The sequence below is a fragment of the Chloroflexus aurantiacus J-10-fl genome, assembly GCF_000018865.1.
GTDB classification, from domain to species: domain Bacteria; phylum Chloroflexota; class Chloroflexia; order Chloroflexales; family Chloroflexaceae; genus Chloroflexus; species Chloroflexus aurantiacus.
In genome coordinates this window covers 3748650-3806320 of record NC_010175.1, presented here as the reverse complement: position 1 = coordinate 3806320, position 57671 = coordinate 3748650, and the positions used below count along the sequence as shown (strand labels likewise).

Here is a 57671-nt window from a genome sequence, read left to right as displayed (position 1 = left end):
GTTGTTGTTCCAGCAAGGGAATTACTTTCAGTACCAGCGCAACGTCTGCGGCAACTGGCGGCGGCCCTGTCACCAGATCACAAACATCGGCGCTACCCTGCACACCCAGCAAAGGCAGTACTGCGCCTACAAATGAACAGAGGGCAGTATCAATGTCATACGCGGCATAAAAGGTGGTAGCAGGCACATTCATCCAGGGCACCGCTAACGGATTGAAACCGCATCCCAGATCAAGGATACGCTGCGGCGGTTGATCACCGAGACAGGCAGGGTAGAGCCGATCAAGCACTGCCAGGCGCTCACGGGTTGAGGCATGCGAGGCCAGCAACCGTTGACAAATGACCTTACGTGAAGCAACATCCGGTGCCTGTTGCAGTTCGGCGAGCCACTGATCATACGGTGGGGTTCGTTCGGCATAGGCCCCGATCATCTGGTGTAACTGGCTCTTGGTGGCCTTGATCGCAGCTTTCAGCGATGGATAGCGAGACAGTGCTTCCCGACCGACACGCTCGACCAGTTGCCGATCAATCGTTCGGTAACGTGCGCTGGTTTGAACTGCTGCTACCAATTCAGCCAGTTGCGTCTCACAATTAGTCATTAGCTTGCGATCCTCTCCGTTCGTGCCGGATCAGCTCCATCAACTGCGCCATGAAGTGGAGATTGTGGATGGTTGCCAATCGCAAGACCAGCGTCTCACCCAGTTTGTGCAGATGATGCAAATACCCCAGACTGTACCGGCTACAGGTAAAGCACTGGCATCCCGGCGAGATTGGTGTATCAGCTTTCACATGCTTGCGGTCGGCCAGATAAACATAGGTAAACCAATCACCGCGCAATTGGAAGCCCGGTCGCTGCGGATCAGCCGTAAACGCCAGCAGACGCCCCTGACGAGCATCGCGGGTCGGTAATGCACTATCGAAGATGTCGTAACCCATCCGGGCACAGGCCACTACACTGGCCGGGTGTCCAACCCCCAGCGCGTGCATAGGAAAGCGAGCGGGAATTTGATCACGGGTGAACGCCAGCACCTCATCGAGAAGTTGGCCCTGGGCATCGAGCGGCCATCCCCCAAACCCGAATCCGTCGAACCCAATGTCGAGAAGTGCGGCTGCACACTCGGCGCGCAAATGCAGATCGCCCCCACCCTGTACCACAGCAAAGAGCAATGGTGGCGGACCCTGGCGTCGGCGCTGTGCTACCTGACGATCAAATTCCTGCCGACAGCGACGGGCCCAGCGAATCGTCCGTTCAACCGAACGGCGCTGTTCGGCAGGTGGGTCGTCAACGTGTGTGCAATCGTCAAGGCAAATGACGATATCAGCGCCATAGCTCAATTGCAGTTGAATGCTCTTCTCCGGCGTCAGTTGAAACCGCCGTTCAGCCCCCTCTGGTTGAAAGGTTAACCCCTGATCGGTAATCCGACCCTGTTTGGAATTATTTCGGATCAGCGAATAGGCTTGAAAACCACCGCTATCGGTCACAATTGGCCCCGACCAGGCTGTCATCTGGTGCAACCCTCCTAAGGCGGTGATCGTCGAACTACCGGGACGTTGCATGAGATGAAAGACATTCATGACCAACGCTCTGATACCGGCTTCGCTGAGATCACGGCTATCAACTGCGCGCACCGTGCCAAAGGTTGCATCGGGCAAAAATGTCGGTAAGGATAACTGGCCATGCTGAAGAGTCAAGAAGTCCGTCATATACCATCCCAACAATTATATAGACATTCGAGGGTTGAAATTTGGTAAATCGTGCGCTATACTATCGCAGAAGTCGCAATATTTGATTCCTGTTTGTGTCGGTTTTTTGTTTGCCGCGTGTGCATGTTAAGTAGATTGCTACTATCTACTTTTCTCAACCTTGACCATCACAAACCCACGAACAGGTATCGAGGGTGCTAAAACAAGTTGTTACTTGTAAAACGGAGAAGACAATGTCAGACATCACCAAAAACCTGCTCAACGTCGATCTGCGACAGGGTGTTGTTCCCATCTCAAAGGCGGCATCGTCGCTTGCTGCGCTTATCAAGCGCTCGCAGGCTACCCACCAACCGATTATCGTCACTCAGAAAGGCTATCCAGCCGGCGTTCTGCTTGATGTCGAACTCTTCACTGCGCTGCGCGAACTGGCTGAACGGTACGAGGCCGAGCGCAATGGCAAGAGTGAGAGTACGAGCGCCGAGTAACCGTTCGTCGGCATATTACCATATGCCGGCATTCCCTTCGCCAGGCGCAGTCGTTGTCTGCAAACGGCTGCGCAATTGTTTGTCTGTGTGTCTACGATGTTGCAGTTAGCTTTCAGCATCAGAATGCGCCAGAAATCACTTGTCACCCGACGTTTGTTACCACTTGCACATTTTGGCAACCTGTGCTATACTCTCAGCCGAAGTCAATCCCCAATAGCTCAACGGTAGAGCAGCTGACTGTTAATCAGCGGGTTCCTGGTTCGAATCCAGGTTGGGGAGCCAGATAAGCAGCCGCCGAACGAGGCGGCTGTTTTCGTTTCCTCGATGAGAGTAGACAGGCGAATGGACAGGTACTGTCCACAACAATGCTAGAAGTTATCTTAACCCAGGTTGCCACCTATACTGTGACAGGCTACGGAGACTGACTGCCAGGATGACCAGCATGACATTGCCCGCAACACCGTATGGCGTAATCGCACAAACAACGTGGTGAGCAGCCAGTGCCTGTGAGCGTGCGACGCTGCGTCTCACGGCAGCAACCTGGATTCTCCCCATCCTCTGTGTCTCTGTGGTGATAAAGGTAGCAACTTGGGTTATCTTGCTGTCGCTGGTGATTGCCATTCGACTCCCAATCTCTGCAACTGACAGGAAGCACCGGTATAACCCATCGGCAACATGCAGTACAATGCACATGGCCGCAGATCAGTTTCAAGGAGCATCGTATGCAGCCTGATGAGTTTCGTCGCCTCGGCTATCAGATTATCGATATGATCGCCGATTACCGTGCGACTATTGCTCAGCGCCCGGTCTGGTCACAGTTACGCCCCGGTGAGCTGCGTAGTCAGCTTCCGGCCAATCCACCTGAACATCCCGAACCGGCCACCGACATTCTGACCGATATTGAACGCCTGATTATCCCTGGCCTTTCCAACTGGCAACATCCACGGTTCTTTGGCTATTTCCCGGCCAATGCCAGTCTGGCGTCATTGCTTGGCGATATGCTCAGCGGCGGTCTCGGTCAGTTAGGACTCAACTGGCAGGCCAGCCCGCCATTGACCGAACTGGAAGAGCTGACCACCGATTGGATGCGGCAGTTGCTCGGCTTAAGCGAGACGTGGCGTGGCGTTATTCAGGACACCGCCAGCACCAGTACGCTGGTTGCACTACTCTGTGCCCGTGAGCGTGCGACCGACCACTGCCAGGTGCGCGGCGGGCTACAGGCGCTGCCGGCACCGCTGGTAGTGTATACCTCAACCCAAAGCCACAGCTCGGTCGAAAAGGCGGTGCTTCTGGCCGGTTTCGGGCGCGACAATCTTCGGCTGATTCCGGTTGACGATCAGTTTGCCATGCGCGTGGATGCCCTCGAAGCGGCCATCGCCGCCGACCGCGCCGCCGGACGGGTGCCATGTGCCGTTGTCGCCAGCATTGGCGCAACTGCGACAACCGCATGCGATCCGCTCGAACCGATTGGTGCTCTGTGTCAGCGCGAGGGTATCTGGTTGCACGTTGATGCCGCAATGGCCGGATCGGCGATGATCTTGCCCGAATGTCGGCAGCTCTGGCAGGGGATCGAACAGGCCGATAGTCTGGTACTCAATCCGCACAAATGGCTGGGGGCGGCATTCGATTGTTCGCTGTACTATGTGCGCGACCCGCAGCATCTGATCAGAGTTATGTCTACTAATCCCAGCTATCTGCAAACCAGTGCCGACGGTACGGTCACCAACTACCGTGATTGGGGGATTCCGCTCGGTCGGCGCTTCCGGGCGCTGAAACTCTACTTTCTCCTGCGCTGTGAAGGTGCCGAGGGCTTACGTGCCCGCCTGCGGCGCGATCTGGCTAACGCACGCTGGCTGGCCGCACAGGTCGATGCAACACCTCACTGGCGACGCCTGGCACCGGTGCCGCTGCAAACAGTTTGTGTCCGCCACGAACCACCCGGACTGACGGGAGAGGCGCTCGATCAGCACACGTTACGCTGGGTCGGTATGATTAACGCCAGCGGGGCAGCTTACCTCACGCCGGCAGTACTCGATGGACGCTGGATGGTGCGGGTGAGTATCGGCGCCGAGCCAACCGAACACGCCGATGTTGTGGCCTTGTGGGAGCTGATGCAAGCCATGGCCACACGTGTCGCACCGTAGCCGTTACAGTATAAGAGACGGTATGTCCAGGGGACATGTGAGGTCAGGTCAGCGACGTAGCACAGGCTGCGAGCTGTGCTACGTCTGCCTGAGAGATGATTGACCCGCAATCCAGCCTCTGCCTATCAACCACCTAACGACCAACCCGACTCCGCCAGGTATCGAGATCATATACGGCCAGGGCATTGATGAAGATTTGCACCGTCTTGTCATCGGCAGTCGTGACCGAGACAAAATAAGGGACGCCGCCGGCAACCCAGGCCATTGTGATCAGCGAAGGATCGATCACAGCTACGCCTTGCACGCCGCGTAACAGGGTCTTCTTAATCCGGTCGCTCCCTTCAATTGGCTGATTCTGCTCCCACACTGCGCGAGCCGGCGTACCACCACCAATGGTAATCGTCGCCGAGCCACCGCGCGGGCGGATTGCCACCAAAAACCCACGTTCATCGGCAAATGGTACCGGTTCGGGCAAGACATCGTAATCATCGGCAAATGTCGGCGGTAACAGGTATTGCAACGCTACAGGTGCGTCAGGTGGAGCCAGTTCTGGTTCGGGAATGAAGGAGCGACCGGCACAACCGGTTAGCACAATCAACAAGAGGAGTAGCGACAGTATTCGGCGCATAGCAATCTTCCTGATCTGGCTGACAAAAAACGTAGACTGTGGCAGGTTGGCTGCCACAGTCTATGATAGTGCACTCCGGCACAAAAAACCGCTTTATTCAGGGTAAAAATACGCAATTCTAACGTAACGTCTCTTGACCAATGCCCGGCGTGGATTACAGATGGATCGGCGCACCGTGCACCAGCGCATGGGCAGCCTCACCAATCGCCTCGTACAGCGTCGGGTGAGCATGGATCGTCTGCATCATGCTCTCACCGGTTGCTTCGTGGCTGAGGGCAATGCCACCTTCGGCGATCATTTCGGTGACCCGCGGGCCGATCATATGCACACCCAAAATCTCATCGTACTGGGCATCGGCAACCAGCTTGATGAAACCAAACCGGGTCTGACCGAGCACCCGCGCTTTGCCGTTGGCCGAGAAGGGGAACTTGCCCACCTTCACCTGGTAACCACGCTCGCGTGCCTTTGCCTCGGTCAAACCAACACTGGCAATTTCAGGGTTGCAGTAGGTACAGGCAGCAATCTTCCCGTAGTCAATCGGCGTCACGTGATGACCGGCGATATGTTCGGCGGCCAGAATCCCCTCGGCGCTGGCCTTGTGCGCCAGCCAGGGGGTATTGGCGGTACAATCACCGATGGCATAGACACCCTCGGCACTGGTTCGCAGGAAACCGTCGGTCTCGATGAAACCGCGATTGTTTACCTTGACACCGACCTCCTCCAGGCCGATATTCTCGGTGTTGGGAGCGATGCCAATCGAGACCAGCAACTTCTCGACGGCAATCTGCTGTGGCTTGCCAGAGCTATCAACCACGGTCACCACCACTTTCTCGCCGCCAACATCCACCCCTTCGACCTTTGCCCCGGCCAGCGTCTTGATCCCTCGGCGCTGGAACGCCTTGGTCAACTCAGCACTGACCTCTTCGTCTTCATTCGGCACAATGCGGGGTAAGGCTTCAACAATCGTCACATCACTGCCGAACGAACGGAACATCGAGGCGAATTCAACCCCGATGGCTCCGGCACCGATAGCCAGCAGACTGGACGGTACCGTTTTCAAGGTAAGCATATCGGTCGAAGAGAGCACCCGCTCGCCATCGAAGGGAATACCGGGGAAGGGACGTGGCCGACCACCGGTAGCGACAATAATATGTTTGGCCGCCAGAACCCGCTCACCACCTTCGTTTAACTGCACATGCACCTGACCGCGACCAATTAGCCGGCCCCGACCGGCCACTACCTCAATCTTATTTTTCTTCATTAAAAATGCCACGCCATCGGTGCTCTGCTTGACGACCGTATCTTTGTGCTTCATTGCCCCGGCCAGCTCAAAGGCGACGTTCTCAACGGTAATGCCGAAACGCTTCGCCTCCTTCACCTCTTCAAGCAGATCGGCGCTGTGCAAGAGTGCTTTGGTTGGGATACAGCCGATGTTCAGACACACGCCACCCAGGGCATTCACCTCAACAATCGCTGTCTTCATACCCAGTTGGGCAGCACGGATGGCAGCAACGTACCCGCCCGGCCCTGAACCAAGTACCACGAGATCGTATACTTGCTCACTCACGGAACTATCCTTTCATCTCATCTGATCACGACAACGCAACACTCAGATGCCGTTACCAAAAGATACAACAGCATTGAAATGATAGGCAATCGCGCAGGTACTCTATCACTCCCTGCGCGAGCAATCCTGCGTCTAATGTTGGGCAGCGCCCACGTGCAGATGGGCATTGTAACTCGACCGCACCAGCGGCCCGCTCTCAACGTGCGTAAAACCACGGGCCAGCGCGTAGCTGCGAAACTCAGCAAACTCGGCGGGCGTGACATAGCGATGCACCGGCCAATAGCTCGCATCGGGTGCCAGATACTGACCAATCGTCAGCACATTCACATCAACACTGCGCAGACGATCAATCACCTCGTACACCTCTTCGTTGGTCTCACCGGCACCGACCATCATGCCACTCTTGGTAACCAGCTTGGGGCGAGCAGCCCGTGCTCTGGCCAGCAATTCAATACTCTGCTCGAATTTAGCGCGTGGTCGAAACCGCCGGAACAGACGCGGTACCGTCTCGATATTGTGGTTCAGCACATCGGGTTCGGCGGCCAGCACCGTCGCCAGTGCATCCCAATTACCATCGAAATCGGGGATGAGCACTTCGACCTTGCAATCAGGCACCTTCTGGCGGATAAGCTCGATAGTACGGGCAAAAATATGCGCACCACCGTCGGGTACATCATCACGGTTGACCGACGTGAGCACGGCAAACTTGAGTTTCAGGTGAGCAACCGACTCGGCAACCCGCTCCGGCTCGTTCTCGTCAATTGGCTTTGGTTTCCCTTTACCGATAGCGCAGTAGCGACAACCACGGGTACAAATATCACCGAGCAAGAGAAAGGTGGCAGTGCGATGATTCCAGCACTCACCGATATTTGGACAGCGGGCTTCTTCGCAGACCGTATGCAGATTCTTTTCGCGCATCAAGCGCAACACATCGTGATAATTCACCCCACCCGGTGCCCGCGCTTTCAACCACTCCGGGCGGCGTGGCCGATTGACTGCACCTGATGCCGGTTGCGCGACACCTACCTCATTTAGCGGAATAAGTTCTGCCATTGGCGTTCTCGCCTTCCAGTGATCGCCGACCGGGTCGGACGATCAACGATAACGATTCGATTGGCATACGTATTGTACCGCATATTATTAGAAAGTTAGCGACCGGTCTTTTTGTGTTGTTTTTGGGCGTACATGCGTTGATCGGCTCGTTGCAGCAAATTTGTGCAATTGTCTTCATCGGCCCAGGCGAAACCGTAGCTAACTTGAAAATGGCTTATTGCTTCCAGCAATGCTGCTTGCTGCTGTCTGGTCAACAGAACAACAAACTCATCCCCACCCAGCCGAAACGCTTCAAACGCCGCCTGCCGAAGCGCGTCGGCGAAACGCTGGAGCAACTGGTCGCCGGCCAGATGACCCTGAGTATCATTTACCCTTTTCAGATTATCAAGGTCGAGAAACGCTACACCCCAATCTGCAGGCAATCCCCCTTTTAACCGTCGCTCAAGTGCACGCCGATTCCCTAAACCGGTTAACCAATCGTAACGAGCCTGACGATCAAGTTCTTCTCGATAGCCGGCAGCCTGGAGTGCAGCAAACAGATAATCACAATAGAGAGCTGCCATCCGCAACTCATCCGGATCATCAATATCAGGCAATACCAGCCGAACATAAACCGGGTACGGCGGGCCAGAAAAGCTAATCCCATACCCTCCCGGTACCCGGCCACGAACTGGAAACTTCTGCTCAATCACCGTAGAGGAGGGATCGATAACCTCAAGATGGCCGCGCTCAAATATCCAGCTCACCCAACGGCGAGCATGCTCAAGAACTTCGGCAAAGCTGAGGTTAGTGTAGCCGGTTGCTGCTTCGTGTAAGAGGAGTAAACGAACCAGCAATGACTCAGTTCGTGTTGTCATAGTGGGTCAACAGGGATTTCCAGCATATCTGTCCAATTGTTGATTAATGTAAAGACCCCCACCACGGCAACCGCTTCCTGTATCTCTACCTCACTCAACCCTACAGCCTGAAGTCCGATCAAAAGCTGCGGATGAGGTGAAACCGCCGCGGCCTGAGCGAACTGAAGGAGTGCCTGAACTCGACCCGGTAGAGTCGGTATGAGAACCCCACGACGTAACGCATCAAGAATTTCTGCTTCCAGCCCCTGCACCATGAGCGCGTGGAGATGAATTTCGGCGGCATATCGCGATCCACGCGTCTGTGAAATGATCACACCCATCATTTCTTTTACAGTACGCGGCAATACCCCTCGTAAAACCACATGGCGAAACGCCTTCCAAAGAGCGATCTGGGTATCGGTACTTTTAGCGTATGCAAAGACATTCGGCACAACCCCAAACCCAAGATCATGGATGATTTCCGACGTAACATCCTCCATATTCCATGCCTCCAGATCATTTCAAGCAAACCAACAGCATGCCGACCGGTTAATAATGAAATGTTCGTAGCGAAGTAGCCGGAGCAGCTACAGTATCACAACACGCCGCCAGAGAAAATCTTTGTATAAAAATATCGGATAACAAATGCTTATCCAACAAAATATGATCTGAACAGGGGTTTAACACCGTATCTTCAATCTAAAATGACAGGAAGAACGAACGGCAATGACAGGGGAACTCAAACATGGAGCATAGTACGCTGGTATTATACCACGTCGTATCGCATAATGGAATATGGTATCAGAAACAATGTGTTGCGTGAAAGTGATAGTGTTTTGCTCAAGTCAGATTCAACCAACGGTGCAATCTCACCATCTCGAATGCACTTCAGTGGCGCCTGCAATACAGTCGAGTTATCGAGCAAGCTGGTTTCGTTGCAGGAATTGAAAGACTGAGATAGACATGAACCGACAACTTCGCAACGTTGAATTCGGAGATTTTCAAACACCTGTTAGCCTGGCAAGAGATATTTGTGCGCTGATTGCGCGAACTGGCTTTCAGCCTGCTGCCATTCTCGAACCCACCTGTGGGACGGGGGCATTCCTTCAAGCAGCATTGGAAACATTTCCAGGTGTAACGCGCATTCTTGGGTTTGATATCAATCCACAACATATCACGCAGGCACGACACACCATCACACCCATCAACCCTCATTCACCTGCATCTGTTGAAATATGTCAGGCCGACTTCTTTCGTACCGACTGGACAAATATTGTTGCAGCACTACCAGAACCACTCCTGGTGATTGGCAACCCACCGTGGGTCACAAACACAGCACTAAGCACGCTTAGCAGTACGAATCTTCCCGTAAAGTCAAACCGCGACCATCTTCGTGGCATTGACGCGCTTACCGGAAGTAGTAACTTCGACATTTCAGAATGGATAATGAGAGAGATCATTTCCTGGTTTAGAGATAAAACCGGACTGCTGGCAATGCTCTGCAAGACAACCGTTGCCCGCAAGGTGCTCAAATACGCCTGGCACAACGGAATACACTCCGGCACAGCATCACTCTATCTTATCGACGCGCACACACATTTCGGTGCTGCGGTCGACGCCTGTTTACTACTTGTACCGATTACTCCAACCGGTACAGACAAGGTGTGTCAGGTGTTTCATTCTCTGGATGCAGTGCAACCTGCCAGCACCTTTGGATTACGAGAAGGCATACTGGTGGCTGATACTGCATTACCTCCGCATTGGCAAGAGCTGGGAGGAAATAGCCTGAAGGTCTGGCGGTCAGGAATAAAGCACGATTGCAGTAACGTCTTTGAACTGCACGTTGAAGGTGACAGGCTCGTGAACGGACTGGGAACACAGGTTGATATTGAACCTGAAGTACTTTTCCCACTCTTGAAGAGCGCTGACCTGGCAGCCCGACGCCGACCACAACGCTGGATTCTGGTTCCACAGCGAGCAGCAAATGATGATCCGAACCATCTTAAGACCCATGCGCCTAAAGCGTGGCATTACCTGACTGCTCACGCCCATCTGTTAAACAAAAGGAAGAGCCAGATATACAAAAACCGCCCACGATTTTCTATCTTTGATGTTGGATCGTATTCGTTCGCTCCATGGAAGGTTGCAATCTCAGGTCTCTACAAAAAACTCGAATTCGTACAGGTACCACCGTATGCAGATCGCCCGGTCATGCTTGATGATACCTGCTACTTCTTTTCCTGTTATTCCGCAGAAGCCTGCAACCTGCTCTACGAGCTGGTCACATCCGAACCGGCCAAAGCATTCTGGTCATCCAGGATTTTCTGGGATGCCAAGCGACCAATTACGGCACATTTGCTGAATGCACTCGATCTCAGGCGTCTTGCTCGATTGTTGGGAAAAGAAGCTGCTGTTGACCAACTGCTCGCGGAACGACAAATTGCTGAGTCTACCCAGGGCGCAAACCAGTATCTTCTGTTTCAAAACGGCTTCGCTGAAGAGGAGACGGAGGTACCCGGAAGAGAAGAACGCTGAGCAATGCTATGATCACCACAAAGACACGACGGACACAGAGAATGCTCAAAACAGTCTACTACCCTCTGTGCTCTCAGTGCCTCTCTGGTGCAACACCGCCCAAACCTTTACATCGCCAGCGCTTCAACCCGCGGTTCAAGGGCAAACACCTCGCCTATCTGTGCGATCAGGCGCTCGGCTACCTCGGCCAGCGCTGGCGCTTGCCCCAGTTCAAACGCCAGCGAGGTCACGCTGCGATCAGTGATACCACAGGGTACAATCAAATCAAACCCGCTGAGATCGGGATCGACGTTGAGCGCCAGGCCATGGGTTGTCACCCCACTCGCGCTGAGCTTCACGCCAATGGCACAAATCTTCGCCGCACCGTTGCGCACCCAGACCCCGGTCAATCCGGCAACCCGCTCACCCACCAGACCATAACCGGCTAACACGCGAATAACACTCTCTTCCAAACCGCGCACGTAGCGGCCCACATCGCTCCCATGCTGCGAGAGTTTGAAGATCGGATAGGCAACCAGTTGACCCGGCGCATGATAGGTCACCTCGCCACCCCGATCACTCTGCACCACGGCAACGCCACGCGCTGCCAGTTCGGCAGGTGACGCCAACACATGATCGGGTCGGGCTTTGTTCCCCAGGGTGATCGTCGGCGGGTGCTCCAGCAAGAGGAGCGTATCGCCAATCTGCCCACGCGACCGCTCGGCAGCCAGTTGACGCTGAATGTCCCAGGCGGCGGTATAGGCTATTTGCCCCAGATAATGAACCGTCAACGTGCGCATGGTGAGCCTCGTTCCTGCGATCCTCCGGGTGTTGCTAACGGCATCTTTTTCAGTATAACCGATCCCGTCGCCCTGCCGGGAAGATTGCCTGTGGGCACCAACTCTGAATTGTGGTAGGCTGAAAAGGGCACCGAATATAGCGAGGTGGATCGTGATGCGAGTTTTGTTGATTGTCCTGACCGGTTGTCTTCTCTTGAGTGCATGCGGTGAAACGACGGCCAGCGCTACCGTACCATCACCTACGCCGGCAGCATCCATAACGCCGACAGCGGAGCAATTGTCAAGCCTCAGCCCCCAACCTTCGCCCACCCCATCGGCAACCCCAACCCAGGCACCCACCGCTACGGCGACGCCATCAGCCACCCCAACCCAACCACCCACACCTGCGCCATCAGCAACTCCAACCCCGCCACCGGTTGGCGACCGCACCCCGGTGCGCCTGGTTATCCCAGAGATTAATCTCAACCGCGAGTTGATACCGGTCGGCCTGGACGCCCAGAACGTTCCCATCGTGCCCGATCACGATGTCGGCTGGTACATCTACAGCGCCAAACCGGGCCAGGGCGAAAATATCGTGCTGTGGGGTCATGTCTTGCGTTTTCGCAAAGCCCCCCAGATTCCTGCCCCGTTTGCCAACATTGATCGATTGCAGATCGGCAGCGAAATCCTGCTCTACAGCGCCGACGGCACCGCTTTTCGCTACGTTGTCGCCCGCAAAGAGCGGGTAACCCCCGATCAAGTGCAGTACATTCTGCCAACCGGCGACGAACGGCTCACCCTGGTCTCGTGTATTGGGGATCGGGTGATTGTTGATGGGAATGTGGAATTGACGCATCGCCTGATCACGATTGCAGTACCGGCGCCATAGCAAGGCCGTACCCACCCAACGCCAGTTGTTTGTGAGAGTGCTTATCGCGGAAGAGTCCTGCCCACCGTGGTATACTATGCAACAGACCTCGCTGAATACAATACAAGGGTAGATCACGTGGCAACGATTGGTTTATCAGCAGCACTGGAACAGTTCCATCCCAATGAACTCCTCGAACATTGTCGGTTGGCCGAACAGTACGGCTTTCGGGGTGTGATGGCTGCCGATCATTTTCAGCCATGGGTGCCGGCTCAGGGCCATAATGCGTTCGTGTATAGCTGGATGGGTGCCCTGGGAGTGGTGACGAATCATCGGTTTGGGCCGGGTGTTACCTGCCCCTCATTCCGCACCCATCCGGCGGTCATTGCCCAGGCCGCAGCAACGCTCGGTGCAATGTTCCCCGGTCGCTTTTGGCTGGGGTTGGGTAGTGGTGAATTGCTGAACGAAAATGTGGTTGGCGGGGAATGGCCGGAACCGCTCGTGCGCTTCGAGATGCTTCAGGAAGCAACCGAGATTATTCAGAAGCTGCTCAGCGGCAAAGAGACCCGTTACCGGGGTCGTTATTTTCGGATGAACAAAGTCCGGCTCTGGACGCTGCCCGAAGAACCGGTACCGATCTACATTGCCGCTACCGGCCCGCAAACACTGCGCTGGGCAGGGCGTACCTGTGACGGTCTGATCACGCCGGGGGCTGCCCCCGACAAACTGCGCCGCATCCTGGCCGATTTCGCCGCCGGTGCCCGCGAAGCCGGAAAAGACCCCGATCAGATGCCCAAGTTGTTGCAGTTGCACGTCTCGTGGGCGCCAACCGATGAAGAGGCGTTGCAGAATGCGCTTACCGAATGGCCAAACGGTGGCATGAACTTCCCCAAGCAGGACATTCGCTCACCGGAGGATTTTGCCGCGATGGCCAGGCTGGTACGACCGGAAGATTTTCGTGGTCGGGTACTGATTTCATCCGATCTCGACCAGCATCGCGCTCACCTGCAACAGTTCATCGATCTCGGCTTCGACGAGATTTATGTGCATAACGTTGGTCGCAATCAAGCGGAATGGATTAAAGCCTACGGAGAAGCGGTTTTGCCCAAATTACGCCCATGTTCAACCGTATCCTGATCGCTAATCGCGGCGAGATTGCCGTGCGTATTATCCGCGCCTGTCGCGAACTGGGCATTAGCCCGGTGGTTGTCTACTCGGCTGCCGATGCCGGTGCGCTGCACGTGCGCATGGCCGATGCTGCCGCCTTGATCGGCCCACCCCCTGCCGCACAAAGCTATTTGCGTGCCGAGGCCATCGTTGAAGCAGCGCTTCAACTGGGTGCCCAGGCCATACACCCCGGCTACGGCTTTCTCAGCGAAAGTGTCAAACTGGCCGAACAGTGTGCAGCGGCTGGGATCACGTTTATCGGCCCGCCACCATCTGCGATTGCTGCCATGGGTGGTAAAGCGGAAGCACGTGCGCTGGCGCAGGCCGCCGGTGTGCCGGTGGTGCCGGGGTATGATGGTGAAGATCAGAGTGATGAGCGCCTGCTGGCCGAGGCGCACCGTATCGGGCCACCACTGCTGATCAAGGCGAGTGCTGGTGGCGGTGGCAAGGGCATGCGTTCCGTTGGTGATCTGGCCGCAGTACCCGCCGCTATCGAAGGCGCCCGCCGTGAAGCCCGTGCCGCCTTCGGCGATGACCGGCTGATCATCGAGCGTCTCGTCCTCCGCCCCCGCCATGTTGAGATTCAGGTGCTGGCCGATCAGCACGGCAATGTCGTTCACCTCGGCGAGCGCGACTGTTCGATCCAGCGCCGCCACCAGAAGGTGGTCGAAGAGGCACCATCGCCGGCGCTGACCCCTGCTCTACGCAACGCGATGGGCCAGGCTGCGGTGGCGGTCGCACGAGCGGCAGGGTATGTCAATGCCGGTACGGTTGAATTCATTCTTACCCCTGATGGTGAATTCTACTTTCTGGAGATGAACACTCGCTTGCAGGTTGAGCATCCGGTCACTGAACTGATTTGCGGTTATGACCTGGTGCACTTGCAGATCGCGATTGCCGCCGGTCAGCCACTTCCGTTCCGACAAGAGGATGTCACGGTGCGCGGTCACGCAATTGAAGTGCGTCTCTACGCCGAAGACCCTCGCACCTATCTGCCGGCGGTTGGGAAGGTGGCGCTGTTTGTGCCGCCACAAGGGCCGGGCGTGCGCGTCGATGCCGGCCTGACCAGCGGCGATGAAGTGACCGTCCATTATGACCCGCTGTTGGCCAAGATTATTGTGGCCGGAGCTGATCGTCAGCAGGCGGTGGCCCGGCTGCGCCGGGTGCTGCGCGAGATGGTGGTGCTGGGGCCAACGACCAATTTACCGCTCTTGCAGGCGATTGCCGAGCACCCGGCATTTGCCGCCGGTGCTACTCATACCGGCTTCCTGAGTGAACACGAAGGACTGGTACCGCCACCCGCACCACCACCGTGCGAAGTGCTGGTCGCCGCCGCCGTCCTGACAGTTACCGCCGAACCACCGGCTCGCGACCCGCTGGCCAGGGTCTGGCGTCTGGGTGGCGACACCATCCCGCTCACTTTTAGCTCCCATGGCGATCACCGCCTGCGGGTAGCGCCGTCAACCAGCGGCTGGCATATCCATGGCGATGGCTGGGGTGTGCAGACAACACTGGTCTATCGTGGTGACCACGAACTGGCTCTGGACATTGATGGGCAACGCCAGCAGTTCTTCTTTGCGCAGGCCGATGACGGCTGGCTGATCGCATGGCGTGGTGAAGCGTACCATCTTACCCGCCCCGCTCCCTTGACCGCCGATAGCGTGACGCGCAGTGGTGATCAGAATGCGGCCAGCTTCACTGCGCCGATGCCCGGCACCATTGTGCGTATCCACGTTGCCGTCGGTGAGCAGGTACGCGAAGGGCAACCACTGCTGGTGTTGGAGGCGATGAAGATGGAGCACACAGTCGTCGCTCCGTATGCCGGCATTGTCCGTCGTCTACCCTACCAGGCCGGTGCCAGCGTCGCGGCTGGCGCTCACCTCGTTGACCTTGAACCAATATCGGTATCGGAATAGCTACTCTGAGAGATAACAGGCAACGTATGGCATCGCAACAGGCTACTCAACCTGCCAAACCACCGGCAACCGCTAATCAGAAACCACCGGCGAAACCAAAGCGTCGCTTTGGTTGCACACTCTGGCTCTTTGTGTTTGCAGTACTGACGTTGGGTCTCCTTGGCATCGGATTTCTCCAGCCGGTTAAGCTGGCTATAGCCCAGGAATATATCATCGGTTTCACACGCGGCGGTATTCGCGAGACGGTTGAAACGACGAGCGTCGATTCGTGTATTCGTATCGCCGGTTCCAATGAACTGGTGTCAATCCCCCGCACACGCAGGGTTACGACGTTCAACAACGGAACCGTGCTGGAGATTACGTTTAGCGATCAGCCATTACCGGCACAGTGTAATTGACATCTGCGCAACAAGCAGGCTACCAGCAGAGGACAGCAGCCTATGTCGCTGCATATACGCTGTACACCTGAGCTAATCGCTATTCCGGCACTCAACCAGCCGCAAGTCGCGTATCTACACCTCACCATCGCGGCAGCCGGTACGACCGGTTTGCCGCTTCACATGACCATTGTCGCCGACGCCAGCCGCTCAATGCGCATCCCAATCCTTAATGAACAGCAGTTTCGCGACGTTGTGCGCGGCAGCGGTGCTCACGAAGTCTTAGTCGATGGGGTACCGGTCTGGCAACTCAACAATCCGCTCTCTGCCGAACAGCGCAGCCGGTATCGGAGTCCTATCGACTATACCACCCACGCCTTACATAGTCTGATCGAGCGCCTTGATCACAACGACCGCCTGGGATTGATTGCCTGTGCCAGCGATGCAATTGTGCTTGCGTCTGGGATTCCTGGGAGCCGACGGGCTGAACTGGTGGCGGCCATTGCCCGTCTGCCGGCGTTACGCCTGGGTGAAACCACCAATCTCGCCCAGGGTCTGCAACTGGCGCTGGCGCAGTTTGTCGCTGCTGATGACGCAACCGTGCGGCGGATTGTCTTGATCACCGATGGTTTTACAACCGATCAGACCCTGTGTCTGACGCTGGCGCGAGAGGCGGCAGCCCGTGGGATCAGCCTGAGCACGATTGGCCTTGGTGGATCATTTGAAGAACATCTGCTCACCCAACTCGCCGATTTGAGCGGCGGACGGGCCAGTTTTGTGTATGATGCTGCCGACATTCCGGCAATTATTGCTGCTGAACTTGAGAGTGCGCGGCAAACAACGGCACAGGCGCTTACACTGCAATGCAACCTGCCGCAAACAGTTAGCTTACGCCGCATCATCCGCCTGACACCAGCGCTCACCGTTCTGAACCCGCTGAGCACGGAACATGGTCGGCGTCTGACCATTCACCTTGGTGATCTCCGTCACGGCGAAGAGGTGCGGCTCCTGGTTGAGTTCCTGGTCGCACCCGGTGCAGCCGGTCAACAACGCCGTCTGGCGCACCTTCACCTCAACAGTGGCCAATCGCACATCACCCACGACGTAGTTGCCCATTATGCGCCGAATGCAATCAACCCACCACCAGAACTTCTGCCGATCATCAGTCGGGCAACCATCGCCACACTTCAGCAGCGAGCCGATCAGGCCCGGCAACAGGGCGATTATGCGACGGCTGCCCAAACTCTCCGGCAACTCGCCAATCGCCTCTACGATCTGGACGAACCCGATCTGGCTGCGCTGGCGATGGCAGAAGCAACAGCACTCGCCCACAATCATCAATCGAGTACCACAGCCAAAGAATTAACTTACGCCACCCGTCGGCTGGGAACACAACGAGGGTGACGCAGTTGATCCCTTTGTGCCTGAGCAGGCTAGCCGGTATACTCCCTATGAGAGGTTTCCAACGCCGGTGAGAGGTATAATAACAGTGGTATCCGTCGAATAACACAGGAGAACAACCGTGGCAAAACAGTGGAGCAGTCCACCCGCAATGCAAATTGATGTCAGTAAGACATATCGGGTCACAATGGAAACAACGCGCGGGACGATTGAACTTGATCTCTACCCGCAACACGCCCCACTCACCGTCAACAACTTCGTCTTTCTGGTACGCGAAGGGTTCTACGATGGCCTGACATTCCACCGCGTTATTAAAGACTTTGTGATCCAGGGAGGCGACCCCACCGGACGCGGAAGCGGCGGCCCAGGCTACCGGTTTCGCGATGAGGTGGTTGGCAACCCGCTCACCCATGAAGCCGGCGTGATTTCGATGGCAAATGCCGGCCCCAACACCAACGGCAGCCAGTTCTTCATTACCCACACGCCACAGCCACACTTGAACGGGCGGCATACCGTCTTTGGGCGAGTTGTCGCCGGCATGGATGTCGTTTACGCCATTAAACAAGGCGACAAAATGACAAAAGTGACGGTGCAAGAGTTGTAGGTAACGTCAGTTTAGGCTTTAGTCAAAATTGCAGGAATCGGGATTGCAGGTTCTCATACCTCAATCACGTTAAACTGACTCCGGGCACAGACATTCGTGGCGAACGTAGTAGGGGCGCATAGCCGTGCGCCCCCGCCCCTACTGGACGCAATAAGAACAATCGTGCCCGGCAAAGCGGGAAGCTGACGCCTTGTATCTGCATTATTCTGGCTCGCATACGACATTCCTTTGTAGATGAGACTGCACGTCATTCCCATTGTTATCAGGCTCACCGCTACGACACGCCCGCCACGTGAGCCTGGTGGGTACAGCAGCATGGCTGCCGCACTCCAAACGCTGCGCCACAGGCAACCTTCCAGGAAAGGTATCTGCTCAGGCACGGCACGCCACTGCTCAGGCAACGAAAATGCCGGCTCAATTCATCCGCCTTCAGCTATGCTGCCAGACCCATCGCTACGACACGCCCGCCACGTGAGCCTGGTGGGTGCGGCAGCATGGCTGCCGCACTCTAAACGCTGCGACACGGGCAACCTTCCAGGAAAGGTATCCGCTCAGGCACAGCACACCACTGCTCAGGCAACGAGATTGCCGGCTCAATTCATCCGCCCTCAGCTATGCTGCCAGGGTGATTGTCGGATCACGTAGCCTGAATTCTATGACGCCAGATTTGATATAAGGACACCCCCACACCACCGTTCAATGCCTGTAAGCCATTCTCATTGTTGACAACAAAGTCATAATCAATCCCACTGCTTGAAATATCATCAAAACTGCTTACAATAGGAGATGGTATGGTCTACGGTGGTAAGGAGCGAGGATATGCGGTGGCCATGGCAACGCAAACCGACGGATTCGGTCGTTACGGAAAAAGCAACTGCGGAAAAACCAATCTCCTGGCGCAAGCGTCTGCCCTGGCCACTACTCGCATTGCTTATCGCAGGTGTTGTCATTGTCCTGTTCCTCATCTCGCGACCTGCTGACCCGCGCTTTGTGATCGTAGTAACGCCATTCGCCGATCAGGACGGACGTACCGGCCAGCAAATCGCCAACGCGCTGGTACGTCAATTACGCAATCAAGGTGCCAACCTTGTTCACGTCGTTTTGAGCGAAACAAAGCCGGCCAATGGTGCAGAAGCCCTTGCCCTTGCCCGCCAGACCAACGCCGATCTCCTGGTCTGGGGAACAGTTGCAGCCGGTGGGATGATCGACAGCTCCAGCCTGTCGCCCGAAATCATTTACACGCCGCACAATATTGACATTAGTCAGGCGTGGTACGGGTTTCCCATTCGTTTCGCCATCCCTAACCGATACGTCATCAGTACTGAACCGATCAATGGTCAAACGATCCTGACTCCGTATCTGCTGGCCCTGGCCGCGTATCACCACGGTGAAGCCGATCTGGCGCTTGATCAGCTACAAAGCCTGGTTGAAAATAATCCCCAGCTTCACCCCCTCTTACTCCACGTGTTGCGGGGAAATCTCTTGTGGGCGCGCGGCTGGTATGGTGCAGCGGCAACGGAATACCAGACGGCACTAAGCCTTGCCCAGGGTGAACGAGCACTGCTCGCCAATAACCTCGGAGCCATTCTCCTTGATGCCGGTAACGCTGAGGCACCGCGTTATTTTGCCGAGGCGATCAATCTCCTGGATGGGCGTGATCTCGGTCAACTGCGGGTCAATCTGGCGCTGTGGGCATTACGCGAACAACGTGCATCTGATGCTGTCTCCGACCTCGAACAGGCCCGCAATCTGTTGTCGCCTGACCCTGAGCTGGAACTGCTCATCGCTACTGCCTATCGCGAGAGTGGTCGTATCGCTGAAGCTCAGGCATCACTTACCCGATTTGAGGCAACCAAAGCCGCTACAGCAGCACGCGTCCCAGTTGCGTTTCGCTCAGCGTATGAAACTCGCTTGAATGCAGTGTTTTCTGAAGAGCGGGCACTGACTTCCCTCGAAGCACGGTTACCAATGACCGGCCCCTTCTACTGGGCACTGGCAACGGCCAATCCACTCCCTTCTGCCGATACATTACGGCAGACACGTGACCAACTGCGCGTGGCAACTGAACAGAGTAACCGGGCAGTCACCTTGTGGCGCCAACAAGCCGCCAGTCAGGCCGCCATCTTTCCCGGTAGTGGCCTGATGGCAACCGGTCAGGCTGAACGAAGTGAAGAGCTGGCACGACGCCAGCGATTATCACTGGCACTGACCGAGGCGGTCTTGTGGTCTGTAGAAAATTCCAACCGGCAAAATCCGTTTAATCAATTTATTGCTGCGCTCTTCGGTGCCGTCAGCGGTGGTAATCCCAGTGTGGAAGCATTGCGCCAGTTGCGCGAACAACAGCCCGACGACGTGATGACCTTGCTCACGCTTGGGTTTGCCCTACGTATGGATGAACAGTACGACGAGGCTGTCCAGACCTATCAGCGCGTGATTGAACTCGCACCACAGCTTCCCGACGGCTATACCGGAATTGGGATGGTTGCCCTGGCGCGCAATGATCGCGAAAGTGCTCAGCAATGGCTGCGCCAGGCGCTTGACCGAAACAATCGCTTCTTCCCGGCCCACCTGTTGCTGGCGCAAGTGGCTGAAGATACCGGCGACTGGTCATCAGCGATTAATCACTGGCGCGCCCTGGTCAACTGGCAAGAGACGCCATACACCGTCGTTCATCTTGCACGTGCGCTACGACGGAGTGGTGCCAGCGGTTTTGCTGAAGCTGAACGGCTACTCGTTCCCCTGGCCACCGAGCATGTCGAAGCAACGATTGAGCTGGCCCGGCTGTACAACGATGCCGGTTATCCCAACGAAGCGGCCAGTGTCTACCGCGATGCCCTCGTGCTTGATCCGCGTTCAACCGTCGCCGCCTTTGAGTTAGGGGAAACGTATATCCGGCTGGGTGATGTTGCCACCGCTGAACGCATGCTACGTGATGCGCTCACCTTCGATGAGCGTAATCTCGACGCCCGCCTCCGCCTGGCCGAATTGTACGAAGGCCCCCTCAATCAGCCTGATCGTGCCATCGAACAATACCGGATTGCCCTCGGCCAGGGGGTGAATGACCTTGACCAGTTAATCCGCATCGGTCAGGCCGCGCTTGCCGGTAATGCCACAACGGTAGCGATTCAGGCGCTCGAACGTGCGCTCACGGGAAATCCCGAATCGGCGACGGTGAATCAATTGCTGGCACGGGCGTACCTGAACGGAAACCGCCTGGAAGCAGCAGCGCAAACTGCGCAACGCACGCTCGATCTAACCGCTAACCGCACCGACCCGGAAGCGATTTCAGCACGAGTCAATGCTTTTCTCGCCCTGGCCGAGATAGCCCGGCGCCGAAACGATCTGGCAGCCGCCGAGCAGGCGTATCAACAGGCAATTGCAACCGATCCACAGTCGATTCCCGCTCACATTGGCCTGGGTGAACTCGCCGGTGGACAGGGGAATTGGGGAGTTGCCCTGGCCTACTTCGAGACTGCTGCTGCACTACCCGGTGGTGATACGAATGCCGCAGCTCAATTCTGGCTGGGTGAAGCCCTCTTGCGCAACGACAACCTTGTGCGTGCTCTCGCCGCCTACCAGCGCGCGCTGGAATTGCAACCGCAATATCCAGAAGCCCTGCTGGGGCTGGCCCAGACCCAATACGCATTAGGTCGGGCCGAGGAAGCACTTCAGACGGTAGAGCGAGCTATTCAGCAGAAGAGCAACTATGCCGAAGCACACCTCTTCCGCGGCAAATTGTTGCAAGAAGCCGGTCGCTTCGCGGAGGCACGCGCCGCTTACGATGCAGCCATTGGTGCCAATGATCGCATTGCCGAGAGCTTCTACCGTCGTGCCCTGCTCGCCATCCGCAATGGTGAATACGACCAGGCCATTCGTGACCTCAATCGGGCCACCGCACTGCAAGCCAACTTTCCCGAAGCCTACTACTGGTTGGGTCGCGCCTATTACGCCCAGGGCCGAAGTGAAAGCGCCTTACAGGCTATTCAACAAGCGATCACCCTGAATCCGAACTACAGTGAAGCTATCTTCTACAGTGGTCTCATTGCGGAAGATCAGGCCAATTTTGCCGCCGCCCGTGATGCCTATCAGACCCTGATCAGTCGGGAACCAACCAGCGAGTGGGGTCAGCGTGCACTTGCCCAAATCGAACGTTTACCATGAGTACGCTACGCCAGTATCGCATCGCCCTGCAAATCTTTCAATCAAATCGCCTCCGCCGGGATTACCGTGATCTGGCGGAGGTGCCGGCCTACGAACCGTTAGGCGAATTCTTCTTCAACGAAATGTACGGCCCGCGTGATTTCAGCCAGCGCGATCAGGAAGGCCGCCGCCTGCACCATTTTATCGGCATGCTCCCCGGTGTACGCCTGCGCGACCTTGAGGAGGTACTGGAATTACTCGATCTCACCAATCAACTCGATGAAGACCTGGCCCAGCGTATGTGGCAGGCCAATATAGGCACCGATTTTGACGAGCCGACGTATGAATACTTCTACCGGCTGGCCGATAAATATGATGATCGCCATCGTCAGTTAACACTGGTCAGAACAACGTTGTACAATGTCTTTCACCTGTCGCGTTCGGCAGTGTTGGGGATGGCGCTGCGCCGCTCCCACTTCATAGCCCGCCTCGCCGGTATTGGTCATGTCCATACCTTTTTACGGCGCGGCTATGATGCCCTACAGAACGTGACATCCATCGATCATTTCGCCGAGACGATCTACCAGCGTGAGCTAGATCGGCTCAATCGGATTTATCAACGATGAGCAGGCTTACTGAATTATTACCGGTTTTTATACACATTCCGTCACGTCCCTTTCGCATGGGCACACCTGTGAGCGACATCAGTGACCTGGCCCGTCACTATGGCGGCACTCGCGAAAGCTACCGTGAAGAGACACCACAACACGAACTGACGCTTCCGGCATTTGCCATTGCACAACATCCGCTGAGCAATGCCCTCTACGCCTGCGCTGTTGCTGATGGAGCTGTGCCACCACCTCCCGCCTGGCATGGCACGACCCCGCCGGACAAACTGGCAGCATTACCGGTCACCGACATCACCTGGTACGAAGCCATGGCCTTCTGCGCCTGGCTGAGTCAACAATCCGGTCTGTCCCTCCGCCTGATCGACCCGAACGGTCAGCCGGTTACGCCACCTCCTGTGTTGCGCTTTCGCCTGCCAACCGAAGCGGAATGGGAGCACGCCGCCCGCGGCACCGACGGTCGGCGCTTCCCGTGGGGCGAGACATTTCATCCCGATTACGCCAATACGCGCGAGGGGGGACGATCAGCACCTAACCCGCCCGGCACATACCCTGCCGGACAGAGTCCGTATGGTGTTGAAGATATGGCCGGTAATGTATGGGAATGGACAGCATCGCTCGACCGGGAATATCCCTACCGACCCGATGATGGACGTGAAGACCCAACCGCAACCGGGAGACGGATTTTACGCGGCGGTTGTTACGCCAATCCCCAGGGGTATGCACGCTGTGCCTGTCGTTTTCGACTACAACCGACGATGCGCAACCAGTTTCTGGGCATGCGCCTTGCACTAGACCTGGAATAATTAAGGAGCATTCGCTTTATGAACCCAGCCAAAACGCTTAAATTAGGCCGCAACGATCCCTGCCACTGTGGTAGTGGGCGCAAATACAAGGATTGCCATTTGCGCATCGAAGAGGAATGGCGCAGTCAGCAATTACGCCTGCGCAACGCTCAAGACCAGCTCTTACAACGTATTCTGGCCAAAGCCACTGAGGCTGAAGCAGCGGAACTACAAACTGCCTTTGATCGATACTGGCAACAGCGTTACCAGTTTGCCCAGTTGGCCGAACTGAACCAGCGCGAAGGGTACGGGGCCGACCGCTTCATGGTCTGGTTTGCCTTCGACTATCGCCGATCAGACGGACAGACACTGGTTGAGCAGATGGTACATCAGATGCAGGAGAGCGATCTATCACCGCTCGAACGACAGCTTCTGCCGACGTGGGTCAATGTTCGCTTACGTCCGTACCAGGTTGAGCGACTACATCCCAATGCCGGTGCGACCCTACGTGATCTGCTAACCGGCGAGGCGCTGATTCTGGCCGACAGCCATGCCTCATTGCGCCTGGAGCTTGCCGAAGTGATCGTCGGACATCTGGTGCCAGTTGACACACCACTTGGGCGAACAGCGCCGAACTACTACCTCGCCGGCCCAGCCGCCCACCTGACACCCGACACCGCCGGGCCAATTCGCACCTTCGCCGACGTTCATCTGGAAGCAATCCGGCGTGAACGTCCTGAAGCCGACTGGCAAACGCTCCTCAATGAACGGTCGGAGATTTTCAGTCACTTTATTTTGATCTTGCCGACCGACAAACCCGATCCAGACCGGATTCAGAACTTTATCGCAGAGACTCGGCAGCGTTTGTTGGGAGAGTGATTACACCTGTTCAGGATCGTAAATCTCGGCGAGCGGCAGCGTGAAATGAAACGCGCTGCCGCGCCCTGGCATACTCTCGACCCAGATTGTGCCCTGATGAGCCTCAACCGCCAGCTTACAGAACGCCAGTCCCAGACCACTTCCCTCACTCCGCTTACGACCGCCCTGGCTGAACCGCTTGAAAATGATATCCTGATCTTCGGGAGGAATACCTGGCCCCTGATCACGAACAATGATATGCGCAACTCGATCACCGGGTACCAGGATCGTTAGCTCATCAGACACAGCGACAATCTGGGTCTGACCCTGAGCAGGTTTCACGTGTACTTCAATGGAAATCTGGCTCTCAGGCTCACTGAACTTGAGCGCATTATCGAGGAGATTTTGTAATACGCGGGAAATAATGTCACCATCGGCAAACAATAAACGCACGTTTGGATCAAGATTATGCACAATCTGCACCTGTTTCTCTTGAGCCTGGAACAACAATCGATCAACAGTGTGCTCAATCAAATCGGCAATCGGCAATGGCCCTTTGTAGATGGGCATCTGACCACTTTCTAACCGCCCAATATCAAGCATTGCTCTAACCAGATTGATTAAGCGGTTAGTATTATTTTGCCCGATCATCATTGCCTGCTGCTGCCGCTCGGTGAAAAGATCGCCCAATTCATTCTCAAGTCGCTCAAACGCAAGTTTGATAGCTGCAAGAGGATTTTTCAGATCGTGAATTACCATACGGATCAAATCCTCACGCAACTGTTCAACCTTTTTGGCTTCAGTCACATCACGGATCGTCAACAGAAAGGCAGATGTACGCCCGGCAATTAAATCACCGGCCTGGATGATCTTCCAGGCAAAGACACCATCATTCCCACGTAGCTCATGCTGTGCTCCGACGTGGGTCAGCGAGCGTTGTAACTCAGCAACTGTTGCAGGTTCCAATGCTCGTTGCCTGGCCCAGTGTTTCAGGACATCATCGAACTTCAGACCATCAATCCGCGATAACGGTGGCGACCAGGTTCCAGTACGCGCCAGACGATGAAACGCCTCATTCGCAACCACAACTGTTCTGTCAACACCAAATAAGACAAGACCATCCTCAACCGCCGCCATCACCCGCGCCAGATTATCACGTCCACGACGCACTGCACCGAGCAAGCGCATACTCTCGATAGCAATTGCGGTCTGGCTTGCATACAACATCAGCATCTCAATATCAGCCGCTTCGAGAGCGTGTTCACCACCGATAACAATCACGCCGATGAGTTGTTGAGTGCTGCGGAGCGGTATTGCTACGGTGGTTGCCGAGCGGAAGACCGGTCGGCGATGAAGCAGTGCCCGGCGGGCAAGGGTCAGCATCACATCCTTGCCTAGCGGACTCACACCAATGGTCTGATCAATGTGCAACTCATCGTGTTCGGCATCAAACAACATGATCTGCGCCCAGTTCCCCTCTACCATCTCTAACATGCCGCGAGCAGTCATACCCAGTACCTGCGGCTGAGGGAGCGACTGCGAATTGATCACCATTCCCAGCCCATTCAGCGCCGTCAGTCGTTCGAGGCTACGCTGTTGACGATAGCGCAAAAGCGCTATATCAATAGCAGAGCCAGCAATACCGGCATATAATGTCAATGCCTGAAGATCGGCTATTGCCGGACGTTGACCGCTCTGTGGTTGATCAAGGAGCAAGACCCCCTGCACCCGATGGTCAGGTGCGCGCAAGAGCACCACCAGCAAATCGTCGGGTTGCCATTGAATTGCACCAAAATCTATCAGTCGTTCGTCTACTGGTTGCGGTAAATCGAATAGGGCGGCAAAACTGGCACTACGGCGATTAAGCAGAAAGCAAGTATCGCCAAATGCCCACTCATTAACCAGCGCATCTAACCGACCAATAGCCAGACGCAAGCCGGCAGGAAATTCACCACTAAGCGTACCGGTTGTCGCTACACACGCGAGCATCGAATGAAGGGCGTGCTCACGCTGACTGACAAACAGCGCAGCCGATTGAAACCGCATGCGCTTCGTGATCGCGTCGATAATTAATTGGAAGAGCTGATTAGGCAATTGTTCTGCCAGCAACCTGTGATTGAGCGCCAGCAATGAGCGAAGATCGGTATTATCTCGATCCAGGTCTTGTGCCTGTTGGACGATACCGGTTTCGATCTGGGTAATTTGCCGGGTACGATCAATGACCAGACTCATCAGAGCGGCAACAGCATGTGTCTCATCGATGTCAGTATCAGTAAACGGCACTTCGTCCTGACGATTAATGTATTGCAGACAGAAACGCACACCAGATGGTGACGTAAATGGTACTGTGATCAGGTTATGGCACTTCAAACCAATTACCCGATCAATGACGCGACTGCGTCGCACATCATCACTGGCATCGTTCACAATTACCGGCTTCCCCAGCACGAATGACTGACCGATGATGCCGTGCGTCATCGGCAAACGCATCCCCACCAACCGGTACGCTTGCGGCCCAACCGCGTAGCGAAACACCAGCTCATTGTGCTGTTCGTCGAAAATGAACAGACCACCACCGTCTACCGCCAGCAACTGACAACTGAGAGCAAGCATCGTCTGCAATGCCTGATCAGTGTCAAGGAGCTGTACACTGGTAGCGACAAGGTTTTGCCAGATGTTGCATTGCTGGTTGGCAAGATCGGCTTCACGTTGCAGGAGGGGCATACGCAGTAAGCGGGCAGCCAGCTCAAGCGCTTCTGCGATCATCTGCTGTTGGGTTTCATTCAGAGGTTCGGAGGCAAATGTATAGCCATAAATGACACCAAAGGTTTTACCACCAAAACGAACAGGTGCACCTGACCAGAAGGTGGGGGGCGACGCCTGCCACGCCGCATGTGGGCGCACATTATAACGTGCACAATCTTCCAGGTATGCGGCTGAGCTTAATGGCATGCTTAGCTTGATCACCATGCTGCTCAGATCGGTCTCCACCGTCCAACACCGTTGTTCAAAACTGGCATAGTGGTTTGGTTGTACTGCGTAATGCACAATCTGCTGAAGCCAAACACTCTGCTGGATCGGTGTCGCCAGACCAATGGTGAGCGGAAGCCCGACCAGATCACTCAGCAGTTGCGCCATCTGCTGACAAATAAGATCAGGCTGGGGTGTATCGCGCAAAGCGTCGACTTCAAGCTGAAGGCGGCGACGCCAACCCTGCCGTTCGATCCGTTGCCGTATACGCTCATAACCGGCAATAATTAATTGCTCAACTGATTGCAAGATCACCAGATCGGCATCGGTTAGATCAGCAGGTCGGATCACAAGCCGGGCAAACGTTTCACCCTGCCCCAAACGATGGACAAGAGCATCTGATTCATCCTGGAACTCACTCTGGAACGACCATTTGATGTCTACCTGATAGCCGGGTAACATCGAGGTCAGCACATCAATGGCAGCAGCAGTCAGATCGGAGTATCGCTCGGCGTCGATCATTTTTGCAACAATGGTTAACCATTCCGGCATGTCAACAGGTCCGGTTTTTCTCATGATCGACACTCCATTCAACAACTAACATTTAACATTTGATGGTATTGTACCGCGTTTATGGGTAAACAGCACGGATATTGCCCAGGCTTAGATTCCACCTTCCAAATGACAAAACACGTGTATCACTGAGTTTGTCGAGGGTCTGCTGAAGGGGAAGTTATCTCATTGATTGATTACTGAGATCGTGACAGGCACACACATCATCACCGTGACCAGCAGGGTCAACGGCGTGATACGCGCCTGGCACGAAGCACGGCTGTGCGGCAGCGTGGCTGCCGCACGCCAAACGACGCGACACGCACCTGATGAGCGAGCAAAGCAACCAATCCAGCGCGTGATGGCACTAGCGATGGTCATCAGCACTCCGCGCTGCCATACCGGCAAACTGGGATCAGGCTAGACTGTCGTTGGTGATTGGTCAGCGTTCAGGTGCCTGTGCTGTAGTCGGCTGGCACGACCACACAGCTTTTATGAAATAAGTTCTCCACTGTGCTGCCGGGATTGATCAGGTAGCCTCCAGACGTTGGCGCAAAATTGCCACAGCTTCCCGCGATAAACCTATGCAACCCAAAAGGATCGCTGCTTGCCGAATAGCAGAGCCATGGTATAATAGGCCGCCCGTGCTATCCGCCATGATCTGCGGTGCACAAGGAAAGAGGAACATGATAAGCAGATTTTCTTCGCTAGCCCTGTTGCTCAGTATCGTGCTCATCGGCGCGTGTGGATCGGCTGTTGCGAATACGCCAACAGCTACTCCACTCCCAACCCTCATCGCATTAGAGACGCGATTACCAACGGATACACTACAACCAACAACCGTTCCAACACTACCGCCTACGGCAACACCCGCAGCTACTGCTACTCCTGAACCAACCGCTACCCCTGAACCAACACCCTCACCTGAACCGATAACAGCACCGCTGGCGGTTCCACGTGGTTCGGTGACTACTCGGCCCTTCGCAGTGATGTATGACAACCATCCGAATGCCTACCCGCAGACCGGTATGGATGGCGCTGCGATTGTCTTTGAAGCACTGGCCGAATTTGGGATTACTCGCTATATGGCGATCTTTATTCCCGGCATTTCACCCGACATGCCGGTCATTGGCCCGGTACGCAGTGCTCGACCATATTATGTCGAATGGGCAAAAGGGCTACGGGCAGTGTATGTCCATGCCGGAGGATCGCCAGAAGGGTTGTTGCTGGCAGAAACATCGATTGAACTGATCAATATGGATGCATTGCGCAGCAACGCCAGCCGCTATTTCTATCGCACGCGCGACCGTAGCGCCCCCCACAACCTCTACACCAACAGTGAAAACATCGCAGCTTTTGCCGCAGCGAATGATCGTCCGGTTGAAGGATTGGAAGAGATTGGGTTTACCTACTCGCCCGAAGCTCCGCCGGAAGATCGTCCTGCACAACAAGAATTGCGCTACTTCTTCATTTACCGTGAGGCAAGTGTAGGCTGGAGCTACGATCCGGCAACGAACAGCTACCGCTACTTCCGCGGTAATCGTCCACACGTTGATGCAGCAACCGGTAATCAGTTGCAGTTTAAGAATGTTGTCGTGTTGGAAGTGCCCGAACGACCTATCCCCAACGATCCCAAGGGTCGTATCGAGCAAGATGTGATCGGTGAAGGTCAGGCCCGTATCTTCCGCGACGGTCGCATGATTGAAGCGACCTGGCAGAAAGCAGCCGGCTATGCACAACTGTATCTGGTTGACGCGAATGGGAACGAAATACCACTCGCGCCCGGATCGGTCTGGATTGCCGCCATACCTGACCTTGCCAACCTGACCGTCGAAGGCGGTCGATAACGCTACACCCCGAAGCCTGTTGCTTCGGCTGCGATAGGCGGGCGTCGCCAGTGCTCTGGCCCTGTTGCCAGCACTCCTATCTACCACTGTTGCGCTCTGTTTGCGCATTGTGCGACGCCCTGGCAGACGCAAACCACAGTAATGTTTACGAGGCACCAATGGCGCCCCTGACGTCGGCGGACCTCACCCGATGACGGCTGCCTCGCGTCTGCCCGGCGAATAGCCGTATGCCGTCACAAAGGAGGAAACAATTTATGAGAGGAAGGATCGTTCGTCGTGGCCTGCTTGTCGTTGTGCTGGTCATGCTTTCGACAGCCATCGCCCACGTTCAGGCTGCCCCAACGACTTCACCGTCTCAGCAGTCGAACCTCGCACCAACCTACCGTATTTTCGCTACCCGCGAAGGTTTAGTTGGTCGCCGAACCGCAAATGGTCATATCATTCAACCCCGCGACCGCTTCGTCGCTCTCCCGTGCTGGTGTGTTCTCTCGCCCAAAGGTACTGACAAATTCAAAGTTCGTCTCACCTATAATGGCCGTTCAGTGGTCGTACCGGTCTGGGATGTCGGCCCCTGGAACACCCGCGATGATTACTGGAATCCTAACCGACGGTACAGCGATTTACCGGTAGGTATGCCGATGGCTGAAGCCGCCTACTATCATGGCTACAACGGCGGACGCGATGAGTGGGGGCGACGCATTACACTTCCGAATGGGATCGATATCGCTGATGGTACCTTCTGGGATGACCTGGGTATGACCCGCAGCGATTATGTCTACGTCACATTTCTCTGGCTGGGCGAAGACCCCGGCCCCGGTTCAGCTATCGATGTTAGCTCCGGGCAGATAACCGATGATCCTGATCCGACAGTAACTGCTCCAGAAGGTGCAACCACCATCGATAATACTGATTCCGCTTTTGATCCAGTTGGCAAAGACTGGTATGAAGAGACATGTGGCTTAAACGGGCAACATCAATGGACCTACTCGACGACCGATCCCACAAAAGCCACTACTGCCGCAAGCTGGCAAGCGCCTGATCTCAGTCCAGGGTTCTACGAAGTAAAAGCCTACATTCCGGTCTGCGGCAATCCGGCAACGACCAGTGCCCGTTATCGGATCAGCCATGACGGAGCAATCACCGAAGTAACACTCGACCAACGGGCCGCTGCCGGGCAATGGGCTTCGCTTGGCACATACTATTTTGGCGGTGTTACCAATGAAGTACCCCAGGTCTTTCTGAGCGATCTCACCGATGATCGCGGCCTGGCAGTGCGCTTCGACGCTATTGCCTGGGAACCGCGCAGTGACACGACACCGCCTGATACGCAGATTATTTCGATCTCACGGGTTGACAATGGCTTTCAGCTCCAGTGGGGCGGCAATGATGACATGACCGGTATCGCCAGTTACGACGTACAGGTGCGGCTATTGCCGAACGGTGGCTGGACGGATTGGAAACTGGGCACGACCGACTTGAGTGCCTGGTTTGGCCCCCATGAAGGCAAACAGTTTGAATTCCGGATTCGTGCACGCGATTGGGCAGGGAATGTTGAGTCGTGGGAGACTGCGGCAGTTGTAGATACGACAGCGGTGCCATAGGCGCTGGTAGATTGGAAAGTAGCACAGGCGTTGGCCTGTGCTACTACGTCCATAGGTCACCCGAAGACGATCCTGCTTAACCCGTACCAAAAAAGCGGCGGGCGTAGGATGGATCAAACTACGTCCATAGGTCACCCGAAGACGATCCTGCTTAACCCAGACTACTCTGCATCTTGCAACGCAGCCACACCGGGTAAGACTCGTCCCTCAAGTAACTCAAGTGAGGCACCACCGCCGGTACTCACATGCGACATCTTATCGGCCAGGCCGGCCTGTTCCACTGCGGCCACACTATCGCCACCACCAACAATTGTGATTGCGCCATTGGCAGCCGCTTCGGCCATTGCCTGGGCGATAGCGCGTGTACCGACGGCAAACGGCTCTAGTTCAAAGACACCCATTGGCCCATTCCAGATAACCGTGCGGGCAGCCCGAATCTCGGCACTGTATCGTTCGATGGTCTTGGGGCCAATATCGAGCACACGCCAGCCGGCAGGAATGTCACTTACATCAACAACCTGGCGCTGGGCATCGGCACTAAACGCATCGGCAATCACCACGTCAACCGGCAAAAGCAGCCGGGCACCCCGCTCTTCAGCACGGGCCATCAACTGCTGGGCCACCGGTACACTGTCCGGTTCGACCAGCGAATCACCAACATTCAGCCCTTTGGCAAGCAGAAAGGTGTTGGCCATACCACCACCAATGAGCAGTGCATCGACCTTACCCAGCAGATTTTCGATCACGCCGATCTTGTCACTGATTTTCGCACCACCGATGACGGTTACGAATGGACGCTGCGGATTATTCAGGGCGCCACCGATGTACGTCAGTTCCTTTTCCATAAGAAAACCGGCAACTGCCGGCAGGTAGTGCGCTACACCCTCAGTGCTGGCATTGGCCCGGTGAGCGGTGCCGAAGGCATCGTTAACGAAAACATCACCCAATTTCGCCAGTTCAGCGGCCATCGCTGGATCGTTTGGCTCTTCACGGGGATCGAAGCGGGTGTTTTCGAGTACCAGGACCTGCCCTGGTTTCAGCATCGCCACAGCCGCTTCAGCCGCCGGCCCGGTGATCGCCTCGGTCTTCTTGACCTCTTTCGCTTCGGGCAGCAATTCAAACAAACGCTCAACAACCGGACGTAAACTGTACTTCGGATTGGGTTTACCCTTCGGACGCCCCAGGTGCGACATCAAGACCACACTGGCACCGTGTTCCAGCAGATAGCGAATGGTCGGTAATGCCGCCCGAATCCGGGTATCATCGGTAATCTGACCCTGATCATCGAGTGGCACGTTGAAATCAACTCGTACCAGCGCACGTTTTCCGGCCCAATCCACATCACGGATGGTCTTCTTGTTCATGCGCGTTCCTCCTTATTCGCGGTATAACGGCCCGCTGTCATTGTAACACAGGGGCTATTTGCCGATGCAAAAACGGCTGAAGATCATGTCGAGCAAATCTTCACCCACGGTTTCGCCGGTAATCTCACCCAACGCATTGGCAGCACCGGTTAAATCGGCTGCCAGGAGATCGGTTGCCGCACCGGCAGCCAGGGTTTCTTGAGCTGCACGCAGAAACTCGGCGGCTCGCCGCAGGGCAGCCCGGTGACGCGGATTGCTGACCAGATGCGTTGCGCCAACAGCCGGTAATGTACCACCGAGCAGGGTCGTGGCAATTGTTTTAGCCAGCGTATCGATCCCATGGCCATAGCGAGCCGAACAGGCAACCACAGCCATCGCTTTCGGATGCGGCGGAGCGGGTGGGGGCGGTACATCCGGATCATCGCACTTGTTCCAGACAATGATGGTCGGTCGGTCGGCAGTGGCAACCAGCATCGCTTCATCTTCGGGGGTAAACGGTTGTGATGAGTCGAAGACAAGTAGGGCCAGGTCGGCACCGGCCAGCGCCGCTGCTGCTCGCTCCACCCCAATCTGTTCGACCGGATCGGTGCTGGTGCGCATACCGGCGGTGTCGATTAACACCACCGGTACACCCGCCAGATTTGCCATCTCTTCCAGGGTGTCGCGCGTTGTACCGGGGATAGGGGTAACTATAGCGCGTTCAACCCGGAGCAGGGCATTAAGCAGGCTTGACTTGCCAACATTTGGGCGGCCAACCAGCACGACGCGCGCGCCGTTGCGCAAGACCATGCCCTGATCGGCCCCGGCCAGTAAGCGCTCGACAGTGGCCAGTGCCTGTTCAATTGGCCCGGCCACCGTCTGCGGTTCAATCCCCTCTTCAGGAAAATCGATCAGCGCAGTGATATAGGCCAGCGGTTCAAGGATCGCTGTGCGGGCAGCCCGTACTTCGCGTGCCAGCCAGCCCCCCAACTGCGCCTGGGCAATCGCCAGCCCGGCACTCGTCTGCGCCCGAATTACGTCGAGGGTGGCTTCGGCCTGACTCAGATCGATCCGACCATTGAGGAACGCCCGTAAGGTAAATTCACCGGGATTCGCCAGGCGGGCACCGGCAGCCAGGGCCGCTTCGAGCGTCAACTGGACTGGAAGCGCCCCACCATGGCAAGAGATTTCCACGACATCCTCACGGGTAAAGCTATGCGGAGCGGCCATCAGCGTTAGCAATGCTTCGTCGATCACTTCGCCATCAGGCCCGATCACGTGCCCATAGCGCACCCGATGACTGCGCAACCGTCCTGGCCGCACGGGGCGAAAAATGCGCAACGCAATCGATTGAGCGTCAGGCCCACTCAGACGTATAATACCAATGCCACCTTCTCCGGGTGGTGTGGCAATTGCAGCAATTGTGTCATTCATCGAGGTTCTGTGCGTTTACTTAATACCTTTTTACGGCTGATTACACTCGGTAACGCAGTTGCCCATCTCAGTGGTCTGCGAGGGTTGAGCTGGAGCAACCGATTGGCATTACCGTTTCTGACCCTGGCCTGGAGCCAGCCGGCTTCGGGATGGCGCAGCCATCTGGCCCTGCTATTACCGGCATTCATTGGTCAGATAGGGCTGGCCACGCTCCGGCGACGGCAACTTGATCCAAAACAACAGTTACGGCCAGGACGTTACCCGGATCGCCAGATTGTACGCCTCGATTTACCCGCCCGCCATGGGCCGGTACCGGCACTGCACATCGTACCACACGGTGGGTCAAAGACTGCGGTGCTGGTCACCCATGGTTCAGGCTGCGATAAGACCTTTTACGCCTGGCGCCTGGTGGATAGACTGATTGCGCACGGCGCTGCCGCGCTCTTGATCGATCTCGACGGTCACGGCGAGAGTCCACGGCCCCAGGCGTTTCCACACATGGTTGACAGTGTTGCCGATCCGATTGACTGGCTGCGCCAGCGCTACACTCAGGTTGGAGCTATTGGAATGAGCCTCGGCGGCGCAGTGCTGGCCCGGGCAGTTGCGAACGGCGCCCGCGTGGATGCGCTGGCGCTCTGGGAAGTACCACCACGGTTACGACTCGATGCACGGGCATACCGGCAGGTGCAAATCCGTGAAGCACTGGCAATTCTGCAATTGCGCATGCTACACCTCTTCCGCGATGGTGCTGTTGATCATGTGATCAGAGCGTGGCAAACCAGTGGGATTCGGGCCACGATCAGTACCTGGGATTTATTCGATGCCCTGGCCTTTCCCGACAGCCTGCGCACGCTGGCCCGGCGAGAGCCACCATTACCGACCCTGCTGGTCTATGCCGGACGCGACGCGATTGTACCGCCGGCCGCAGCAGCCGAAGTTGCAGCGCTGGCAGCCGGCTGGGCTGAGTATCATCTCTTGCCGTTCGCCAGTCATATCTCGCTCCCGATAGACCTGGAATGCATTACGCTCACGGTTGACTGGCTCGCGCGACACCTAAACCAACCTGCCTTCACGACCGGTTTGGTGTCAGAATAGCATCGATCAATCCGTACTCCAGCGCCTGTGGTGCGGTCATATAGAAATCACGACTAAAATCGGCTTCAAGGCGCTCGACGGGTTGCCCGGAATGTTTAGCCATGATCTCGCGCAGCAACCGCTGCAGACGCAGCATTTCATCGACCGCAATCTGGACATCGGGAGCATACCCTTCGGCGCCACCGCCCGCCGGATGCGAGTGGATGGTGGCGTGTGGCAGGGCAAACCGTTTCCCCTTCGTGCCAGCACAGAGCAAGACAGTCGCCATACTCGCGGCACGACCTACGCACACTGTGCAAATATCGGGGGTAACCAGTTGCATCGTGTCGTAGATCGCCAGGCCGGCCCGGATAACGCCACCAGGACTGTTAATGTACATCCAGATATCGCGTTCAGGGTCTTGCTGTTGCAACACCAGCAACTGAGCGATCACCGATGAAGCCAGTTCATCGTCGATAGGTTCACCGATCAACACCACTCGCTCTTTCAGCAGGCGCGAAAAAATATCCCAGCTTCGCTCTCCACGGCTCGTGCGTTCTACAATCGTTGGTACCGGTACAGAAGGCATTGCTATCCTCTTTCTTCATTATCGACAATCACACAACTCCCAGTGACCGATTTCGACTGTCGCTTCACAATAGCTGCGCGCATTGCAATCTCGTATGGCTGCTGATAGCGCGACGGCGTCACCGGTACAATTGCAATCGAGACACTCAACAGTGGATATCGGCACGGTCGTCCCTGACGGTCGTGTCCAACAATATAACCACGCTGACGATCCTCAGGTGCATAGAAGTACGGAATAGTAGCATCGAATCGTTCGATCATTGCCTGTGCGATCTGCTGCGCCCGTTCGAGGGTTGAAACCAGCACAAAATCATCACCACCTAAATGACCCAGAAAATCGTCAGGCGTTCCCTGCCAGTGGACAACCTCAGACAACAAACGGGCAGCGTGTAAGATGACTGCATCACCTTTGAAGAAGCCGTAATGATCATTATACCCTTTAAAATTGTCGAGATCGATATAGCCAACCGCAAAAGGTTCCTGTTTGACCAATCGCTCATGAATAACCTGTTCAATCGTCGTATTGCCGGGTAAGCGTGAAATTGGATTCAGACTGCTCTCACGTTCGCTCCGGCGCAAGATCGAACGAATACGTGCTGCCAGTTCTGCCGCACTACATGGTTTCACCACGTAATCATCGGCACCTAATTGCAGACTGCGTACCTTCTCATCCAACGAACTCACCGCTGAAAGCAGCATCACCGGGATCAGGCGTGTCGTACCGGACGAGCGAATTGTCCGTAGCACGTTTAAGCCATCACTATCGGGCAGTAGTCGATCCAGGATGACCAGGTCGAAGAATTGTTCATGCATCAGCCGTAATGCCGTTGTCGCATCAGGGGCCGTGACCACCACAAAACCGGCATCCGTTAATTGCTGGCTAAGGATAACCCGAATATCCAGTTCATCATCAACCAGCAAAATCCGCGGTACGCTCTGCCCGGCCTGGTGATGCATTGACAGCAGGCGATGGAGCTGCTCGAGCAGCGGTTGTTGCAGGTCGATATAGGGAATGCCTGTTACAGGACGGACTGACCGATCACGGGTGGCCATTGCCACAACCACACCGCGTGTCTCTGGATCGGTATGCACAATTTGCGCACATAAGGCCGGCTCGATGTCGGCAGTGGTGCCGGCAATGACCAGCAAACGTGGACGGCGGTAACGGGCGATATCCAGGCCGGCAGCGCATGATGACACCCGTTCAACCTGCCAGCCGGCATTGTGGAGCAGATCAGCCAGATCATCGAGGGCTGCTCCGCCAACCAGCACTGCTGAACCCGACCCTAGCGATACAGACGGTGGAGCGCCTGCAGATGGTGCAGCGTGCTGATCCTGCCAATACCAGGCCCGTGGGACACGGACAACGATGTCGTCGCCCTCTTGTTGAAGATGTTCTGTCAGCAACTGAGCAAACTGGCGCAAACGCACGGTTGAGCGCTGTAATGAAGCGACCAGATTGTTGAGGCGCTGATCAGTACTCTGTCCATAGTGGTGTGCGAGGAGATCAACAGCACTCTGCAACGACGTAAGAGGTGACACATACTGATGAATAAACCGTTCAACCTCCGGAGAAAATTTACTCATGACTGCCCTCATCTGCTGGAATGACGGAGGTCAACGTGGCAATCAGTCGTTCAGCCGAGACCGGCTTCTCGAGAAAACCACGTGCACCAAGCGCAAATGCCTGGGAAGGTGCATCAGGCGCCAGATCGTTTGCCGTCAACACCACTACTGGAATCGAGGCTGTCGCCTGATCGGCCTGCAACCGGCGCAGCACTTCAAACCCATCCAGGCCGGGCATGCGCAAATCTAACAGAATAGCTTGTGGGCGAACGTGTTGGACGATGGCCAATGCCTCTTCACCATCACCCGCAGCCAGCACACGCATCCCATGGCGCTGGATAAGGCGCGTTAATACCGGACGCACATTCGGATCATCGTCCACAACCATGATGAGTGGTTTATACCTGGTTGTTTGATAATGTATTTCTGCTACAAGCTGATCTACAGAAATCGTTCCTGGAAAGACAACCACGTCTTTCGGCAGTTTAACCGCTGACTCGTCACTAACAATAATTATTGAGGTCAACTGGTAGAGTGCAAGAGTGCGTAGTCGTCCAATCACCTCCTCGGCATTGACAGGATGCAGCAGAACGGTCACTGCCGGCTGACGTGCCGGCAACGTCGTTTGCAGATCGGCGATAGGCGTAATGACAACTTCCCAATCTGGTTTTGCCATGAGCCGGGCGTGCAGCACATCTGTTAACGGATGACCATCAGAACCGATCAGGATGAGCGGACGCTGATCGGCACTCGCAATCCGCTGCACCGCTGCCAGCGGTACCGTAAAGCTGAACGTACTGCCAAAACCAACATCGCTATCCACCCAGATGCGACCACCGTGCAGCTCAACCAGTTGCCTGGAGATAGCCAAACCAAGACCAGAGCCACCCCTGACGTTACTCTTCGACTGATCAAGCTGCTGGAACTTCTGAAACAGTTTAAGTTGATCAGCTCGAGAAATACCCGGCCCCCAGTCACGCACACTGAAACGCACCATCCCCTGCTCGTGGGCAACACTCACAACAACCTGTTGCCCTGCCGGTGAAAATTTGATCGCATTTGAGAGCAGGTTCACCAATACCTGCACGATCCGGTCACGATCAACATCCACCAACGGAAGATTTGGCGGCACGTCGAGTGAAATGGTCACCTGCTGCTGACGGGCAAAACTGGCCAGGTCATCAATTGCGTTCCGACAGATCTCTTCGGGAGCGACGGGATGGCGCTGTAATTGTAATTGCCCCCGTTCAATTTTGGCAATATCCAGAACATCATTCACCAGTCGCAACAGGCGGTTTGTATTGGTCAGTGCCCGTTGTAGCAAGTCACGCTCGACACTCGACATATCACGAATCAGACCGGACTTACCTCGTTCACTATCACCCAACAACAACTGGAGCGCACCCTGAGTACTGGCGAGCGGTGTACGTAGTTCGTGGGAGACCATGGAAACAAACTCATTTTTCATCTGCTCCACTTCGCGCTCGCGAGTCACATCACGAAAGATCAGGATACGTCCGAGGTACTGTTCACGGCGATCAACAACCGGAGCCGAGAAACATTGCAAACGTCGTACCTGTGGCCAGACCACCTGAAACTCTTCATTTGCCCGGTCGGTTTCTGAACCTAGCAGTTGCCCGAGCCACAATCCCAGGCGGGCAGGATGGGCGAAGACCCGGTTGAAGACCTGCAACAGATCGTCATATGGCCGGCCTTTCAGATCGTGCTCGGCAACACCGAAGAAATAGCAGGCACGGCGATTAACCATCACCACCCGGCGCCGGGCATTGATCAACACAATGCCATCATTCGTTGTTTCAACCACTGCCTGCGCGTGATCCAGCTCAGCCCGTAGACGCTCAAACAGGCGCGAATGCTCGATAGCCACGCCGATCTGTCTGACCAGTGACCGCAACCATTGCCATTGCCGTTCACTGAAACCATTTCCTGGCCACGGCACCAACTGTACAACACCGGCCTGCCAGCCTCCGGCGACAATGGTCAACGACAGAATGCCATCAATCGCATGCTCACAAAGAAATCTGTGTAGAGGGGCAATCTCGTGTGACGATGATGGATCGGCAACCAGATAGACGACTTCGTTACTCGACTCAAGCAGCGATTCGGCCAGCACCTGGCAATGCCGCCCCAGATCGTTTTGCCACAACTGACGCAACGTAGGCGCAAAGGCCGTAGCAAGAGCATTGACTTTGACGCTTTGCAAGCGCAACGATTGCGCCTCATCATCGTACAGATAAAGCGCTCCCGCTGCGGCTTCGCCAATCACCACTAACTGATCAAGTGCTGCTTCAATCAATTGATCGAATGTATGGGTGTAAAGCAGGGTCAGGTTGGTGATCGCGTCGGAGATTACTCCTTGATCGGATTGTCGCCTGTCGGTGGATGCCAGCATTGCCCGTGCATAGGTGGCATCATCGACGAGAAACTGCAATGCGCTGATCTCCTCATCAGAAACCGGTGACAACCAACCGCACACACACACTGCTTCCAGCCGCCCCTGCTCGATGAGCGGCAGAATCACCACCTCACGCGGTGGTCGATCAGGCCAGATTGCAGAGGTAAGTGCCAGCGCCAGGGGGGTCGATTGCTGATCTGGAATAAATCTGATCGGTTGACGCAAAAGGCGTAAATCGTGTAGCAGATAGTTCGGCACCGTAATGTAATCCGGGAAGACCGTCGTCCCACGATCTACAAATCGTTGAAGCAGATCAGCTTCAGGGTCTAACTGATAAATGACTGCCATGTCGGCTGCTGCCACACTGCGTGCGCCGTCGAGCAGCACCTGCCATACCATATCGCGTGACGTTGCGCGATACATTTGCCGGCACAAGATAGCCAGTAACACCGCTCGCTCAGACACTTGCACGATATGCCCTGCCACCTTCCTGTCTATAGAACGCTCTACGTCTTCGCATCGTTCAGAATAGACTGAATGTAATCGACCAGTTCAAAGACATTAAATGGCTTTTCGACCCATCCTCGCACAGCCGGATGAAAATCGTGATTTGACAGATGTGCCTTGGGGTTAGCCGTAAGCAACAACACAGGGATATGTTGCCAGACGGGATGTTGACGCAAATGCTGGCATAATTCAAGACCATCCATCTTCGGCATTAACAGGTCAATCAACAAAAGATCAAACGACTCGCGATCAAGAATGGAAAGGGCTTCAAGACCATTACCGGCAACTGCTACCGTATACTGGGCGTCTTCCAGCGCCATGCGGGTGATGACTTGCAAATCAGGCTCATCTTCGACCAGAAGAATTTTCGTACTCATGCTCTTCCATTAAAACTATCTGGCGGGCAACCTCTTCAATTGCTATGCGCTGCTTGCGGTAAAAATCAGACTCACTCATGGCCAACCGATGAGCAACATCACGAACCGTCTGTCGGCGCAGGAAACGTCCTTCTAACAAATTGTACAACAACCATTCCTGGGCTGACGGATCAATTTGTTCATCAGGACGTAAATTAGCGATTGCCTGCCGTAGTACGGCCTGTAATGCTCGCGTTGGGCTTCCACCCTGTTCGGCGAGAATCCGCCGCACGCTGCGTAGACCAAGGAGCGGACTCTCAGCCAGCTTTGGCCCACCCCACAACTGGGTAAGCGCATCCTTTACCAACTGAGGAAAATCTGGATGCAAGACAATATCATCATCGAGATTACTTAACGTTAGCGGGGTTGCCTGTTCCAGGCGGGAACTCAATTGCTGCAACGATTGCATCTCCGGCGCCAGCTCTCGTAAGGCATCGAAAATCTGTCGTTGCATCTGCACAGTCGTCAGCGCCAGCTCGATCTGATGGGCCAGGCCGGTCACCATACGACGCATATCGGCAGACATACCACCATTACGGCGCAATTGATCGAGAGTCGCTTCCAGCCCAATTGCGCCGAGAAAAATGCCATCGGGACTTCGCAGTGGAAACAGGCAAAAGTCGTCGATCACCACAAACGAACCGCTATCCAGACTTGCAGCAGCGTCATACGGCATGGACTCCAACTGAGGGAGGATGGACATCACCGGATGATCGGTAACAAACCGCCGAACATCACGGCGCGATCCCCATACCGCTTTAACGCTAAAGCCATCTTCACCCGGTGCGACCACAAAACCGGTTTTGACGTGCAATGCACTACAGATCGCAACCAGCGAATTCTCCAGCAAAGCCCGCAGATCGGCACGGGTGAACATGTTGCGAGGCAAATTGCGCAGATAATCGATCTCAGAATGATCCTGGCGATAGATTAACGCATCGAGGTAGGGTTTCGCCTGCGTCACAAAGATCGGCATCAACACCGTCATCACCATCACACCGAAGGTGATCAGCGTCTCTGGTGGCAACCCCAAATACTGCGCAATGACCGGCACCGCTTGAATAAACAGGATGGTAGTAATACCAACAAACGGGCCATATAACCACCACCGTACAAAATCCTGTTTAATCAATCGTTCCGGGATCAGCATGCCTTGAAACGCTACCGAATAGGTCATGACGGTAAGCATCACGATCACAATCAGACTGGCAACCGCCTGTAACGCCAGAATCAGAGTGAGTGGTATCACATTCGGTGAAGCTATCAGCAGAAACGGAAAGACACCGATCCCTGGCGCGGCAAAGGTTGCTCCCAGATAACTTAAGCGTCGACGCTGAGCAGGTGTCAAGGCCGAGCGACGGACAATCAGAATCGCGATCAGGGCCGAGGCTATGGCCAGACCGAAAAAGAGGACGTAAAACCAAAAGAGCGGGCCAGCATTGAAGCGCGCAACCGGCCCACTTGGCGAACCGGTGTAGATGACCAGATTTGTGCCGAGGACAACCAGCAAAAAGATTGCCAGACTACCGATGTACGCAGCATACACGCTTCTACGCCAACGTTGGGCAATCGTATTTGCACTGCCAAAGGCCAGCAAGGCATTCGCAAAATGGATATACCCTGCCGGTACCAGCACAATACCTAACCACTGAGCACGACCCAGAAATTCAATCGTGGCCGGACGCTGCGCACGAGCCAGCAAGAGATCGCCACTGTAGGCAATGATGACCCCGGCCAGCAACACACCTAATGATCTGACAATATCGCTGCGCCAGTTTTGCAACACAATATACGCCAGAAGCGAAAAGCTCACAATCAATACCGCAGCGAAGAGAAGTTCATTGATTCGTTCGAGAATTGCTACCATATCAATGTGTACAGGAACCAGATACGCTCAAGAAAGTTTGCCAGTATGCCATGAACCCGGCGGCATTAAGCGCAAATACCTGTCTTCCGCAACAAGCAGCCTGAATTGTAATAAGTGACCTGTATATCTGCACTACTACTATTCCAATCAGAGGGTTAGTTTGAATTATACCATGGCAGGTAGCAGACACAACTACTGGAATAAATGTTATTTATGTCAAGTAAACAAGGACAGTTTGTGCTATAATCGAGGTTGCAGAGCAGGCTTAGAACTGAGAAATTACCATGCGTCAGCTTCCAAATTTGCTAGGTCTCTTCCGTATTCTTGCTACACCTGTCCTGGCCTGGATGGTACTGCTTGCCTCGCCGACCGCCTATCTGGGCGCAGCCATTCTACTGTTGCTGATGGCGTTGAGTGATATGGCCGACGGTCGCTTGGCCCGCCATCTGAAGGTTGTTTCACCTCTCGGCGTTTTTATCGACACAATTAGTGATAAGATTTTCGTTGCCGGCGTTCTCATTCCAATGATTGAAACCGGGCTGATTCCAGCCTGGATTGCACTCACCATCATTATCCGGGAGTTTGTTGTTTCCGGTCTCCGCTCATTTGCCGCTGCCGAAGGGATTGTGATCTCAGCCCGTCGCTTTGGGAAGCAGAAGCTGGTGATTACGGTCGTGGCATTGATCTGGCGGTTACTGGCTGCCCATGCCGAGATCGGTGGTTTTCTCGGTGTTATCTTCGGCGGTAGTCTTGTCCCGCTGCTGAATCTGTGGCCGGTTGTTATGGGGCTGGCATTGATCTGGACGGTCGGTTCAGGGATCGAATACCTCTGGCAGGCATGGCCGCTGTTGCGCCGGGGATGGACGCCGAAGGCATCGTGAACAGGATTGATCATTCCGCAGCGCAATAACCTCTAGTGGTTAGTACAGATTTCAGCCCGTACCACACCGCATTGAGTGTCAGGCTTACCGGTTGAACATCGCGCAAGACATCTGGCAGTACTATAGACAACCTGGTGTCTATCGAACACTGATCATCTCAAGACAAACTGTGCGGAAGCCCGACTTCCGCACGCCACACTAAGTTATACGTGTATTCCCGCATACGCTAATGACGCATCTACGGGTGTAAGAACAGGCGATCAATAGCGTTCGCCAACTGGCGCAGGGTTGTCACCTCGTGCATCGCATCACACATCGGTGCGTATTTGTAGATGTCGCTGCTCAGCGATCCGGGATCGTAGACTCCCCACTTCCAGCGCTCTTCAGTGGCAAACCAGACAATTCGCCGCGCCCGCCGCCGAATCTGCTCGAATGCCGGCAGGTTGGGATCATTGTCGTTGTTGCGTCCATCACCAAGGACAATCACCGTTGTTCGCCGGTCAACTAGGTGAAGCTGATCACGGCAGAATTCAGCCAGTGCATGACCGAGATCGGTACTGTAGCTGCGCGTCGGCCGAATCTCAGCCAATACCTGCGTAATCGCCTGCTCCGGGCGTGATTCGGCAAAGTAGTGCGACATGTCGTACAGGCGGTCAATAAATGCAAACGAGCGGGTACGACTGACCTGATCGTGCAGGGCATAGATCATCAGCAACATACACGACATGACGTGCTGCGTGCTGACGCTACGATCACACAAGATCACCAATTTTGGTTTGAGATGCCGTTTGCGATGACGGATCAGCATCGGCACGCCACCAAATCGCTGATTGGTGCGGATCGTCGCTTTGGCATCGAGGGTACCGGTCTTACCACGACGCTGGCGCAGCGCCAGCCGTGTACGCAGACGGGCAGCCAGTTTTCGTACCAGCGTTCGCATCTCCGGGAGCAGGCTCTCATCAAGGCGTTCCAGCGGTAGGTCGAGTAACTCTCGCTCACTGGGACGGCCCTGACTCTGGCGCGGCCCCTGACCTTGCGCCTGTTCCTGCATCTGCTGCGCCACCTGCTGACCGATCTGCTGCTCCAGCGCTTGCAGGTTAGCCCGTGCGGCCTGTTCGATAGCCTGCAACGCCTCTTCCCGCATCCCTTGCTCGCGGAGCTGGGCAAGGAGCTGACGGAGCGCCTGCTGCAACCGCTGCATCTGCAACTCACGCATCGCCTGGCGCGCCATCCAGTCACGATAGCGTGGATTGGTCATATGTGGCGGAGAGGCATTCGCCAGCATCGAGCGAATCTGTTGATTACTGAGTGGCTGACCGCTCACCATACTCTGGAAGAGCTGACGGAGCGGGCCAGGAGGCAGTTGGGAGAGGAGTTGTTGTAACTGCTGCATCAGTTGTTGCAGTTCAGAGGGCGAAAGCTGTCCACCACCAGCCGGTTGCATTGCCGGCGGAGCGTCTTTGCCAAAATAGAGCGGGAACAGTTCGTTGAAGATCGTCTGATCCTGCCGCTCTTTGATCAGCGCTGTCTGCAACGCCAACCGGAAAATATTGCGGTCGGCAATACCGGCCTGTTCAATCGCTCGCAACGCATCGGCAGACTCAGCAACACTAATGCGCACGCCGGCAGCTCGGAGACCGGCAATGAACTCGGTAATACGTCGATCCATAGCTACTCCGCTAGTTATTTGTCCAATCACTACCACGATACCCACCGCGTGGGCGATCAGGGCGGTCAGGACGATCAGGACGGTCGGGCCGATCTCCCTGCTGCAACAAGCGACGTGCCCGCTGTAAATCGCTCTCGTATTTGAGCAGGACGTTCAGGGTGGTATCGAGCGTTGCTTTATCGAGTTGACGGGCATTCAGCTCAACCAATGCCCGCGCCCAATCAAGCGTTTCGGAAACACTGGGGTGCTTCTTGAGGTCGAGTGTGCGCAGACGCTGCACGAGGGCGACGGCCTCGCGCGCCAGCTTGGGCGCCAGACCGGGCACCTTCAACTGCACAACCCGCAACTCGGCTTCGAGGTCAGGATAATCAATATGAATGTAAAGACAGCGACGCTTGAGCGCTTCACTCAATTCGCGTGTATTATTTGAAGTGAGGATAACGGTTGGCACATGCTTCGCCTTCAGCGTGCCCAGCTCCGGTACCGACACCTGAAAATCGCTGAGAACTTCGAGCAGAAACGCCTCAAACTCGGCATCAGCCCGATCAATCTCATCGATCAACAAGACGACCGGCTTATCACTCATAATGGCGCGTAACAGCGGGCGCGGTAACAGAAACCGTTCCGAAAAGAAGACATCCTCTTGCGAAGCGAGCCGATCAGCCGCTTCACGCAGGCTTTGCGCATCACCGAGCAGATCAGACAGTTTTTCGCGCAGCAGTTGGGTGTAGAGAAGTTGCTTGGCGTATTCCCACTCGTACAGCGCTTTTGTCTCATCAAGCCCTTCGTAGCACTGGAGACGGATCAGCTCTCGTCCCTGCGCTGCTGCCCAGGCCTTCGCCAGCTCGGTCTTCCCTACTCCGGCGGGGCCTTCGGCCAGCAACGGCTTCCCCAAACGCTCGGCAAGAAAAATCGCGGTGCTGATCTCGTCAGAGGCGATATAGTTCTGTCGCCCCAATAAGTCACGCACATCGGCCATCGAATTGAACATTCCCGGGGCCTTTCTGTGATGATCACTCGCGTAGCAGGCGTCTCAGATGCATATCTCGGTTATTCAGACCGGATGAGAGTATTATAACACCGTTTCCCGGCGTTTGCCGGGTAGCACGGTTTTTGCGTTATACTATGGGCATGAAGAGACAACACCGTTTTCGCGCAATCCTGTTCGATCTTGACGGCACACTGACCGATCCCTTCACCGGTATTGCCCGCAGCGTCAATTATGCCCTGCAACGGCTAGGGCATCCACTCCTCAGCGACGACGAGCTTCGGCGCTGGATTGGGCCTCCCTTGCACGCCTCGTTCGAGCAACTGCTTGACGACCCACGGTTAGCCGATCAGGCGGTGGCTCACTATCGGCAACGCTATTGGGAAACCGGCCTGTACGAGAACACCGTCTTCCCTGGCATTCCCGAACTCCTGTCTGACCTCAAAGCCGCAGGCATCCGGCTCTTCGTCGCCACCTCGAAAATTCGTCCGCCTACCGAACGGATTCTGGCCCACTTTGGGCTGCAACCCTTCTTCGAGGCAATCGCTGCCGTCGATCCCGATGACCGCGATGGCAACAAGGCAATGGTCATCGGCACCCTCTTACCAACGCTCGGTGCTGATCGCGCCTGGACGGTGATGGTGGGGGATACGATCTTCGACATCCACGGCGCACGTGCCCATCGGATGCCCTGTATTGCGGTGACCTATGGATATGGGGAGTACCGTGATCTCTACCTTGCCGCCCCGCTCGCCCTGGCTAGCACGGTGGGTACATTGCGAGAGTTATTGAGCGCGGATGATCCACATTCGGTCAGATACCGTCATTCACGGCCCGGCACGGGAAGCCAACATGATCCTACAGCGTAGCGAAGTGAGTTTGTGCGAAGAGTATTGGAAGAGACCAGAACAGAGATCATGGTAGGCTGAACATCGACATCAGACGTAGTCGAAGCGGGACATGAACATCAAAGCCCCGCTTCATACCATGCATTGCATTAAAATTCGGAGAAGACGATTCGTGGCGCCTTATTACGTCCGTGCTCAACCTCCTCGAAAGCTTCATTTACCTGATCCAGCTTTCGCGTCTCAAAGAGCACTCGCGTCTTGCCCGCGGCATGTAACGCAAATGTTTCTGCCAGGTCGGCGCGGGTTCCAACAATCGAACCCATGACATGAATACCGTTGAGCACTGTCTCGAAGATTGGCAACTGAATCATGTTATCAGCCGGAAGCCCAACGAAAACCAGTCGCCCGCCACGTCGCAATGATCGATAAGCCTGCTCAAAAGCCTTCGGTGAAACAGCTAAACAGATGGCTGCATCAGCACCGCCCCACTTCTTCAATTCTTCAATGGGGTCCTGGGTGCTGGCATTGATGGTAATATCGGCACCAAGTTCGCGTGCTGTCTGTAATCGCTCATCCAGGAGATCAATAGCCGCTACCGTGGCCCCGGCGATTCTGGCATACTGCAATGCCAGATGACCTAATCCACCAACACCAAAGATAGCTACCAGCTCCGAGGGACGAGCTCCGGAGACCTTAACAGCTTTGTACGTGGTAACGCCAGCACAGGTTAACGGTGCGGCGTCAAGGGCAGAAACCCCAGCCGGAACAATACCCACATACTTCGCATACGCTTTTGCATACTGAGCATGCGCCCCATCAAGGAAATAGCCAGTATTCAGTTGACGCTCACAAAGCGTCTCCCATCCAGAAGCACAATATTTACACTCGCCACAGGCGTACCCCAGCCAGGGGATTGCAACACGATCACCTTCCTTTACGTTAGTTACCCCTGCACCGACGCTTTCAACAATGCCTATTCCTTCGTGCCCCGGAATGAATGGGAGTTTTGGTTTTACCGGCCAATCACCATGCGCTGCGTGTATATCTGTATGACAGAGTCCCGATGCCTCGATCTTGACTACAATCTCACCAAAACCCGGCTCCGGCTTGGGAACTTCCTCGATGCGCAATGGTTGATGGAAGTCGTGAACCACAGCGGCTTTCATTGTTTTCATTGGTCTTCCTCCTCTCGTGAACCTGAGTTATCCTTATTGCTATCCAGTATTCCCAAATGGCAACTTATGTCATTGTTTTAAGCAAAAACTTATTGACCATCAATAGAAAAACAAGGAAATATCAATACTTCAAATGTTGCAATTCTTCGTTAACATAATGACAAACAAGAATGGCAAAGCCAAACTTCTGCAATAGCAATATCTATATTTATGTTTACAGGGAAGATACTGATGTGACGTAGTACAATGCATGACGGAATATAGCATACACTCAACAATATGTCAATAATCTATATAGCCAATCCCCAAAAAAGCGACATTTCTGTCATATCTTTTCAGGTTACGCCAGAAACTGGTCATTAAGATGGAACAAAGAGGCATATCATATATTTGCAAAAGGCGGTGTAGCGGCGAAGGTATTTCGTATCACCCAAGTGATTGCTACAAAGCACTGCAACGGTGAATGGGTCGCACGATGGCACTAAAACTGGTGGCGTGACAGACATGATACCCTTGCGGAGTAAAGATAGCGAGTGCGGAAGCATAGCCTCCGCACTATAGCGATATGATGTATACAGTACTGCGTTGAAGGGGTTTCAGCAGCAGTGTGATGGACTCAGCAATCTGGAGATAATGCCGGGTTATGGGTATTGCGCAGGCCGCACGAGCGATGGAAGTGCCATCAGGTAACTGTGTGCGCTCAAACGCCGCTCCCACCAATCAGCTCATCAATCCGCTCCAGCACATAGGTTGGCTGATACGGCGAACGCTCCAGATCGGCGCGCTGACTATCACCGGTCAAGACCAGAGCGGTATCCATGCCGGCGGTCACCCCCATGGCAATGTCGGTCATCAGACGGTCGCCGACGATGATACAGCGCTCAGGAGGCAGGCCGATCAGATTGGTAACAGTACGGGCCATAATCGGTGACGGCTTCCCGACAATCACCTCACAGCGGGTATCGGTGCAGGCTTCGATAGCGGCAATGATTGCAGCAGCATCCGGCTCGCCGCCACCGGGCACCGGGCAGAACCGGTCGGGATTGGTCGCCACCAACCGTGCACCCGCCCGAATCGCATCAAAGGCGATTTGTAGCTTGCGATAGGTGAAAGTTCGATCAAACGAAGCAACCACAAAGGCAATCTCACCCGGTTTTTCACTCAGGGGAAAACCGGCTGCCTCCAGTTCACCGATGAGCGGTGCTTCGCCAACGACGAACAATGACGCACCGGGCGCATTGGCCAGCAGCCATTCGACCATAACTGCGGAACTGTTCACAATCTCGTGCTCATCGGCAGCAATGCCCAGGCGCTGCAACCGCTCGGCATACTGACGACGTGTCTTCGTCGGATTGTTCGAGAGAAATGTGACCCGACGCCCCTCACGGCGTAGCGTGTGCAAGAGTTCAGCAGCACCGGGCAAGAGAATGTCACCCAGATAGATTGTACCATCAAGATCGAAAATATAACCGTCATAACGTGGAATTGTTTGCATGCCAGCTCCAGTATCTTGTTCACCACGTGCCATACCGCTAGAGATGGTATCACACAAATAGCAGACGTGCGATACATTTAAAGCGTCGCACGTCTGCCATCGAACTCATCTGGTGTTCGGAAACCCTACAGACCAAAGACATTAAGCATGTAGCGGAGATTTTCCAGGCTTACCGGCTTTGCCAGAAAGAGGTTAGCGCCTGCATTTAACGCATACGGCTCAACAATGGGATCAGCAGAGATCATCACAATCGGCATAGTATACCCTTCCTGGCGCAAGGTGAAGGTTAGATCGATGCCGTCCATCTTTGGCATATGGTAATCAGTGATGATCAGGTCGTACCATTGACGACGCGCCAGTTTCAAGCCATCGGCACCATGATTCGCCGTATCAACCTTCACACCACGTCGCAATGCTTTCATTGCGTTTTGCAAGAAAGAGCGCACATTGGCTTCGTCTTCTACAATGAGGATGCGCATAGTATCTCTCGTTCACTTTGTGTCTTACGTCACTATACAAAACGTGATAGATCGCCAAATTTCCGCGTTCATCATTCGGTTCATCTTTTTGTAATAAGCTCTCCCACGCCGACCTGTGTTAAGATCAGTTACGGGCATACGGTGAAGGAGGTTCATATGCAGCAACGGCAACGGCTCGGTGTGGTCACCGGCGGTTCGCTTCAAGAGGGTTTAACGGTACGACTCGATGCCGGTACGTCGGTTGAAGATATGCGCGTTGGTAAGTTCGTGGTCGTGAAGGGCCAGCGCTTCACATTTTTCTCGATGGTGACCGATGTCCGGCTTGGGGCAACCACACCAAAGGTGATGATCGATCCACCGCCAGCCGACGAGTTTTTTGCCAGTGTGCTCAGCGGTACCACGACCTATGGCGAACTTCGGCTCGATCTTCGCCTGATGCTGCCTCTCGACGGAGACGCTGATTTATTGCCGGTTAAAACAGTGCCACCTCATTTCGCCCCACTCTACGAGGCCAGCGAAGCTGACTTCACGCAGGTGTTTGGCCAGGAAGAGGGGAGCCGGTTTATGATCGGAACGCCGCTCGATATGGCGGTGCCGGTATGTATCGACCTGAATCGCCTGGTCGAGCGCTCGAACGGCGTCTTTGGGAAGAGTGGTACCGGCAAGAGCTTTCTGACCCGCCTGCTGGTGTGCGGCGTGATTCTGAGCGACGTGGCCTCTAATCTGATCTTCGATATGCACAATGAATATGGATGGACGGCCCGCTCAGAAGGGAGTCATTTTGTTAAGGGGTTGCGTCAGCTCTTCGGAAGCCGCGTCCTGGTGTACAGTCTGGCCGATAGCGCGTTCAATCACGGGCAGATCGATGGCGAGATTGTGATCGGCTACAATCAGATCGAACCGGAAGATGTGCTGTTGTTGAGCGAAGAGCTGAATCTCAATCCCACTGCTGCCGAGACAGCCGAATTACTGGTTGACGAGTACCGCGCTCAATGGCTGGCGGCGTTGTGGGAGATGGATCAGGAAGCCTTGAAGGCATTTGCCGAACAGAAGAGCGCCAGTCTGGCCTCGCTACAAGCCCTCAAGCGCAAGACCTTGCAATTGAAACGTCTCGGCTTTGTTCGGGATCAGGCGGATCTATCGCCCGTCGATCATCTCATTAATGCGCTGATGGCCGGACGGCACGTAGTGTTGAGTTTTGGTCGTTACGATGATCCATTAGCCTACATGCTGGTTGCCAACATCCTCACCCGGCGCATCCACCAGCGCTGGCGCGAACAAACCGAACGCTATCTTCAGACTAAAAATGAAGCAGATCGCCCGCGCCCGCTCATGATCACTATCGAAGAAGCGCACAAATTCCTTAACCCACGCCTGGCGCGACAAACCATCTTCGGTACGATTGCCCGCGAAATGCGCAAGTATAGCGTCACCCTGCTGGTCGTTGATCAGCGGCCCTCTTCTATCGACAGCGAGGTACTCAGCCAGCTCGGTACGCGCATCACCGCTCTCCTGAGTGATGAACACGATATAGACGCCGTATTCACCGGTGTCGGCGGTAGCGCCCGGCTCCGCGCTGTGCTGGCCAACCTCGACACCCGCCAGCAGGCACTTGTGCTTGGCCACGCAGTACCCATGCCGGTCGTGGTGCAAACCCGTGCCTACGATGAACAGTTTTACCGCTATATCGAGCAACGCACCCGGCGTGCAGTTGATCTGGTACAGGCCCAGCAAGAGGTGGATGAGCTATTTCCAGATTGATACCAATGGAGGGGTTATGCGACTCACCTCCACCCCGGCCTCACTCCCGCAGTGCGGGAGCGGGGAGAACGGCGAGCTGCACTGGGACGTTCTGATGCGATAAACGGTGGGTTCGTTCGTATATTTTGTCTGTTCCTCCCCCCAGCGAGGCTATGCATTACCCACATGTCACGCTGCGTTAGGCCGGGCTGCACGCGCTCCCCGTGGCGCGGACTTCCAGCCCGCGTGGAGAGGCATCCTCTCCATCGCCAGCAGGCGCTGACCCCGCTGACAGGCTTCCAGCCTGCCCCACGGTCTGACACACTGGCTACCGCCGCCACCACTGCGACCATCCGCTGCCCGTTCGTGACGTGAGAGCCACGTGACAGCGATGCAACGCGATAGTGCCCAGGATCGCGCACAATGAGATAGGCGCTGCTCATGAGCGAAGAAGGTGACAACCTGGGTATGGGTAAGGCATAGCGCTGCGCGGGAGCGGGGAGCGTAGCGGCTGCGATCACATCTGAACAACCATCCATTGCACGCGGTGCAAGACATGCCCATCGACCGCATCCCGTGGATAGTCAGGTGAACGGTACAGATACCGTCCGTAGGGGCGGGTTGAGAACCCGCCCCTACGGAACCCGCCCCTATGCACCACCGGTACGAGCACGCTGTGGGGCAGGCTGCCGGCCTGCGTTCAGCCATCCCCCTCATCAGAGTCACGTACCGGCACGAGAGTCCGCTACAATCCGCGCCGGATCGTGAGCACGGCTGGCGCGGCAGCATGGCTGCCGCACTCCACACCGCGCGACACGCGCATAACGAGCGGGTACGGCAATTCATCCAGCACATGCTGACACGGCTGGAGCGGCGCACTGCCACCGAGCCAGTCGCCCACAACAGCACTTATGGCGATCATCCCCGCTGATACGCACGTGGTTGGCACCAGTTGTGGGTAATGCATAGCCTGCAACGGGAGCGGAGCGGAGGCTGGGGGGATGAGGTAAGCCCCCACGCCACCAATGCTTGCCGCGACGTTCCATGCTCTGCGGGGTGCCACCACCAGTGCAGGGAGCCGGGCGGTACCTGCGGCGATGTTCAGGCAGGCACAGCCGCTAAGGCACTCCCCAGCCCAAACGGAGGACCTACCATCCGGCGAGCACGTGCACAACTGGCGCGTGCGGGAATGGTACCGGTACCTGCGCACCGGAGGCGCGCACTCCCAGCTCGCGGCGAAGGAAGGGGAGCACGCCACTCCCCACTCTCCCGATGAGAGCAGAGCGGAGGAATGCTATAATAGATTCGGCCCCGCACAATAAATGAAGAGGAGCAATGTATGCCCCACACTGAGCCAAACCCTGCGCTGATTAGCGCCATTGAAGAGGTGCAACAGCGCGTGCTCTGGCTGTCAACGCTGATGATCCATCACGCTAACCATGTGCGTCCCAATCTGGATGGGGTAAAGGTGGGTGGTCATCAGGCTTCTTCTGCGTCAATGGTGACGATATTAACCACGTTGTATTTGTGTTATCTGCGACCTGGTGACCGGGTCTCGATTAAGCCACACGCTTCACCAGCCTATCATGCGCTCCAGTACTTGCTCGGTCGGCTCGATGCCCGCTATCTCACGCAACTGCGGGCATTTGGCGGTTTGCAGGCTTATCCGTCACGCACCAAAGACCCTGATGCGCCCGATTTCTCAACCGGATCGGTTGGTCTGGGGGCAGTAGCCCCGGCCTTCGCCGCGCTCAGTGCTCACTACATTGAAGCCCACTTCGGCAAACCGGCGACCCAACGCTTCATCGCGCTGGTCGGTGATGCTGAACTCGATGAAGGGAACGTTTGGGAGGCGGTGATCGATCCGGCGCTCGATCAGCTCGACAATCTGCTCTGGATCGTTGACCTTAACCGTCAGAGTCTGGATCGGGTAGTGCCTGGTATTCGCGCTGCCCATCTCAAGCGATTGTTTGCCGAGAGCGGCTGGCGGGTGTTGGAAGCCAAATATGGTCGGCGACTTCAAGCGCTCTTTGCCCAACCGGACGGCGAGGCGCTACGTGCGCGCATTGACGAGATGAGTAACGAGGAGTATCAGGCTCTCATTCGACTCAATGGTCGCGATCTACGTCCACGACTGATCAATAACGATGAGCGATTGGCCCGTCTGTTGGCACAGGTGCCTGACGATGAGTTACCGGCAACCCTGGCCAACCTGGGTGGTCACGATGTAAGCGAACTCCTGGCGACGCTGGCCGCAGCCGATGCCGAACCGCGCCGACCAACCATCATTTTTGCCTATACGATCAAAGGGTGGGGTTTACCGATTGCCGGCAATCCGCTCAACCACTCGATGCTCCTTAGCCCAGAGCAGATCGAAGCCCTGCGCGAACAGTTTGCCATTCCACCCGGCCACGAATGGGATCGGCTGCCGGAGGATTCGCCGGGCGGGAAATTGTGCGCGGAAGCGGCCAAACGACTCTACGGTGTGGCGACGCCCCCGCTTTCGCCACCAGCCATCCCATTACCCGATGAGATTACCGTCCCGACCAGCGGTACAGTCAGCACCCAGGACACATTCGGACGCTTTATGGTGCGACTTGCCGACATCGCCGGCCTGCGCGAACGCATCGTCACCGCATCACCTGATGTTTCGGTGTCTACCAACCTGGCCGGCTGGATCAACAAGACCGGTGTGTTTGCCCGGCGCGAAGAACCAGACTTTGAAACCGAAGCCTACCGTATGTTGCGCTGGCGACGCTGGCCGGGTGGGCAGCATATCGAGTTGGGCATCTCGGAGATGAATCTCTTTATGCTGCTGGGCATGTTCGGTATCGCCGGCGATCTCATTGGGGAGCCGCTGATTCCGATTGGTACGGTGTACGACCCGTTTGTCTGTCGCGGGCTTGATGCCTTCATTTACGGCCTGTATTCAGGTGCACGCTTTATTGTTGTCGGCACACCGAGTGGCATTACGCTCTCACCTGAAGGTGGCGCCCATCAGTCATCGGTCACCGCTTCGTTGGGGATGGAACTACCGCAACTGGCGAGTTTTGAACCCTGTTTTGCGCTTGAGACAGCCTGGCTGCTGCACGAAGCCCTGCGCCTGTGTCTCGATCCGAACGGCTCAGCCAGCTACCTGCGCCTCTCGACCCGGCCAATCGACCAGAGTTTATTGCAACCCGCGCTTGATCGGTTCGGTACCGCTGAACTACGTCGGCAGGTTCTGCGTGGTGGCTACCGGCTGATCGACCGTACAGACTATCGCGATCAGGCGCGATCCCCACTCGTACATATTGTGACCAGTGGTGTGCTGGTTCCCGAAGCGGTGAGCGCAGCCCATTATTTGCAGCGGGAAGGGGTTGCCGTCAACGTCATCAACCTGACCAGTGCCCGCCGGGTTTACGAACACTGGCGGCATGGCGACGATTTGAGCTGGCTCTTCCTGCCAGACGAACGTAAAGCACCTATCGTCACGGTGCATGACGCTGCGTCGCACGCGCTGGCATGGCTCGGATCGGTCTTCGGCGTGCCCTTGCGAGCGCACGGAGTTGATCGTTTTGGTCAATCGGGAAGCCGCGATGATCTCTATCGAGCCTTCCATCTCGATTCGATGTCGATTGTCGAGAGTGCGTTTGAGCTGGTAGATGAAGTGTATAGCGGCTGATGCGGGGGTTAGGTCACGACCTGAATACGCTCACCAGATGCGGGAGTATGGCTTCTACACTGAGCGCTTGCGGCCTGTATGGGCAGGATCGCCGGTTTTTCGACAAACTACCGGTTACACCACCGCATACGGTAGGCGAAGACAATGCCTTCGCCTACCCATTCATACCGGCCACAACGTGTTCCTGACGTCACAGCGATTTATGCAGGAGCAACGTCGCAATCAGCGTTTGGGCAAATCGCAGCGTTGGATGGGTAGCGTTGAGCGAGTCACCCGTTACCTGACCACTGCGCGGTAAACGCGCACGCAATGCCTCACTCAGGCGATCCAGGGCGGGATCGGATGTGGCGGTGACCAGCACAGCCGGCAGTCCATCCTCATCAGCCGCAAGCTGCTGTATCTGCACCGCCGATGATCCGGTTTCCTGCCCAACATCTGCCATCTCGAACGTCAATGCCCGGCGGCGCAACAGCAGGTGCAGGTCAATGCCGGTTTCCCCCGGCACAAAACGCACAACGACATCGGCCAATGGACGCTGCACGACGATGTACTGCTGAATGTCACGTTCACGTGCCGGCCATGCGGCCTGCACCTCAGCCAACGTATACCCACGCTGAAGAACATCTCGCTCTTCCCGCCAGCGACGGTATAGTGCAGGATGCGGATCAAAATAGACAGTCAAATCGAATAATTCAACCTGCACCGGTGGGGTAAGCGTGAGCGCACCATAGGCAATAACCAGGCCGGTCGGTGCAACGCGTTCACTTCCCCGTGGCGCACCAATCGTATGGTCGTAGACCGGCTTCTCGATAGTTCGACCGGCCCGCAGCGCAACCAGATCAGCCGCCATGCGATCCAAATCTATCGCCGCCGGATCGGCGTCGGTCATACCGCGCACGGCACGCTCAGCCCGACTGTAGCGCAGGTAGTCATCAAGATTGACCGGTGTGACGCCATGGGCACCGAGCAGACGCACAATCCCCTGGGTCAGGGTTGTCTTCCCGGAGCCGCTGGCGCCAACCAGCCCAAGCATAAGCGGATGTTCTCGCATAGCGTAAACTCAGGAACTCATGCGCGATTTCCAATCGGCCAGAAATTGCTCGATGCCGCGGTCGGTTAACGGATGGCGCATCGCCTGTTGCAAGACCTTAAACGGGCAGGTCGCAATATCGGCACCGGCCAGCGCCGCCTCGACAATATGCCGCGGATGGCGGATCGAGGCGGCCAGGATTTTGGTGGTAATTTCACGATCCTGGCGATAAATACCGGCAATCTCCCGAATCAACGCCATTCCATCAACACCAGTATCATCGACGCGGCCAACGAACGGGCTGATGATAAACGCACCGGCCCGCGCCGCCAGTAACGCCTGCACCGAATTGAAACAGAGCGTCACATTGCAGCGAATGCCGTGTTTAGCCAGTTGGCTCACCGCCCGCAACCCTTCGGTTGTACTCGGTACCTTGATGATCACATTCGGATGCCACGAGGCGTACTCCAGCCCCTCGCGCACCATTCCCTCGGCATCGAGCGAGATGGTCTCGGCACTGATCGGCCCATCAACCAGCTCGGCAATTTCGGTGATGATCGCCTTAAAATCAGCTCCTTTTTCACGAGCAATGAGGGTCGGGTTCGTCGTCACCCCGCTAAGAATGCCCCAACTGGCTGCTTCACGAATCTCGGCCAGATTTGCCGTATCGAGATAGATTTGCATTAGTCTCCTCCGTTATTTTGGCGCCATCCGAATCGCGCCATCGAGCCGAATAACTTCTCCGTTCAACATCGGATTTTCAATGATATGTTGGGCCAATGCTGCGTACTCGGCAGGTCGCCCCAGTCGCGGTGGAAACGGCACCTGGGCACCAAGCGACTCACGGGCAGCCGCCGGCAGACTCGCCATCATGGCCGTATCAAAAATACCCGGCGCGATTGTCATCACCCGAATCCCAAAGCGGGCCAGCTCCCGCGCTGCCGGTAGTGCCATCCCAACCACCCCCGCCTTTGAAGCAGCGTAGGCTACCTGCCCGATCTGCCCATCGAAGGCCGCAATCGACGCCGTATTGATGATAACACCACGCTCGCCCTCATCGTTCGGCTGAT

Annotated in this window: 45 protein-coding genes and 1 tRNA gene (2 of these 46 cut by a window edge); 22 read left to right on the top strand and 24 right to left on the bottom strand. The window is 55.8% G+C overall.

Annotated elements, in window-relative coordinates:
* Positions 1 to 598 carry the 5' portion of a 16S rRNA methyltransferase gene (locus CAUR_RS14940; RefSeq protein WP_012258699.1) on the bottom strand. Its footprint begins 203 nt before the window's first position, so 598 of the gene's 801 nt are visible here — the first part of the coding sequence; it begins with the start codon at positions 596 to 598; its stop codon lies off the left edge, out of view.
* Positions 591 to 1703, bottom strand: coding sequence for a tRNA-ribosyltransferase family protein (locus tag CAUR_RS14935; RefSeq protein WP_012258698.1), 1113 nt, complete (start codon positions 1701 to 1703; stop codon positions 591 to 593). The genes CAUR_RS14940 and CAUR_RS14935 overlap by 8 nt, the downstream gene beginning before the upstream one ends.
* A gap of 233 nt (positions 1704 to 1936) precedes the next feature.
* Between CAUR_RS14935 and CAUR_RS14930 the strand changes: the two genes are divergently transcribed.
* The 3 genes from CAUR_RS14930 (at position 1937) to CAUR_RS14920 (ending at position 4332) form a co-directional block, all read left to right on the top strand.
* Positions 1937 to 2188: a type II toxin-antitoxin system Phd/YefM family antitoxin gene (locus CAUR_RS14930; RefSeq protein WP_012258697.1), complete on the top strand. Its 252-nt coding sequence runs from the start codon at positions 1937 to 1939 to the stop codon at positions 2186 to 2188.
* A gap of 207 nt (positions 2189 to 2395) precedes the next feature.
* A tRNA-Asn gene (locus tag CAUR_RS14925) sits at positions 2396 to 2470 on the top strand.
* Between the two features lie 440 nt (positions 2471 to 2910).
* A complete protein-coding gene (locus CAUR_RS14920; protein ID WP_012258696.1) occupies positions 2911 to 4332 on the top strand; it encodes a pyridoxal phosphate-dependent decarboxylase family protein in 1422 nt (473 codons plus the stop codon).
* A 133-nt stretch (positions 4333 to 4465) separates the two neighbouring features.
* Here CAUR_RS14920 and CAUR_RS14915 read toward each other — a convergent pair whose 3' ends face one another.
* The 5 genes from CAUR_RS14915 to CAUR_RS14895 form a co-directional block, all read right to left on the bottom strand.
* Entirely contained in the window at positions 4466 to 4960 is a 495-nt protein-coding gene (locus CAUR_RS14915) for a lipoprotein (protein ID WP_012258695.1), read from the bottom strand.
* Positions 4961 to 5114: 154 nt separating this feature from the next.
* The gene (gene lpdA, locus CAUR_RS14910; protein ID WP_012258694.1) at positions 5115 to 6527 is read right to left on the bottom strand and encodes a dihydrolipoyl dehydrogenase; all 1413 of its coding nucleotides are present in this window, start codon (positions 6525 to 6527) and stop codon (positions 5115 to 5117) included.
* Between the two features lie 132 nt (positions 6528 to 6659).
* Positions 6660 to 7580: a lipoyl synthase gene (gene lipA, locus CAUR_RS14905; protein ID WP_012258693.1), complete on the bottom strand. Its 921-nt coding sequence runs from the start codon at positions 7578 to 7580 to the stop codon at positions 6660 to 6662.
* A 95-nt stretch (positions 7581 to 7675) separates the two neighbouring features.
* Positions 7676 to 8437 carry a GGDEF domain-containing protein gene (locus CAUR_RS14900; RefSeq protein WP_012258692.1) on the bottom strand — a complete coding sequence of 254 codons (762 nt, stop codon included), beginning with the start codon at positions 8435 to 8437 and terminating at the stop codon, positions 7676 to 7678.
* Positions 8434 to 8916, bottom strand: coding sequence for a carboxymuconolactone decarboxylase family protein (locus CAUR_RS14895; RefSeq protein WP_012258691.1), 483 nt, complete (start codon positions 8914 to 8916; stop codon positions 8434 to 8436). The genes CAUR_RS14900 and CAUR_RS14895 overlap by 4 nt, the downstream gene beginning before the upstream one ends.
* Positions 8917 to 9379: 463 nt before the next feature.
* Between CAUR_RS14895 and CAUR_RS14890 the strand changes: the two genes are divergently transcribed.
* A complete protein-coding gene (locus tag CAUR_RS14890; RefSeq protein ID WP_012258690.1) occupies positions 9380 to 10951 on the top strand; it encodes a class I SAM-dependent methyltransferase in 1572 nt (523 codons plus the stop codon).
* A 107-nt stretch (positions 10952 to 11058) separates the two neighbouring features.
* On the opposite strand, the gene lipB is transcribed toward CAUR_RS14890, so the two are convergent.
* Complete coding sequence (gene lipB, locus CAUR_RS14885; RefSeq protein WP_012258689.1) at positions 11059 to 11730, bottom strand: lipoyl(octanoyl) transferase LipB; 672 nt, start codon at positions 11728 to 11730, stop codon at positions 11059 to 11061.
* Positions 11731 to 11884: 154 nt separating this feature from the next.
* On the opposite strand from lipB, the gene CAUR_RS14880 reads away from it, so the two are divergent.
* The 10 genes from CAUR_RS14880 (at position 11885) to CAUR_RS14835 (ending at position 24472) form a co-directional block, all read left to right on the top strand.
* Positions 11885 to 12598, top strand: coding sequence for a sortase (locus CAUR_RS14880; RefSeq protein ID WP_012258688.1), 714 nt, complete (start codon positions 11885 to 11887; stop codon positions 12596 to 12598).
* A 117-nt stretch (positions 12599 to 12715) separates the two neighbouring features.
* Positions 12716 to 13714, top strand: a complete 999-nt coding sequence (locus tag CAUR_RS14875; RefSeq protein ID WP_012258687.1) for a TIGR03557 family F420-dependent LLM class oxidoreductase — start codon at positions 12716 to 12718, stop codon at positions 13712 to 13714.
* Positions 13696 to 15660 (top strand): acetyl/propionyl/methylcrotonyl-CoA carboxylase subunit alpha, encoded by a 1965-nt coding sequence (locus CAUR_RS14870; protein WP_012258686.1) that lies wholly within the window; start codon positions 13696 to 13698, stop codon positions 15658 to 15660. Before CAUR_RS14875 ends, CAUR_RS14870 begins: the two co-directional genes overlap by 19 nt.
* A gap of 26 nt (positions 15661 to 15686) precedes the next feature.
* Positions 15687 to 16058 (top strand): hypothetical protein, encoded by a 372-nt coding sequence (locus CAUR_RS14865; RefSeq protein ID WP_012258685.1) that lies wholly within the window; start codon positions 15687 to 15689, stop codon positions 16056 to 16058.
* Between the two features lie 42 nt (positions 16059 to 16100).
* Positions 16101 to 17441: a vWA domain-containing protein gene (locus CAUR_RS14860; protein ID WP_012258684.1), complete on the top strand. Its 1341-nt coding sequence runs from the start codon at positions 16101 to 16103 to the stop codon at positions 17439 to 17441.
* Between the two features lie 118 nt (positions 17442 to 17559).
* Positions 17560 to 18042 (top strand): peptidylprolyl isomerase, encoded by a 483-nt coding sequence (locus CAUR_RS14855; protein WP_012258683.1) that lies wholly within the window; start codon positions 17560 to 17562, stop codon positions 18040 to 18042.
* A gap of 819 nt (positions 18043 to 18861) precedes the next feature.
* The gene (locus tag CAUR_RS14850; protein WP_012258682.1) at positions 18862 to 22203 is read left to right on the top strand and encodes a tetratricopeptide repeat protein; all 3342 of its coding nucleotides are present in this window, start codon (positions 18862 to 18864) and stop codon (positions 22201 to 22203) included.
* Positions 22200 to 22808: an FFLEELY motif protein gene (locus tag CAUR_RS14845; protein ID WP_012258681.1), complete on the top strand. Its 609-nt coding sequence runs from the start codon at positions 22200 to 22202 to the stop codon at positions 22806 to 22808. The genes CAUR_RS14850 and CAUR_RS14845 overlap by 4 nt, the downstream gene beginning before the upstream one ends.
* On the top strand, positions 22805 to 23614 hold the full coding sequence (locus CAUR_RS14840) for a formylglycine-generating enzyme family protein (RefSeq protein WP_012258680.1): 810 nt from the start codon (positions 22805 to 22807) through the stop codon (positions 23612 to 23614). The genes CAUR_RS14845 and CAUR_RS14840 overlap by 4 nt, the downstream gene beginning before the upstream one ends.
* A gap of 18 nt (positions 23615 to 23632) precedes the next feature.
* Positions 23633 to 24472, top strand: coding sequence for a YecA family protein (locus CAUR_RS14835; RefSeq protein ID WP_012258679.1), 840 nt, complete (start codon positions 23633 to 23635; stop codon positions 24470 to 24472).
* Here the strand turns inward: CAUR_RS14835 and CAUR_RS14830 are convergent, their stop codons facing one another.
* Entirely contained in the window at positions 24473 to 27997 is a 3525-nt protein-coding gene (locus CAUR_RS14830) for a sensor histidine kinase (protein WP_012258678.1), read from the bottom strand.
* Positions 27998 to 28659: 662 nt separating this feature from the next.
* On the opposite strand from CAUR_RS14830, the gene CAUR_RS14825 reads away from it, so the two are divergent.
* Both CAUR_RS14825 and CAUR_RS14820 read left to right on the top strand, forming a co-directional pair.
* Positions 28660 to 29820, top strand: coding sequence for a DUF3048 domain-containing protein (locus CAUR_RS14825; RefSeq protein WP_012258677.1), 1161 nt, complete (start codon positions 28660 to 28662; stop codon positions 29818 to 29820).
* 254 nt (positions 29821 to 30074) lie between these two features.
* The gene (locus tag CAUR_RS14820) at positions 30075 to 31421 is read left to right on the top strand and encodes a golvesin C-terminal-like domain-containing protein (RefSeq protein ID WP_012258676.1); all 1347 of its coding nucleotides are present in this window, start codon (positions 30075 to 30077) and stop codon (positions 31419 to 31421) included.
* A 161-nt stretch (positions 31422 to 31582) separates the two neighbouring features.
* Here the strand turns inward: CAUR_RS14820 and CAUR_RS14815 are convergent, their stop codons facing one another.
* Together CAUR_RS14815 and mnmE are read right to left on the bottom strand one after the other, a co-directional pair.
* A complete protein-coding gene (locus CAUR_RS14815) occupies positions 31583 to 32785 on the bottom strand; it encodes a phosphoglycerate kinase (RefSeq protein ID WP_012258675.1) in 1203 nt (400 codons plus the stop codon).
* A gap of 54 nt (positions 32786 to 32839) precedes the next feature.
* Entirely contained in the window at positions 32840 to 34198 is a 1359-nt protein-coding gene (mnmE, locus tag CAUR_RS14810) for a tRNA uridine-5-carboxymethylaminomethyl(34) synthesis GTPase MnmE (protein ID WP_012258674.1), read from the bottom strand.
* Positions 34199 to 34207: 9 nt separating this feature from the next.
* On the opposite strand from mnmE, the gene CAUR_RS14805 reads away from it, so the two are divergent.
* The gene (locus tag CAUR_RS14805) at positions 34208 to 35293 is read left to right on the top strand and encodes an alpha/beta hydrolase (RefSeq protein ID WP_012258673.1); all 1086 of its coding nucleotides are present in this window, start codon (positions 34208 to 34210) and stop codon (positions 35291 to 35293) included.
* Here the strand turns inward: CAUR_RS14805 and CAUR_RS14800 are convergent.
* From CAUR_RS14800 to CAUR_RS14780, 5 genes are read right to left on the bottom strand one after another with little or no spacing between them, the layout of a single operon-like run.
* A complete protein-coding gene (locus tag CAUR_RS14800) occupies positions 35268 to 35861 on the bottom strand; it encodes an ATP-dependent Clp protease proteolytic subunit (RefSeq protein WP_012258672.1) in 594 nt (197 codons plus the stop codon). The genes CAUR_RS14805 and CAUR_RS14800 overlap by 26 nt on opposite strands.
* A 2-nt stretch (positions 35862 to 35863) precedes the next feature.
* Positions 35864 to 37447, bottom strand: a complete 1584-nt coding sequence (locus tag CAUR_RS14795) for a GGDEF domain-containing response regulator (RefSeq protein ID WP_012258671.1) — start codon at positions 37445 to 37447, stop codon at positions 35864 to 35866.
* Positions 37440 to 40313 carry an ATP-binding protein gene (locus CAUR_RS14790; protein ID WP_012258670.1) on the bottom strand — a complete coding sequence of 958 codons (2874 nt, stop codon included), beginning with the start codon at positions 40311 to 40313 and terminating at the stop codon, positions 37440 to 37442. The genes CAUR_RS14795 and CAUR_RS14790 overlap by 8 nt, the downstream gene beginning before the upstream one ends.
* 35 nt (positions 40314 to 40348) lie before the next feature.
* The gene (locus tag CAUR_RS14785; protein WP_012258669.1) at positions 40349 to 40726 is read right to left on the bottom strand and encodes a response regulator; all 378 of its coding nucleotides are present in this window, start codon (positions 40724 to 40726) and stop codon (positions 40349 to 40351) included.
* Positions 40695 to 42632 carry a histidine kinase N-terminal 7TM domain-containing protein gene (locus CAUR_RS14780; RefSeq protein WP_012258668.1) on the bottom strand — a complete coding sequence of 646 codons (1938 nt, stop codon included), beginning with the start codon at positions 42630 to 42632 and terminating at the stop codon, positions 40695 to 40697. The genes CAUR_RS14785 and CAUR_RS14780 overlap by 32 nt, the downstream gene beginning before the upstream one ends.
* Positions 42633 to 42916: 284 nt before the next feature.
* Between CAUR_RS14780 and CAUR_RS14775 the strand changes: the two genes are divergently transcribed.
* On the top strand, positions 42917 to 43513 hold the full coding sequence (locus CAUR_RS14775; RefSeq protein ID WP_012258667.1) for a CDP-alcohol phosphatidyltransferase family protein: 597 nt from the start codon (positions 42917 to 42919) through the stop codon (positions 43511 to 43513).
* A gap of 238 nt (positions 43514 to 43751) precedes the next feature.
* Here the strand turns inward: CAUR_RS14775 and CAUR_RS14770 are convergent, their stop codons facing one another.
* A complete protein-coding gene (locus CAUR_RS14770; protein ID WP_012258666.1) occupies positions 43752 to 45182 on the bottom strand; it encodes a VWA domain-containing protein in 1431 nt (476 codons plus the stop codon).
* 10 nt (positions 45183 to 45192) lie between these two features.
* On the bottom strand, positions 45193 to 46173 hold the full coding sequence (locus CAUR_RS14765; protein WP_015909308.1) for an AAA family ATPase: 981 nt from the start codon (positions 46171 to 46173) through the stop codon (positions 45193 to 45195).
* 140 nt (positions 46174 to 46313) lie between these two features.
* Between CAUR_RS14765 and CAUR_RS14760 the strand changes: the two genes are divergently transcribed.
* On the top strand, positions 46314 to 47039 hold the full coding sequence (locus tag CAUR_RS14760) for an HAD family hydrolase (RefSeq protein WP_242604939.1): 726 nt from the start codon (positions 46314 to 46316) through the stop codon (positions 47037 to 47039).
* Between the two features lie 128 nt (positions 47040 to 47167).
* Here the strand turns inward: CAUR_RS14760 and adhP are convergent, their stop codons facing one another.
* From adhP to CAUR_RS14745, 3 genes are all read right to left on the bottom strand, one after another.
* Positions 47168 to 48193: an alcohol dehydrogenase AdhP gene (adhP, locus tag CAUR_RS14755; protein ID WP_012258663.1), complete on the bottom strand. Its 1026-nt coding sequence runs from the start codon at positions 48191 to 48193 to the stop codon at positions 47168 to 47170.
* A 700-nt stretch (positions 48194 to 48893) separates the two neighbouring features.
* Entirely contained in the window at positions 48894 to 49688 is a 795-nt protein-coding gene (locus CAUR_RS14750) for an HAD-IIA family hydrolase (RefSeq protein ID WP_012258662.1), read from the bottom strand.
* Between the two features lie 125 nt (positions 49689 to 49813).
* Positions 49814 to 50167 carry a response regulator gene (locus tag CAUR_RS14745; RefSeq protein ID WP_012258661.1) on the bottom strand — a complete coding sequence of 118 codons (354 nt, stop codon included), beginning with the start codon at positions 50165 to 50167 and terminating at the stop codon, positions 49814 to 49816.
* Between the two features lie 156 nt (positions 50168 to 50323).
* Between CAUR_RS14745 and CAUR_RS14740 the strand changes: the two genes are divergently transcribed.
* The 3 genes from CAUR_RS14740 (at position 50324) to CAUR_RS14730 (ending at position 55571) form a co-directional block, all read left to right on the top strand.
* Positions 50324 to 51928, top strand: a complete 1605-nt coding sequence (locus tag CAUR_RS14740; protein ID WP_012258660.1) for a helicase HerA domain-containing protein — start codon at positions 50324 to 50326, stop codon at positions 51926 to 51928.
* Between the two features lie 631 nt (positions 51929 to 52559).
* The gene (locus CAUR_RS14735) at positions 52560 to 52838 is read left to right on the top strand and encodes a hypothetical protein (protein ID WP_044233670.1); all 279 of its coding nucleotides are present in this window, start codon (positions 52560 to 52562) and stop codon (positions 52836 to 52838) included.
* 408 nt (positions 52839 to 53246) lie between these two features.
* Positions 53247 to 55571: a transketolase-like TK C-terminal-containing protein gene (locus CAUR_RS14730; protein ID WP_012258659.1), complete on the top strand. Its 2325-nt coding sequence runs from the start codon at positions 53247 to 53249 to the stop codon at positions 55569 to 55571.
* A gap of 190 nt (positions 55572 to 55761) precedes the next feature.
* Here the strand turns inward: CAUR_RS14730 and CAUR_RS14725 are convergent, their stop codons facing one another.
* The 3 genes in view from CAUR_RS14725 to CAUR_RS14715 are tightly spaced (at most 12 nt apart) and all read right to left on the bottom strand, a layout consistent with a single transcriptional unit that may run on beyond the window.
* A complete protein-coding gene (locus CAUR_RS14725) occupies positions 55762 to 56622 on the bottom strand; it encodes a nucleoside/nucleotide kinase family protein (RefSeq protein WP_012258658.1) in 861 nt (286 codons plus the stop codon).
* A gap of 9 nt (positions 56623 to 56631) precedes the next feature.
* Entirely contained in the window at positions 56632 to 57285 is a 654-nt protein-coding gene (gene fsa / locus CAUR_RS14720) for a fructose-6-phosphate aldolase (protein ID WP_012258657.1), read from the bottom strand.
* A gap of 12 nt (positions 57286 to 57297) precedes the next feature.
* Positions 57298 to 57671 carry the 3' end of an SDR family NAD(P)-dependent oxidoreductase gene (locus CAUR_RS14715; RefSeq protein ID WP_012258656.1) on the bottom strand. Its footprint extends 385 nt past the window's final position, so 374 of the gene's 759 nt are visible here — the last part of the coding sequence; the start codon falls outside the window, past its right edge — the gene reads right to left on this strand; it ends in the stop codon at positions 57298 to 57300.

What these genes read in the sequence shown, in the direction of transcription:
- CAUR_RS14935 (WP_012258698.1), bottom strand. Translation starts at nt 1,703, where the DNA reads ATGACGGACTTCTTGACTCTTCAGCATGGCCAGTTATCCTTACCGACA.
- CAUR_RS14930 (WP_012258697.1), top strand. Translation starts at nt 1,937, where the DNA reads ATGTCAGACATCACCAAAAACCTGCTCAACGTCGATCTGCGACAGGGT.
- CAUR_RS14920 (WP_012258696.1), top strand. Translation starts at nt 2,911, where the DNA reads ATGCAGCCTGATGAGTTTCGTCGCCTCGGCTATCAGATTATCGATATG.
- CAUR_RS14915 (WP_012258695.1), bottom strand. Translation starts at nt 4,960, where the DNA reads ATGCGCCGAATACTGTCGCTACTCCTCTTGTTGATTGTGCTAACCGGT.
- lipA (WP_012258693.1), bottom strand. Translation starts at nt 7,580, where the DNA reads ATGGCAGAACTTATTCCGCTAAATGAGGTAGGTGTCGCGCAACCGGCA.
- CAUR_RS14900 (WP_012258692.1), bottom strand. Translation starts at nt 8,437, where the DNA reads ATGACAACACGAACTGAGTCATTGCTGGTTCGTTTACTCCTCTTACAC.
- CAUR_RS14895 (WP_012258691.1), bottom strand. Translation starts at nt 8,916, where the DNA reads ATGGAGGATGTTACGTCGGAAATCATCCATGATCTTGGGTTTGGGGTT.
- CAUR_RS14890 (WP_012258690.1), top strand. Translation starts at nt 9,380, where the DNA reads ATGAACCGACAACTTCGCAACGTTGAATTCGGAGATTTTCAAACACCT.
- lipB (WP_012258689.1), bottom strand. Translation starts at nt 11,730, where the DNA reads ATGCGCACGTTGACGGTTCATTATCTGGGGCAAATAGCCTATACCGCC.
- CAUR_RS14880 (WP_012258688.1), top strand. Translation starts at nt 11,885, where the DNA reads ATGCGAGTTTTGTTGATTGTCCTGACCGGTTGTCTTCTCTTGAGTGCA.
- CAUR_RS14870 (WP_012258686.1), top strand. Translation starts at nt 13,696, where the DNA reads ATGTTCAACCGTATCCTGATCGCTAATCGCGGCGAGATTGCCGTGCGT.
- CAUR_RS14865 (WP_012258685.1), top strand. Translation starts at nt 15,687, where the DNA reads ATGGCATCGCAACAGGCTACTCAACCTGCCAAACCACCGGCAACCGCT.
- CAUR_RS14860 (WP_012258684.1), top strand. Translation starts at nt 16,101, where the DNA reads ATGTCGCTGCATATACGCTGTACACCTGAGCTAATCGCTATTCCGGCA.
- CAUR_RS14850 (WP_012258682.1), top strand. Translation starts at nt 18,862, where the DNA reads ATGCGGTGGCCATGGCAACGCAAACCGACGGATTCGGTCGTTACGGAA.
- CAUR_RS14845 (WP_012258681.1), top strand. Translation starts at nt 22,200, where the DNA reads ATGAGTACGCTACGCCAGTATCGCATCGCCCTGCAAATCTTTCAATCA.
- CAUR_RS14840 (WP_012258680.1), top strand. Translation starts at nt 22,805, where the DNA reads ATGAGCAGGCTTACTGAATTATTACCGGTTTTTATACACATTCCGTCA.
- CAUR_RS14835 (WP_012258679.1), top strand. Translation starts at nt 23,633, where the DNA reads ATGAACCCAGCCAAAACGCTTAAATTAGGCCGCAACGATCCCTGCCAC.
- CAUR_RS14830 (WP_012258678.1), bottom strand. Translation starts at nt 27,997, where the DNA reads ATGAGAAAAACCGGACCTGTTGACATGCCGGAATGGTTAACCATTGTT.
- CAUR_RS14825 (WP_012258677.1), top strand. Translation starts at nt 28,660, where the DNA reads ATGATAAGCAGATTTTCTTCGCTAGCCCTGTTGCTCAGTATCGTGCTC.
- CAUR_RS14820 (WP_012258676.1), top strand. Translation starts at nt 30,075, where the DNA reads ATGAGAGGAAGGATCGTTCGTCGTGGCCTGCTTGTCGTTGTGCTGGTC.
- CAUR_RS14815 (WP_012258675.1), bottom strand. Translation starts at nt 32,785, where the DNA reads ATGAACAAGAAGACCATCCGTGATGTGGATTGGGCCGGAAAACGTGCG.
- mnmE (WP_012258674.1), bottom strand. Translation starts at nt 34,198, where the DNA reads ATGAATGACACAATTGCTGCAATTGCCACACCACCCGGAGAAGGTGGC.
- CAUR_RS14800 (WP_012258672.1), bottom strand. Translation starts at nt 35,861, where the DNA reads ATGCCTTCTGTACCGGTACCAACGATTGTAGAACGCACGAGCCGTGGA.
- CAUR_RS14795 (WP_012258671.1), bottom strand. Translation starts at nt 37,447, where the DNA reads ATGAGTAAATTTTCTCCGGAGGTTGAACGGTTTATTCATCAGTATGTG.
- CAUR_RS14785 (WP_012258669.1), bottom strand. Translation starts at nt 40,726, where the DNA reads ATGAGTACGAAAATTCTTCTGGTCGAAGATGAGCCTGATTTGCAAGTC.
- CAUR_RS14780 (WP_012258668.1), bottom strand. Translation starts at nt 42,632, where the DNA reads ATGGTAGCAATTCTCGAACGAATCAATGAACTTCTCTTCGCTGCGGTA.
- CAUR_RS14775 (WP_012258667.1), top strand. Translation starts at nt 42,917, where the DNA reads ATGCGTCAGCTTCCAAATTTGCTAGGTCTCTTCCGTATTCTTGCTACA.
- CAUR_RS14770 (WP_012258666.1), bottom strand. Translation starts at nt 45,182, where the DNA reads ATGGATCGACGTATTACCGAGTTCATTGCCGGTCTCCGAGCTGCCGGC.
- CAUR_RS14765 (WP_015909308.1), bottom strand. Translation starts at nt 46,173, where the DNA reads ATGTTCAATTCGATGGCCGATGTGCGTGACTTATTGGGGCGACAGAAC.
- CAUR_RS14760 (WP_242604939.1), top strand. Translation starts at nt 46,314, where the DNA reads ATGAAGAGACAACACCGTTTTCGCGCAATCCTGTTCGATCTTGACGGC.
- adhP (WP_012258663.1), bottom strand. Translation starts at nt 48,193, where the DNA reads ATGAAAACAATGAAAGCCGCTGTGGTTCACGACTTCCATCAACCATTG.
- CAUR_RS14750 (WP_012258662.1), bottom strand. Translation starts at nt 49,688, where the DNA reads ATGCAAACAATTCCACGTTATGACGGTTATATTTTCGATCTTGATGGT.
- CAUR_RS14745 (WP_012258661.1), bottom strand. Translation starts at nt 50,167, where the DNA reads ATGCGCATCCTCATTGTAGAAGACGAAGCCAATGTGCGCTCTTTCTTG.
- CAUR_RS14740 (WP_012258660.1), top strand. Translation starts at nt 50,324, where the DNA reads ATGCAGCAACGGCAACGGCTCGGTGTGGTCACCGGCGGTTCGCTTCAA.
- CAUR_RS14735 (WP_044233670.1), top strand. Translation starts at nt 52,560, where the DNA reads ATGCACCACCGGTACGAGCACGCTGTGGGGCAGGCTGCCGGCCTGCGT.
- CAUR_RS14730 (WP_012258659.1), top strand. Translation starts at nt 53,247, where the DNA reads ATGCCCCACACTGAGCCAAACCCTGCGCTGATTAGCGCCATTGAAGAG.
- CAUR_RS14725 (WP_012258658.1), bottom strand. Translation starts at nt 56,622, where the DNA reads ATGCGAGAACATCCGCTTATGCTTGGGCTGGTTGGCGCCAGCGGCTCC.
- fsa (WP_012258657.1), bottom strand. Translation starts at nt 57,285, where the DNA reads ATGCAAATCTATCTCGATACGGCAAATCTGGCCGAGATTCGTGAAGCA.